Genomic DNA, 57671 nt, shown 5'->3' with positions numbered 1-57671 from the left:
CTTGTCGGCTACATTAAACTTTCTTGCAAATGTATAAGCCGTCGTATTGGTACCTATGGCAAACTCTCCGATGGGAAGAGCCTTGTGATTGTATAAAATATTGTCGTTTATGTATTTGCGATTTTCCTCTTCGGAATCAAAATTGGAACAGCTGTATTCTTCAACACGGCCGTCCTTGAATTTTATCTCAAGATCCTTGAAATAAAGACCCATGAGATAAACTCCGGTAACGTGAAGAGTTCCTTCCGTTCCTTTAAGAACGGGTGATGTAAACACCTCTCCGACGGGGATGTTGACGTCCGCTACGCAGTTCTCAAAGTTGGTTTCCTTACTCTTATCTTTGATCTCATGGAGCATAACCTTCATATCGGTGCGGTTATTTCCCATACCCTTAACGACAACGTATTTCGCCTCATCAAGCGCATCGATAAGCTTTTGCTGGATCGTCTGATACAGCTTGTAATCGAGCGTGTTGATCTTAACAACTTCATCGAATATCTCGGAGAATCTGTCTCCGATCTCCGGAACAGGGAAAGAGATGATGGTAAAGCTTCTCTCTTTTTGTATGATATATTCGTTCTGGATGAGTCCTGCTTGGATCTTGTATTCACCGAGCATTTTCTTTTGCTTGTCATCAAGATGGATCGCTTCCTTCTTGGGCTCGGGTGAAAAAGGTTTTTCTCCGAATCCCTCAAGTACCGCGGGACCTCCGTAGAGCTTAGCTTCCTTCTTGTACTTCTCTCCGGCTGCTCTGACAGCTTCAAGCTTTCTTTTCATAAGAGCGGCATCAAAGAAAAGTCCGAAATCATCCTTGTGATCGTAATCAAACTGCTTGTTGGGAACAGCACCGCAATACGCTGTTCTTCTGGCACTTCCTTCAACGAAGAACGTGCTTGTCAGCGATCTGTAAACACTTGATTTCATTCCTATCTTTTCAAGATTGGAGATTGCTTTTTGAACGATTCTCTCAAAGCCGAGAACATAGATAACAGAAGCAGTGCTTTTTATCGAAATATCTTTTCCGGTGGCTGCAAATCCGATCCTGTAGCCCTCCGTAAAGGTATCGGCGAGTTTATTTATTTCTTCTTCGGGGAGACTATTAAGGTGACGCGCTATCTCTATTTCGTTATCTGTGATGTACTCACCAAACTTATAGAGATACTTAACATCGGAGAGGTCGCTTTCCATGATGATCTCTCTTGCGAAATCTTTCACGGGATTTACGATCTGTGCAAATCTTGCCATTCTCTCTTCTTCGGCATAGTCACTGTAGAACCAGTACATTATCTGCCTTACGCTCTCATAAGACGGGAGCTTATCTTCCGCATCTGCGTAGGCAAAAGAGCCGTAGATCTCAAGAAACAGTTCCATACGAATGACCATATCAAACTTTACAAGCTCAAAAGCAGATACGATCAGATATCTCATTTCATAGTAAAGTGCGGATAAGAGCTTGCCGTGATCATCACCCAGTTTGGCGCAGGCAAAAACAGGATTACCGTAACTCTTGTCGTAGTTTTCCGGAAGGATATCCTCATAGAGATCATGATTTCTTTTCTTAAGTTCCTCAAAAGAATCCTGCTCAGGTCCTTTATTAAGCGCCCAATCGTAGGTTTCCGTCATCATCTGAAGGAAATCTCTTACGGTGTGAAAGTACAGATCAAATTCTTTATTCTTAAGATGTTCTTCGGACATCTCTTTTATTCTGCGGGATGCAAGGTCATATCTTTCGTCTATGACTTCATTTCCCGATTCAAATTCAAAAATAAGTTCGTTGTCATTCATAAATCAGATTACCCCAATCCTAAAACAAGTAAAAATACTACAAACGAAAAAGACAAAAGATTAAGGATTATTCCGATGTTCGGGAAAAGTTTAAAGATGTCCTTTTCGAATCTGGACATGATACCCAGAACTAACCCTATACATGAAAATATCGCCGCAACAAAAGCCGCTGCGGCGTATTGAACAAGAGCCTGTCCTCCGTTTTTGTATGAAAAAAGTACAGCCAGTGATAGTGTGATCACTGACAGTACACCAAGCACAGCAGACATTATGCCCTTTTCGGGGTGTCTGTTGTCCGTAAACATATATCTTTCCCTAATGGGATCAAGCTTTTTTATATTTTTTTTGATAAACTTCTTATAATTAAATCCTGTAATCTTCATATCAGATAATAATCTTTTTGCGGCTTCCAAGAAGCTTGGCTCCGCTTATAATCAATAGTACTCCCGCAGCAATCCCCGCAACAATGGAAATAACCCCAAATGCAATATTCAAAGCTCCTGTGGTTCCGAGTACTTTATATGTATGCTCATCCATTGAAATTACCTCCTCATCAATAAGAATCTTATATCAATCCTTCTTGGCGCCGTACTCTGCATAGTACTCGTCGATAGACTTCTTGATATCCTTGGTAAGGATAACTTCGCCCTCGATAGGCTTGTTGTAAAGATATGAAACAACGTCTTCCATAGTCACGATAGAATGTGCACTGAAGCCATATCTTTCTTTGATCTCATCAAGCGCGCTCATATCTGAATCCTGGCCCTTCTCCTGTCTGTTGAGAGAAACCATAAGCCCCACGATATCGCAATCAGCCTGCTCCTGAATGATCGGCACTGTCTCTTCGATGGACTTACCTGATGTTGTAACGTCCTCGATGATCAGAACTCTGTCGCCGTCACGAAGCTTGGTTCCAAGGAGGATTCCCTTGTCGCCGTGATCCTTGATCTCTTTTCTGTTGGAACAATATCTGATCTCTCTTCCGTATAATTCACTTATTGCCATGCTGGTAGCAACCGCAAGGGGAATTCCCTTGTAGGCAGGTCCGAAAAGGACATCGAATTCAAGACCGAATGTATCATGAATCGCTCTCGCATAATAATTACCGAGTTTCTTAAGCTGAGCACCGGTAACATAAGCTCCGGCATTCATAAAAAAGGGAGATTTACGTCCGCTCTTAAGAGTGAACTCTCCAAACTTAAGGACATTACTGTCCACCATAAATTCAATAAATTCTTCCTTGTATCTTTCCATCTCCCTCAGCTCCTTTTTTCTTTAATGTTATAAAAAATAACCCGCGCATATTATAGCACCTTGAAGGTATATACACAATTATCTTGCCAAAAGTGCTCCCTCGATATCTTCTTTCATTACTTTAACCGCAGCTCTTGCAGCAGCACCCACATTGCCGTCATACTGCGCATATTCTTCGCTCTTCCATGCAGCGATTATGCCTCTTGAAGAATTAACGATCGCACCAAGTCCGTCTTTATTAAAGAAATTAATAAGATCTTTTCCTTTTCCGCCCTGTGCTCCGTATCCGGGAACAAGGATGTATGCGTGAGGCATGATGTCTCTTAAAATCTTACCCATCTCGGGATATGTGGCACCTACTACGGCGCCGACATTGCTGTAGGAACCGTCCATGGACTCAAGTCCCCACTTCTCAACCTGCTCACCCACAAGCTCATAGAGAGGTCTTCCGTCGATAAGTCTGTCCTGGAATTCTCCGCTTGAAGGATTGGATGTCTTTACAAGAACAAAGATACCCTTATCTTCCTTGTTGCACACATTGATGAAAGGCTTAACTCCGTCGGAACCAAGGTAGGGATTAACCGTAGCAAAATCTTCATCAAAGCCTTTGAAGGTATTGCCCTCGATTGTCACGCTTCCGAGATGTCCAACGGCATAAGACTCAGAAGTTGAACCTATATCGCCTCTCTTGATATCTCCGATAACGATAAGTCCTTTTTCCTTACAATATTCAACTGTCTTTTTAAATGTGATAAGTCCGGGAATGCCGAGTTCCTCATACATTGCGATCTGAGGTTTTACGGCAGGTACTACGTCATAGATATTATCAATGATCTCCTTATTGAACTGCCAAAAGGCTTCTGCCGCTCCTTCCAAGTTCTCGCCCTTTTCCGCGAAGCACTTTTTCTTAAGATCGTCGGGAATAAAACCGAGCTTGGGATCGAGTCCCACAACGATAGGTGCTCCCGTACTTTCTATTCTGTCAATAAGCTTAGAGATCATTAAATTGTACCTTCCTTAATTTGAGTTTTTATTCTACTCTGCCTTCGAAAAATTCATCTATTGCCGCGATGAGTTTTTCTTTAGGCATTGATTTTAAAAGATATTTATCCGGCTTGAATTTAAGGACTTTCATGACACTTTCCTTGTCATCCTTGGCCGTCAGAAATATGATCGGAATCTCACTCAAAATTTCATCGTCGCGTATCTTCTGCATTACAGCGGGTCCGTCAAGTACCGGCATCTCATAATCGAGCAAGATCAGATCAACGGTATTCTCCGCAAGAAAAGAAAGAGCCATCTCACCGGAACTTGCCATATATACACGATATTTAACGGAAAGCCATGTCTTCATCATGCGAAGCATCGTTCCGTCATCGTCCACTATAAGAATCTTCTTTTTGAGCCTGTCATCGACTTCGCTGTAATCAACGATCATATCGAGATCACTTGCAAGAAGCTTAACATCGAGCGGTCTTATGTATATTTCACGAACCTTGGATTCCTCTATGAATTCCAATGCAAGCTCAACTTCTTCCTGCTTCCCTATAAGATACAGCATAAAGTTCTCATTATCAATAGCCTCATTAAGATATTCATAAAGATCCACATGTCCCCGCGTAAGTTCGCCCATATACAAAATATAAAACTCCGGCCTGTGCTGTACCTCAACTACTCCCTGCACGCTTGGCCTGACACGTGTAACCTCGTAACCTTCTTTTTCGAGGCCCTTCTGTATAGCGTTTACCATAAAGCTTTTATCAAGCCCAATCAAAAGTACGCTTTTTTCCATCCTATTCCCATCTCCTCTGCATCGGTTTTACAATAATTTCAGCAATCCGTCCTTATCAACTGCGGACAAAAGTCTCTTTACTTCATCGTATTTTTCTTTTTTATCATCCGGAATACTGTATTCCTCAAGCATGCTCATAATGTCATCCGCACTGTCAAAATAAGATCCCGATACAAATTCTCTTATTGATAAAAATGCCCCCTCGAGCTCTTCCTCGTCTATAAGCGGTTTATTCGAAGCTTTCTCATCATCGTCTTCCCCAAACGAAAGCTTGGAATAATAACTTCTGTACTCTTCGACAAGCTCACCGTACTTGTCGTTTATCTTTTCAACATCTTGTTCCAATCCGCATTTTTCCAAAAACTCTGCCTTCTCGGAAAGTGAAAAAGCTCCGATCGCCTTGGCCGAACTCTTGAGTCCGTGCACGTATACAGTGAAGTTCTTTATATCTCCTTCCTTAGCACTCTTTTCGATCAAATCGGCCCTCTCTTTTATAGTGAGCCTGAAATCCTTCATAACGTCGCAGGCAACCGTAGGAGAACCACAGCGAGCTATAGCAGCATTTATATCGACACCTCTTGCCTTCAAAAGCTCCGCCATAGCTTCTTTTTCCGCTTTATCCGGCTTTTCCGATTCAGTATCAAATCCCTCATCCCCCGGCTTGGTCACTTTGTACTCCGGCAAATAACTAAGGATCATTTCCTCAAGCTTAGCCGGGTTTACAGGCTTCGAAAGATAATTCACAAAACCTTCTTTAAGATACATCTCTCTCGATCCGGAGATGGCATTTGCGGTAAGCGCGATGACCGGCACTCCCTTATTCAGATTGTCCACCATCTTCTCCATCTCATGAAGCGCCTGAATTCCGTCTATATCAGGCATTCTGTGATCAAGGAAAATCACATCGTATTTATTCATAGTCACAAGTTCAAACGCTTTCCTTGCACTGAGAGCAGTGTCAATCTTCATCATTGTCTTCTTTAAAAGACCTTCCATAACCGTCAGATTGGTCTTCATATCATCCACCACAAGAATACTTGCTCCGGGTGCATGGAAGCTTTCCTGATAACTAAGCGCGCTTATCGCGGAATCTTTAAAGACTTGCGTGAACTGTCCTATAGGCTCTCTGTCTACAACAACCTGTTTTAAGTCAAACCAAAATTCAGAGCCCACACCGTATGTGCTCTTTGCTTCAAGCTTGGCTCCCATCAGATCAAGAAGACTGCATACTATGTTTATTCCAAGACCGGTACCTTCGATCGTTCGATTTTTCTTTTCATCAAGTCTTTCAAAAGCATCCGTGAGCTTTGCCATATCCTCATCTTTGATGCCCATTCCGGTGTCGCTTACTTTGATTTTCAAAATTATGTTTTCGTCAAAATTATCGTCGGGATACTCCGGCACATATTCTTCGCATCCTATATCAAGCATTACCTTTCCTCTGTCGGTATACTTGATAGCATTGGTCATCATATTCATTATGCACTGCTTTATTCGTATCTCATCGCCAAAAAGAATATGCGGAATATCTTCCTGAACCCTGAGCACAAATTCAAGGCCCTTATCCTTGGCTCTCAGCTGCGTCATATTTGCAACGTCATTTATTAAAGATCCGACTTCGTACTCAACGGGAATTATCTCCATTTTACCTGCTTCTATCTTGGAGAAATCAAGGATCTCATTTATAAGTGCCAAAAGAGTTTTTCCCGAATTCTTTATATCAAGCGCATATTCCAGGATCTCTTTATCCTGTGCTTCTCTTACTATCATCTCATCAAACCCAAGCATGGCATTGATGGGTGTTCTTATCTCGTGAGAGATATTTGAAAGGAATCTCGTCTTGGCCTCATTTTCAAGTTTCTCGGTCTGCAGCTGATCTTCTATGATCTGTCTTGATTTCACAAGCTCTATATATTCCATAAGTCTGTAAAGCGTAAGATCCACAGCATGATAAAGCTCCTCGATCTCATCCTTGGTTTTTATCGGAAGCTTATGAATATCATCAACTTTTTTCTCAAGATCAAGTTCCGAAGAATTGTAGATATCGGTTACCGCCTTGGACAAGCTTCTTATAGGCTCGGCGATCCTTCTCTGAGCAAAGCCGTTTACGAATACCGCAAGCGGAGTGATTATGATGGAAATAAGCATCGCCAGTTTTACCCCATACTGTGAGTTGTTATATGCCCTTGCATATGAGACAGAACTAAGCTGCGCATTCTCCGATGTAAGTGTATTGCTTACGATTCCTTCAAGCATTTCTGCGTTATGTGCAATTCTTAGGTCTTTATATTTTTCATGCGTGTTATCACCGCTCTCTTCCATCTCCGCAACCACACCAAGTGTAGGAATTAGTGTATTGGCCGAGATCTCCGCGGACACTCCAAGGACAAGCGCCTCGAATACGATTATGAGCGTAACTACTTTTCCTATCCTGGATTTACCCTCAACAATGTATCTCTCATCTTCATTCAGAAGCTCTTTGTCGACATAATAGATGCCGTTTCCGAGAAGCATTTTATGATTGTCGGGAAATCTGTTAAAAAGAAAAAAAACAAAGAAGCAGCACAAAAGACATCCCGGCGCTTCCGAGAAAAAGAACTTCCAAAAGTTTACGAAATTAATATTTGCCGCGGATCTTCCTCCCAATAATACAAGTATTATTCCCCAGAAATCTCCTGCGATAAACTGCAAGATAATTGCAGCCATCAGCGTCTTGAACCGTGTCTTAAAAAAACCTTTCATAGTAAGGATCTGCACAGCACAAGCCATAACAAGATATATAAATGTAAGATATGAGAATCCACTGGATAAAAAACATCTATAGATAAAAACAATAAGAACCGTCCACATTCCGGGCGCGATTCCGCAAAGCGCGGTCACGACCGTAACGGGAACATATTTAAAGATATAAGTAAAAAAAGGAAAAACGCCGGATACGCTGCTAAGATTGTGAACATTCCGGCTATACATTATAGTAAAAAGAGAACAAAAAAATACCAATACAATATTGATCAGGTCCTTTTTGGAAAAACCGGAAAACAGCCTGCGTTTCATGACAATCACCTCGTAATGACAGGTCACTGTGTTGCACTACTATTTTACCATAATTGAGTATATGTATAAACTTTATTCAATATAATGAAGCGCCCAATAATTATTCTTGTAATTGATGATACAAGGGGCTGTAGCGAAAACTTCATCGCCTATATAGCAGCGATCCTTTTCCTTATCGAAAGTGTACTTTCTGCCTTCCTTGTCGTGCTCATTGATATATTCAAGCGCCTGCTCAAGGGTCTCATCTCCCTTGCAAAGATGGATATTCATCAAAGTCCTCCCATTTCCCATTATGGTCAAATCTCTCCGGCGCTTATCAAAGGCCGCCGACTGCCTTCTCCATGAATCGCTCGATGAGTTCGGGACATGAAGGATAATAAAGGTGAGGGAATCCCGCAAACAGATTGTTGTTGGAATGTATTCCCTTCCAGTAGCGGTTTCTTGTACCCTTGGATACTATGCACGCATCTCCGTTGTCGGATGTATCATAGTAGTGGAACTCATGTCCGCTCACTGATTCAAACGGTCTTAAGTAGTCGTTGTTCCTTGCAGCCGTCACCGTAACGTATCCAAAATGCGACAGCTTATCCGTCATATACGATTCACCGGGGATCACGCCGACCATAGGATATTCGTTGTCATCCTTGTCCTTCATGTTTTCCTGAAGATACATGAATCCGCCGCACTCAGCAAAGATCGGAACTTTTCTAAGATAAGCTCCCCTTAAGCTGTTGATCATGTCGGTGTTCTCAGAAAGCTCTTTGGCATACAGTTCGGGATAACCGCCGCCTATGATATAGCCCTGCGCCTTTGGAAGCTGCTTGTCATGAAGCGGTGAAAAGAATGATATCTTAGCGCCCATGTCCCTTAGCATATCAAGGTTATCTTCATAGTAAAAGCAAAATGCCTCATCCATCGCGATCGCAATGTGAGGATTAAAAAGAGCTCTTTTCTTTTTGTATGTGGGAGCAAAGCTCTCCTCAACGTCGGGGATAGTATCTGCCTCCGCAGCGATCTCAAGGAATTTTTCAAAATTAAGATTCTCCTCGAGTTTATCTGCGACAACATCTATCTTACTTACAAGCTCGGGAACCTCATCGGGAAGCACAAGTCCCAGGTGTCTGCTCATAATGTCAGCTTCTTTTATCTTGGGAAGATATCCGATAACGGGAATATGTACCTCTTCCTCAACAAGCTTGATGATATCGGGAGCTATGGACGGAGAAATGTTGTTGAGAAGGATAGCCTTGATCTGGTTGTGATCATAGTCCATATACTCGCAAAAGCCCTTAACAACGGCTGCTATAGATCTGCTCATGCCCTTGGCGTTGACAACAAGAATCGCGGGTGTTCCCGTGATCCTACTGATATCATAGCTTGAGCCCTCTATGGACGAAGCACCAAGGCCGTCGTAGAAGCCCATAACGCCCTCAATGATGCCTATATTTCTGTCTTTTATGCCTCTTTTGAGTGAGCGCATAACTCCGCTCTTACCGGCAAGGAAAAAGTCCAGATTTCTGGAAGGGATACCCAGCACCTTCTGATGAAAGAGCGGATCGATATAATCGGGTCCACACTTAAACGATGCGGGTAAAAGACCTTTCTTTATCAAAATACGAAGGAGCGCACAGGTAATAACAGTCTTACCGCTGCCGCTTCCGGGTGCACATATAAGTACTCTTGGAAAAATATGTTCCATCTTGAGTCCGTCCTTTGCTGTAATATACAAGCTGTTCCTATAATTATAACCAAAGAGCAGGCGGTGTACAATTACTTTTGCGGAGGTGGACCCGCTCTACACGGAGAGCTTCCAGTCGCAGGTGGCTGTATTGAAATACAGGCGGACTGTTCGGTATATATCGAGGATGAGGACGCGGCATTCGAAGATCTTGTCTCTGCTGCTGACCGTGACGCCGTCCGGTGTTGTGTAGCAGCCCTTCTTAAGGATCTCGCGGTATCCCTTTATCGTGTAAGCCTCGTAGGCGCCATCCTCATTTACAAGCCTAAAGCGTAGCGGAATAACGGTCCCGTCGCTCTTGTGCTCACAGATTACATCTACTTTATCAATTATTCTTCCCATGGTTCATATAACACATCCTTACTGCTTAATCGCATACTCCACAGCGGCGTCGGTGCAACCGACTGCCCTGTCGTCTATGTACAGATCACAACTTATCTTCCTGCTGTTGTTGCCGTACTTCTCCGTAATCTCGGGAAGATTGTCATTGATGGCGTCAAACTCAAGCCCGTTACTGCTGCAAAAATCAACCGCATCGGCAAGCGCTTCTCCCGCTCTGCACGTCCACAGTATGAGCTTGTCGCCAAGGTTCTGTCTTTCTTTCAAATATGTGATAAGTGCCCCGTTCGCAGGCCCAACTTCCGGCCACTCTCCAAGACTTAATGTTCCGTCAAAATCAACTGCCAATATCATATCAAAGCCCTCTCTTTCGGTTGAGTTGTACTAATCTACTGATCTTTTCCCTGATTATTGTTCCTGACTCGTTTACAAACATTTGTTCGTTTCTTCACCTTTATTATACGAACATTTGTTTGTATTTTCAACCGCAAGATATGGGATAAAAAAGGTCTCATCTCCACAAGATTGGGAGATGAGACCGACTCACTTCACTTAGCTACTATATATCATTGCAATAGTTCACAATAAAACGTACAATGAAAGCACAATTATAAACAAAAATCAGTCGCTTATTAAAAAATTGAGGTTAATAACATGGCATTCAGAAACCTAATTCTTAAAACAAATTATTCACATAACGAATATCCGCATAAATCCCAAGATATTGAGAATATCAATAAAGTATTTGAGGAATATGGTCTTAAAGTTAATGACGTTAAAGAAGGTTCTCAGGTTGTACGCTATATTATCAACCTCCCCTTAGATATAAAAATTAACGGTAAGATTTTAAGGGCAAGAAAAGCCATCGAGCGTACATTATTGGTTGCTCTTAAGACAGATAACATCTCCTACTTTCAGACTGAGGACACGCTTGTTATCGAGCGCAGGGGTAAATTTAACATCGTTCCTTTTGGTAAACTCTACACGCCGGAATTTCACATCAGATCATCAATGACTTCCGTGGTTTTAGGTCAAGACTTAAACGGTAACCCCGTGTTCACTGACATTGCAAAAGCACCTCACATGCTCATTGCAGGCACAACGGGAAGTGGTAAGTCTGAGACTTTACATTCTATTGTTGCATCGCTGCTCATGCATAATGTGTATGCCAAAGACTCATCAACCAAAATAAATGTCCGCACAATAATCAAGGTTATAGACATGAAAGGGACTGAATTTAACAAGTATAAGAATACTCCCGTGTCAATCATCAGTGATGAGGATGAAGCTTTTAATCTTCTCTCTTCCCTGTGTGACTCTATGGAAAACAGATATGCATTGTTCGCCAAGAATAACTGTGATGATATTGATGAGTATATTGAGAACGGACATAAACTTTCAAGAATAGTATGTATCATTGACGAGTTTGCTGATCTCATCCTTAAGAATCCAGGTGTTGAAGATTATGTTGTCAGACTCGCTCAAAAAGCAAGGGCTTGTGGAATCCATCTTATCATCGGAACGCAGTCACCAAGGGTTGATGTTGTAACAGGTCTTATCAAGGCAAACATCCCATTCAGAATCGCGCTTAACACAACAAACTCTAGGGAGTCCCGGATTATCATGGATGAGACAGGTGCAGAAAAGTTATTTGGAAAAGGTGATATGCTCATCAAAAAAGGCGGTAATAAGCCGATAAGGGTACAAGGATGTTATGTTGCTGATGAGGATAAGATCAATATTGCAGCTATTGTATCCAAGGCTTTTATCCGTCCCGATGACACAACTCCCGTTAAGCCGGAAGAAAAAGAAATTGTCCCGCCTAAAAAAGTGGGCTTTATCCAAAAGGTTAAGAATATATGGAATGCCCCTCAGCGCACAACATCAAGTGATTATTGGAATATTCTGAATTGATAAGACCACTGCTCATCGTTTTGTTGAATAATTTTGGGGTTATCGAATGGAGAACATACCTACTTTGTAAATATAACCATTTTAGTGAATGATTATGAAATAATCAGGATAATACAAAAGCGAAAATCATTCCGACCCAAAAAATAGGGGATCAGATGAATTCGCTTTGTATACCCATATTATAATGCATATAAGTAAATAAAAAAAGATTTATCATACACACCAGAACAGCTACAGAAAGCAGAGAACTGTCCACATATCTGCAACGGAGCTTATTACAGTCTTTCTAAAATTCAAAGGACATATCTGAAAGATTCATATCTTTCCCATTAAGAAGCCTCAGTTTTTTAAGTCTACACAAATAAATCACATCACTACTATTCATATATTCCTTCGTAATTCATGTTTGAACATCACATAATGACTAATCATTTTCCATCCATATTTAAATAACAAAGTAAGCCAAAAACAGCACAATCCCAACAACGCTCATAATGATTCCCGAGACAAACATAATCTTGAATCCGGCGCCATAAGTAATGCATCTCTGAACATAAGCCATCTTAGGCTTATCGGGATTGTAGTAAACAGGCGCCAAACTTCCGATGGGATAAAGCTCGAAGATCGGATCTTTGTGCTTATTCATCAGCTTATGATCGTAATAAGTAACCTTCAATACATCAGGAAGATCTTCTCTTGTAGTAAGATTGGATTCCTCCGAAACAGCATGTTTATCGAATGGATCCGGTATTTCTTTGAATTTTATTCCCTTGAATTTCGGACCGACTACTTTATATCTTTTACCGGCCACATAGTACTCAACCACAGGAAGCGCGATGTCAATCGAATCTCCCGAGTAAAAACGTATCACCGTTCCTTCAGTATGCTCGGTGCATTTTACCGATCTGTTATTGCTTGGCAGACACAGTATCAGCCACAAAAGAACAAATACTATACCGAATGCAAATAAAGAAATTCCTAAAAGCAATAATGCAATCATCAGTCGTATTTATTCCCCTTCCAAAACATTTTATAATATCATCATAATAGCAAATGCAATCAAATATATGTTATTAACAGATTATCTAAGAATTCATTATGTGTAAAGGAAATAATATGCTTACTTTTGAATTATAAGCAAAAGTTATATTTACAATTATAATAATTTGAATTATAATAATTACAAATATAACTTTTGAGGTATCTACTATGTCCACATTCATAGATAGAATTGATGAACTGAAAACATTGGAAAATGAATACTCAAGAAACTCTGCCTCCTTTGTAGTTTTATACGGAAGACGCAGGGTTGGTAAAACTACGCTCATCAGCCATTTCTGTAAAAATAAGAACTCAATATATTTTTTGGCAACCGAGGAGAATGAATCAGAAAACAGAAATACATTTAGACAGCTTATAGCCGAGAAATATAATAACGAACTATTGGCAAGTGCCTCTTTGGATTCGTGGACACCACTATTTAAAATAATAGCTGATGAAGCAAAAAAAGAACGTATCGTGCTTGTAATTGATGAATTTCAATATCTATGCAAAGCCAATAAAGCGTTCCCTTCCATCATGCAAAAAGCCTGGGATGAAATATTGCTCAAGTCTAATGTGATGCTTATCTTATGCGGTTCTTTGATCAACATGATGACATCACAGGTTTTGAACTATGACTCTCCTCTTTATGGCCGTAGAACCGCTCAAATAAAGTTAAAACAGATCGATTTTTCTTTTTACCACGAATTTAATGAGTCATTATCACTTGAAGAACAGATACAGCAATACGCCGTAACGGGTGGCGTACCTAAATACATAGAACTTTTTGACACAAAAAAGAACATATACAGATCAATAAACGAAAACATCTTAGCAACAGGATCATTCTTGTACGCAGAACCGGAGTTCTTACTTCAAAAAGAAGTCACGGAGATAGGAAGTTATTTTTCCGTGTTAAAAACAATAGCTGCGGGAAATCATAAGCTAAGCAAGATTTCATCTGCATTAGGAGTATCTCAATCAAATCTGACTTCATATCTGAAAACGCTTATTGATCTGGACATTGTTGAAAGAGAAGTTCCTATCACAGAAGAGAATCCCGAAAAGAGCAAAATGGGATTGTACCAAATCAAGGATAATTTCATTTCATTCTGGTTTAAGTTTGTTTATCCAAACAAAAGCATGCTGGAATCAGGGCATTCAAACTATGTAGAGGATAAGATAAAGAACAATTTTATTGATAATCACGTTTCATATGTGTATGAAGACATTTGCAGAAACGATGTATGGAGTCTTCTCTCTGAAGGCGTTTCATTCAATCGTGTCGGAAGATGGTGGGGATCAAAAGATGTCGAGATTGACATCCTTGCATATGATTCGGTCGGTACGGATATTGTATTTGGAGAATGCAAATATTCTAAAAACAAAAAAGGAATGGAAACACTTGAAAATCTCCAAAAAAAATCCCCCGCAGTCAATTGGAAAAAAGATAATAGAAATGAGTACTTCGTGATATATTCCAAAAGCGGCTTCACCAAGGAACTGCTTGAATTTGCCAAAAGTAAGAACAATGTGTTTTTAAAGACTCTGTGAGACAATCAGAATGATTCATCATTCTGACTGTCTCCTTTAATCTTTATAGATTAAATCATCGCCAAAAACTCTGATATATACTATCGCATCACTACTATTCATACATTTGCAATTATTTATTCCCCTTCCCAAAACATATACAACTCAGCACGCCTTCAATACCGTAGAATATTGCCGAGACCCTCTTTAGCGCAATGTCCTGAGGATGATATACAATCATTGACATAATATTAAAAACGTGACCCGAAAAATCAGTTGGTACATTCTGAATAATATAATTCACTGTTATAATAAATACGATAAACACGGCAACCATTGCCACTACTATCAACTTATTTATCTTTTTTCGTCCGGAGAAAAAATAAAAGCTAACTGCCAACGCACTGCCTAAGCACAGAACATTCTGTACACCATACCATGCACCGGTCACTATATCAGGTAACCTGTTAAACAGCGCAAATAACAGATATTCCACGCCGCTCCCAACAGCTCCCCATATAACGGTATAAATAATTCCCATTTTTATTGCATGCTTGATTTCTTTTGTATAGGTATAATCCACTATCGCAAAAACTCCTACCCACACAAGAAGAATAAAGATACTTCTAACATCTATAAATAAAAAAGATATATTACCGGTTGAAGTCATCAAATAAAAAAGCAGTGCCTGAACTGCAATTGATATTATGGATAATTTTTTCTCCCGCATTTCATACTCTCCTCTTAATCAACCATGGTCAATGTCTTTATCTAATAAACATTTATCCCTGCACATTTGTTGCAATCATCTCACCCTACAACTTATTTCCCGGCAACGACCTTCTCAAGCTTCTTTAGGAGCAGCGCAAGTGGGAGCGTCGATGCGATCACGGCGAGCGCATAGAAGCTGACCTTTTCTATCGGAAGGGGTGAAGGGGCAATTCCCGCAAAGTCATGATCGTAAAGCTCAACGAAAATGCCGTGGATAAGGTAAATCTCAAGAGTATACTTTCCAAGGAATGCCAGAACTTTGTTTCCGATTCTTATATTCATTCCGATCAGAAGGATGCAAGCAATGAACACATATAATGCAAGCATTTGCGCCGAGAGACTTAGGAACTTGTATATCACGCCGTTTGGAATGCTTGCAGAAAAATAGCCCAGTTTTTTATATACAAAATAAGACAGTCTAAACGCAGGGTAAGCAAAGATCAGATGAATAACGAGATAGACGGCGTAATGTCTTTTTACATGATCTATGATCCGACCTTCGTTTCTTGCAAACAACATACCCAGAGGCAGCATGAAAACAGAGTTATACCACCACTCGCCTCTGATAAAATAATCATTTCTTGGGATAAAAAGAGATATCGCAATGTACGCAAATACAATAATTGTAAAAAGAATCACTGCGGAGCGTTCGTTTTTGGCACGCTTAAACACCAGATAAAACGCCACATAAAAAATTAAAAGAACAACTATATACCAGCTGTAAGGACTGCTGTGAACAACTCCTGTAAGCTGAAGCAAAAAGAGTTTTCGTCCCATTTCTTCTCCGACCAAAACTCTTATCGCAAGAAATATCCATCCCGTTACATAATAGGCCACAACAGGTGCGACCAGTCTTTTTCTCAAAAAATTGTCAAGGTAACCGGGCTTATTTATATAACTCTTGTAAAGACCATATCCGTTAAAAAAGAAAAATACGGCGGTCAAAAAAACTCCGATATTAACAAAGGGAGACAGCATGTTTCTGATAAATACAGCAACCTCCCGGTTTGCAAAAACCTTTTGAGAAATGTGATGAACGCCAATGGCAACGACGCAGATTCCCTGAAAAGCTTTGGACTGTTCCAGAGAAAGAAATCCATCATTCCACTTGCCTTCTTCTGCTATCCTTGAGCCCCAAAACAGGATCACGGGGAGGATAAAATATATGAAAAAAATAAATTGCATTTATTTGTGTCCTCAAAGTTATGTACAAAATCAGGTCTCCACAATACCTACATTGGGAGACCCGATCACATTTGAAATTATAATCAATATTAAATTGCAAGCTATGCTTACGCTGAAATGGTCACTTTCTTAACTGCACCGCCCTCGATCACTACTTCAAAGGCAAGTCCGCCTGAGCCAAGACAATTCTTGAAATGCTCTCCGAATTCTTCCTTAGTAACCGTCTCAGGACCTGTATCTCCGCCGCTCATAACGAACTCGGTTGAATCTGTAAGCTTAAGTGCATGTGAGCCATCAGCAGTAAATCCTGTGGGATCGTAAGGATCGGGAGCAAGCACTCCGACTACGCTAAGCACGTCGCCTTCTAATCCGCCATCATAAATGATGCTCATCGGCTCTCCTACTTCTCCTACTTTACCTGCGTCATCTTTTCTTGTGTTATCAAGATATGCGCTCCATGTACCGTCTGCAATATCTGAACTTGCGCTCTGCTGAGTATCCTCTGCAGTCTCCTTAGATTCCTCTGCGGGAGCTTCGGCTGTTTCTTCCGGCTCAGATTCGGTCTGCGCCTGGCTCTCATCTGTAGCAAATTCAGGAGCCATTTCCTCAAAGCCTGCATCTGTCGCAGTTTCTTCCTGAGATGTGCATCCGACAGCCATAGCAAGAACGCAGCCTGTCATCAGCGCAACAAGAAATTTATTCTTCATCTCTTTTTCCTCCTATTAAGCGTTTTATGAATTACAAGATATATTGTACCACACAGGCGCAAGTTTGCCGAAAAAAATACCGCCCGGCCGTGAAGCCAGGCGGTATATCTAAAGATTTATGAAGAAAAAACTTTGTTAGCAAAAAATTGATCAGATGGCTGCAAAGCCTTTTTCAAGGTCTGCGATGATATCGTCGATGTGCTCTGTTCCGATTGAAAGACGGATCGTGCTCTGTGTGATTCCCTGATCAGCAAGCTCCTCATCGTTAAGCTGTGAGTGAGTTGTTGTAGCGGGGTGGATAACAAGGCTCTTTACATCGGCAACGTTAGCAAGAAGTGAGAAGATCTCGAGATTATCGATGAACTTCCAAGCAGCTTCTTTTCCGCCCTTGATCTCAAATGTAAAGATTGAAGCTCCGCCGTTGGGGAAATACTTCTCATAAAGCGCATGATCGGGATGATCTGCAATTGAAGGATGGTTGACCTTGGAAACCTTGGGATGGTTCTTAAGGAACTCAACAACCTTCTTGGTGTTCTCCGCATGTCTGTCGAGACGAAGTGAAAGTGTCTCAACACCCTGAAGAAGAAGGAATGCGTTGAAAGGTGAAATTGTTGCGCCTGTATCTCTTAAAAGAATAGCTCTGATATATGTTACGAATGCAGCGGGACCAACAGCGTCATAGAAAGATACGCCGTGATAGCTGGGGTTGGGATCTGCGATTCCGGGATACTTTCCGCTCTTTTTCCAATCGAATTTACCTGACTCAACGATGATACCGCCGAGTGTAGTTCCGTGTCCGCCTATGAACTTGGTTGCAGAATGAACAACGATGTCAGCGCCGTGCTCGATAGGTCTGATAAGGTAAGGTGTTCCGAATGTGTTGTCGATTACAAGAGGAAGTCCCTTTGAATGAGCAAGCTCAGCAATCGCATCGATGTCCGGGATGTCACTGTTGGGATTTCCTAATGTCTCAAGGTAGATTGCTCTTGTGTCTTCCTGAATAGCATCCTCAATCTCTTTTAAATTATGAGCGTCTACAAAAGTAGTTTTGATTCCGTACTGAGGTAATGTATGTGCAAGGAGATTGTAGCTACCACCGTAGATGGTCTTCTGAGCAACTATGTGTCCGCCGTTTGCGGCAAGTGCCTGAATCGTATAAGTGATCGCTGCTGCGCCCGATGCAACCGCAAGTGCTGCGCTGCCGCCCTCAAGAGCTGCTATTCTCTTTTCAAAAACATCCTGCGTGGAATTTGTAAGTCTTCCGTAGATGTTACCCGCATCCGCAAGTCCGAATCTGTCGGCTGCGTGCTGTGAATTTCTAAATACATAAGATGTAGTCTGATAAATCGGAACCGCTCTTGCGTCCGTAGCGGGATCGGGCTGTTCCTGTCCAACGTGTAACTGAAGTGTCTCAAATTTGTAATTGCTCATAGTCTCTAATCTCCTTTGAATTTGAAATTTTATGTTGCAATAATATCTCCTATGACCTACTATGTCAATAGGTAATTCAATCAGTAATATCTATCGCAAGCGATAACCCGAAGTAATATTTTGTTTTCCCCGCTCGCAGCGCAGGATTTTACTATTGATGAGCCTATTTATCCTAGTATATAATAGGTAAAAGAAAAGGAGTGATATTGTATGTTTTCCACCAGAGGACGTTATGCATTAAGGGTCATGATCGATCTTGCTGAGCACAAGGACGAAGAACACATTCCCCTTAAAGATATTGCAGAAAGACAAGGTATCTCCAAAAAGTACCTTGAGATCATAGTAAAAGACCTTGTTAAAGGCGGGCTTATTTCCGGCGTGAGCGGCAAGCACGGCGGATATACTCTCACAAGAAGTCCGGAAAAATACTCGGTCGGCGAGATCGTTGAGCTCATGGAAGGCTCTTTTGCCCCTGTAGCATGTCTTGAAAAAGGCGCTGAGAAATGCCCTCGCGCACGAGGCTGCAAGACTGTTAAGATGTGGAAAGAGTTTTATAAGATAGAGAAAGACTTCTTTTTCGGAAAGAAACTTAGTGACCTTGTTTAAAAGAAAAATAAGAGGAAAAGAAATGAGTACGCTGACTACAAGAATCAAGCTTAACAACGACACAGCGATTCCGTGTCTGGGCTTTGGAACCTATAAGATAAAAGATCCGGTTGAAGCATATAATTCAACGAAAACCGCGCTGGAAACCGGTTACCGCCACATCGACACCGCCGCTTTTTACGAAAACGAAAAGCAGGTAGGACAGGCGATAAACGACTTTATAAAAGAGAATGATGTCAAAAGAGAAGACATCTTCGTGACAAGTAAAGTCTGGAAGACAGAGCTTGGTTACGATAAAACACTTGCAGCATTTGAAAAGACAATGAGCGAGATCGGTCTTGATTATCTTGATCTTTATCTTATTCACTGGCCCGCTTCCTATGCTTTTGACGATGATTGGGAAAACACCAACCGCGATACTTGGAAGGCCATGATCGAGATCTACAAATCGGGAAGGGTTAAGGCAATCGGTGTTTCCAACTTCCTTACTCATCATCTTAAGGCACTCATGGAATTTGATATCATCCCCGCGGTCGATCAGATTGAGATAAATCCCGGATTTCTTCAGGAAGATACTGTGGATTTCTGTCAGGAGCACGGCATCCTTGTTGAAGCATGGAGCCCGCTCGGGCGCGGCAAGTCACTTGATCATCCCTTGTTAAAAGAGATTGCGGATAAATACGGTCGCACCGTCGCACAGATAATATTAAGATGGGAAATTCAGCACGACGTCGTTCCGCTTCCCAAGTCGGTAAATCCCGACAGGATCGCGCAGAACGCGAATGTTTTTGATTTTGAAATATCAGATGAAGATATTAAAAAAATAGATGCGATCGAGCCTTACGGAAACTCCGGACATTCACCGGATCAAGCTGATTGAAATAGTCCCGGGGTACGGGCTTTGTGATCCATTATAGACAAAAAAGCAATGTGTATTTTCAGATAAATACACATTGCTTTTTTAGTATTAATAAACCATAATCTCGCTTACGCAAGTATCATCATACTTCGCACCTTTCTTGGCTCCTGTGATCTTGATAGTGATCGTATCTGTCTCAACAGGCTCGTCGAGCTCGATAACATTGTAATTATTCTCTGCAATAACATCAGCAGTGAAGCCTTCGTAGGCATATCCGCCAATCTCATGATCTACCGTCTTTCCGTTTCCGAAATCCACTTTTACATCCGTAAGCACACCGTTTGAAGTATATAGATTGTAGCTTGCGGTATAACCGTTGCAGATCTGAATGCCTGAAACAAGCTGTTTCTTTTCAAGTTTAAGCGTTATTGTCTCTCCGACGCCTTCACCCTTTACACCTTCACACCATACGGTTTTAAAATCTCCGTCTATGAGATTCTTGCCTGAGTATGTCTTTCCCTTTGATGCGGCAAGCTCTGAAGATGTCTCTACAGAAGAAATTTTGATATTATCCTTTCTGTATCTACCGTACACAAGAGTAACACCATACTTGCTGTCCGAATTCTTTTTAAACAATATATCCGCATGTCCTACATAGAACTCCACACTGCTGTTATCTCCGTAGATTGAAGGGCCTGTAAAAAGAATGTATTTATCATCCTCAAAGAATTGTGGATGATCAACAGCCTTCCACGGTTCGCCGTCACCAAAGTCATAATAAACCTTTCCGTTATCAACTTTCACTTCATAACCGGAAATAATTTCGCCTGCACCATAAATATCTTTTAATGCTTTTTTAAGATCATCTTCGCTCATATATTGCTTAGAACCATCATCTTTTTTCTCAACACTTCCGGCAATTCCTTCTTTTCCGTATGCTAATGTTTCTATGAGCTCTCTTTGAATCTTGGCATCAGTATCCTTATCCATATCGGAGAATACAAAACCTTTTTCACTAAGCAGATCTGATAACAGCACATCATTTGCAATGCTCGAAATAATGTCTTTATTGTCGGGCGTAATCGCCTTAGAAGCTAAAAGTTTGTCAATCTCTGAATCGTATTCACTGTCTGAAGCTTCTGATTTCGAATCTTTTGATGCTCCTTCTGTAGCGTCTTCGGAAGACTCATCCGCAGCCGAATCCTCAGATGTAGCGGTTTCAGCCGAAGCTTCTTCAGAGGCTTCTTCCGAAGTTTCTTCACTTGCCTGATCCTCAGAAATCTCCTGCGTTACTTCTTCTGTTGTTTCCTGTGTGGTCTCGATGTTAATAGCGCCCGGTTCCTGAACATCAGCCGATGTACATCCCACTGCAACCGCGCTGACAATTACACTGATTGCCATTGCAATAAATGATTTTTTCATATTTAGTTTCCTCTTTCCTTTTGATTTTCTGAGATTATTCTCGATAAAATAATATCAGCTATCAGCTCATTTTACCATAAAATTACAATATCATTCTCATAAGAACCGTTCCTTCATTGTTTTCAAGTTCTTCGAATCGCATCCTCTTATACACGGAATAGCCTATACTCATCACTTCAGGCTTTGTAGTAAAACGCACTTCCTTAAAATCAAGCTCACGGCTTTTATCCAACATAGCATTAAGCATAGGCCTTGCATAACCCCGTCCTCTGCATTCGGGTTTTATGTATAATCGCTTTGCTTCCGCCGTAGTATCGTCCAACTTTTTTATCGCTATTGTTGCAACAGGCTTTTCCCCACAATATCCAAGCAACAAAGCTCCGTCTTGATAAAAGCCTTTAAGATCTGCCAGTTCTTTATCAAGAGATACAAAGCAGGATTCTGCACCCTTTATTTTTGAATACTCCAAAATCAGTTCTTTTGCGGCTTCGTAATTATCACAGTCTCTTATTTCAATCATCATGTTTCTCCCTGTTGTCATTCATTCCCTAAATCCGTTCCATGATAATGGTTCCTGTCATGAACAACACCCGCTCTTCTTATCACAGCATTTCACGCAGGTAAGCCCGTCAATGAATGATTTATAATTTGTTAATGTCTCACAATTCAATGAATAGTGATGCCACTTTCCTTCCTTGCGATCATTCACAAGGCCGCAATCTACAAGGTTCTTCATATGATGCGATAATGTAGGCTGAGTAATCTCAAACTTTTCCAGCAACTCACATCCACATTTCTCACCGTCCGAAAGCATCTGCACTATCTCCAGTCTGTTTGCATCTCCAAGCGCTTTGCAGATAAGCGAAACTTCATTTAATTTCATACAATTACCTCCTATTGATATTTATCTATGTGAGAATAATATCACTCACATAGACAAACGTCAATGTGTTTTAAAAAGTTTTTTTCATTGTTTTAAAGATACTGTCAACATCTGCTTTCTCTCAAATACATCGTCCATAAATATACAAAATAAGAATCATTGATAAAAAGAACATACGTTTGTTATAATTATGGTGGTGCTACCATTTACGGTAGGCGGTTGGCTCTTTGCCGGGTGTAACCCGAGAACTCTCATGTTATAGGAGGGAACGGTATGGGAAATCTGAAAGAGAGCAATCTTGGTGATAGAAATTGCGATAAATCTTATAAGTATTGTAGTAACGATTATCAGTATCATCGTTACCGTGATCAGTATTTATAAGAGTTCAAAAAAGTAAGCATCAAAAAAGACCGCTGAAAAACTTTTGGCGAAGTAGTAGGCGGTCTTTTTGACTCATAACTATTAACCGGAGCTAACCGTCTATCGGTAGCACCTTTTCTTGAATATATAGTATCATTACCTTCTTTTGTCGTCAAACATATATTCAGCAAATGCTTATGATATACACAGGGTTTATCGCATCGGGCATGTGGTAGTCGCCGACTTTTTTGTACCTGCTTGCGCTGAGCTGAACGATGTCGGGCTCTGCAAGATTCATCTCCTTTATCACCGAAAGGGTCTCGGTCAAAGTTTCTAAAGTGATGCAATTTATAACAATCCTGACGTTTTCGTTTTTCTTCTTTAGAAGCTTAATTATGGCTTTGAGATTGCCGCCGCTGCCGCCGATGAAAGCATGTGTCGGCGAAGGAAGCTCCTCAAACGCAGCGGGCGCTTCGCCCTTTATGATATTGATGTTATCTGCACCGAACTTCTCTTTGTTTTTCTCAAGAATATCAATCGCCTCATCGTTTCTCTCAATCGAATAAACCTTGATATCGGGATGCAAAAGAGCTGCCTCAACAGAAACAGAGCCTGTTCCGGCGCCGACATCGTAAAGTACGGAATCCGAAGAAAGCCCAAGCTTTCTGATAGATATCGCACGCACCTCTTCTTTGGTCATGGGCGTCTTGCCCCTTATAAACTCATCGTCAGGTATTCCTCTTATCACAGGGCTTTCGCCCGCGCTTCTATTCTCAATAAACAATAGACATTTTCCTTTCTCATCAGGTGAAAAGATATCGTTTCCAAGTTCATTTTCCGTAACTTCAAAAACTCTCTCCGCCTCAGTTCCAAGTTCGTATCCAAGAACTATCCGAAGCGGGGTTCCGATCGCCTCGTCCCCCTTGTCAGGCATCGCCAAAACTGCTGCCTCGCGATTCTCGCTTTGCGCTGCCCTTGCTATCTGCCCGGCGTGCGCACAGCTTGAAGGAAGGACGATAAGCTTCTTAGAGCAAAGCGCGTATCCCAAAACATTGCAGTCTCTTCCGTGAGCGCTCACAACATCACAGTCCTCAAGTCCAAGTCCCAATCTGTTTGCAAAAAGAGCTATCGAAGAAATCCCGGAAATCTTATGAACTTCATAGCCCGCATTTTCAAAAATAATCGCTGCACTTTTTGCTCCGCTGCAAAGACTGATATCTCCGGAGAAAAGAGCAAGCGGATGCTTATACTCTGAATAAGATGCCTTTGCTTCTCTTCCGTGGAAGCCACTCTCTACCAAGCCTTCATGGAATCCGCTTCGAGCCGAATCTTCACCAAGCCCGCGCTTTTCAAGAAACTCCAATATATCCTTTCCCATATACAGCGGCTCAAAATGCGCCTTGATCCCGCTCTTATCTACTCTCTCAAGAATGCTCTTTGCACCGAAGATCACGTCTGCTTTCTTAAGCGCTTCCTCAAGCTCCCGTGTATAATAACGCGAATCTCCGGGTCCGATCCCGGCAAGAGTAATTATCTTTCTCTCAATACCCGCCTCTATATCTTTAACGCCAACCTTATCAAGTATTTCAGTTAAGCTGTGGCCTTCCGATGTAATCACACTCTCGGGACTCTTTATCATTACGGCTTTTATTCCGCACTCTTTTGCCGCAAAAAGCTTTTCATCAAGGCCGCCCGCAGCGCCGCTTTCCTTGGTAAGAATTACCGATGCCCCGATTTCTTTTATAAGAGCAATATTCATATCCTTGGAAAAAGGACCCTGCATCGCGATTATCTGCTTGCCTTTAAGCCCTGCTTCTTCGCACTTTGTAATGCTCTCAAGATATGGAAGGACTCTTGCGTATACTCTTGAAACGTCGCTGATTCTTGATACTATCGATTTTAAATCCTTACTTCCCGTAAGAAGCAGAATATTGCCTTCCGTCTTTTCAAGCTCGTCAGCTGCAGCATCAACACTGTCACATACCATAAACGAAGCTTCATCGACCGCATCCCTGAAAAGACCTTCAGCCTTCTCACCCGAACCCTGTGAGGCAGCCCTAGCTCCCGTATCCCTAAGAAGCCTTAAATACTCAGCTCCTGTCCTCTCGCAGGCCTTCTTGATCTCACCGGAAACGAGCGTCGCAAAAGGGTGAGTCGCGTCAACGCAGACCGTAAAGCCCTCGTCCGAGATAAGCTTTGCCATCTCGTTCGCATCCTTCCTTCCGACAATGACATTGTCTTCGCCGCAGGAATTCTCGATCTCTTTTCCGTAGTCCGTCGCAACGCTGACAACATGCGAAACATCTGCCCGTAAAAGCGCAGATGCAAGCTCTCTTCCTTCAGTTGTTCCTCCGAAAATCAGGATCTTTTTATCCTTATCTCTCACTCTTGTACCCTCTTTGAGTAACCATCTTTCCGCCAATATTCGCAGTTGTGGAATTGCCGATAAACACAGTTGAAAACATGTCAGCGTCCGCATCCTTAAGCTCTGCCAAAGTCATAACGCTACAGCTCTCGCCGTCTCTTCCGATGTTATTCGCAATTCCGCATACCCTGTCCGCAGGCAACGTCTCCAACAAAATTTCGCACGCGTGCTTAAGATACCCTTTCCTTCCCTTGCTCTCCGGATTGTAGATAACTACCGACATATCTGCCATCGCCGCGCACCGCAGCCTCTTCTCGATAAGCTCCAAAGGCGTAAGTCTGTCGCTCATGCTGATAAGGCAAAAGTCATGTATTAAAGGCGCCCCAAGAAGTGCCGCTCCGCTAAGAGCCGCAGTAACCCCGGGGATTACCCTGATATCGACATCAGGAAATTTTTGTCCCAAAAGAAACGCAAGTCCCGCCATGCCGTAAACTCCCGCATCCCCGCTGCTGATAAGCGAAACCGCCTTGCCTTTGGCCGCTGTCAAAAGAGCCAGCTCAACCCTTTTCTCTTCTCCCATCATGGGCGTAGAGATGTATTCCTTGTCCTTGTAATAAGGTCTTACGAGATCGCAGTACACCGTATACCCCGCGATCACATCTGATTCCAAAAGAGCTTTCTGAGCTCTGACAGTCATATCTTCGTAGGCGCCGGGTCCGATTCCGACTACGGTTAAAGAGCCCTTCTTATTAGGCCTCATTACACCTGCCGCGAAAGTCATTCCCGTTCCCTTGGTCTTGTGAACAAGAACTCCTTCCGCTCCAAGAGCAACCACCGCTCTCTCGCAGATGTTATCGCAGCCCGTCACCTCAAGCGCAAACTCGGAAGACTCGAAGTCTCCCGGCATCGCCATGAGATCGTCCGCTTCAAAGGTCACAAAATATGCATCAAGCTTATCAGCGACATATTTAAGTCCCTCTTCATCTTTTTTGATCGATGCGGAAGCAAGCGCATCCACCGCCCTTGCATCAATCCCCGCTTCTTTTAACTTATCAAGGCAAAAAGAGTAAAGAGAATCGCCGCCCGTTCCCTTCTTGCAGCCCATTCCGACCGCAATGCATTTGGGAATAACCTTTAGATAATCACCCTTTAAACCAAGCGCAGAAAGTGCATCGTCGTCTCTGTAAGAGATGACAAAGAAGTTCTTTCTACCGCTCTCCGGCAGCGCGGCTTTCTTCTCGGGATTCGCATCATCAATAAACAAGTCACTGACGTCTTTCACCCTTACCACATTCTCATATCCTATGCCGCTTCCCACAAACGCTTCCGCGCCTTCATCTACAAAGTAGTAGCCTTTCTTCTCTTCCAAAAGGCGCGCCGTAAACTCTTTTGCCGCCTTCATATCGGATATAACAAGGTCATTTGCCTTGGCATAAACATCAACAGCGAACTCATTCTCAACATCCGTTGCGGTTGTAAGAACCGGCTTGGCACCAAGAAGCATCGCCATAAGACGCGCCTCCTTAACTCCGCCTCCGATGTGCCCCGACAAAATCGGAATCACGTTCCTGCCTTTTTCATCAATAACAATGACCGCGGGATCTTTGGTCTTATCCTTGATATAGGGCGCGATCGCTCTTACCGCAATGCCTGCGGCACCTATAAACACAAGGACATTTCCGGTATCAAAGTTTTCTTTTACAAAATCATCAAGCGACTCTACCGCATTGTCACCATGACTTTCGCCGCGCAGATCATCTTCCGCATTACCGGAAAAAGCTCCTTCCGCCCACTTGGCTTTGCCGCCTGTCACAAGAAGAATAAGGAGCCTCTCAGCCAACTCACGCCCCGCATCGGTAAAGCTTATGATCTTGTATTTTTCATATTCTACCTTGTTCATAGCATTCTCTTTCCGAGAGCCTTCTCATACATCTCATCCGTAAGTGAAAAGAGCTCTTTTATCAGCCCCTTTTCAAGAACCTTAGAAGGTTCCTCGCACATAGTCCTTCCGTCATCATAGATAAGAAGAAGTCTGTCCGAATAGTTGAGTGCAAGCTCAAGCTCATGAAGTGACATGATGATCGTCACGCCCTCTTTTGCAAGCCCTTCTATCACATCCATAAATTCCATCCTGTACCTTATGTCCAGGTACGACGTAGGCTCATCCATGATAAGATACTCAGGCTCCTGTGCGATCGCCCTTGCTATCAAAGTTCTCTGCTTTTGTCCGTCGCTAAGCTTGTCGTAAGGCTTGTCCTTCAGCGCTTCAATCTTCATAAGCGACATCGCCCTCTGCACAGCCGCGGTGTCTTTTTCCGAACCGAATCCGAAGCAATCGGTAAAAGGAAGCCTTCCCGCGCTCACAACATCCTTGCACGTCATAAGCTCAGGTTTTATCCTGTCCGTCGTAACGATCGACATCTTCCTTGAAAGCTCGCGAAGCGATATTGTCTTAAGCTCATCCTCGCCGAGATAGACCGCGCCTCCAAGAAGCGAAAGCTCCCCTCTTATACTTTTTAAAAGAGTCGACTTACCCCCGCCGTTTGGCCCGATGAGCGAAATGATCTCGCCCTTTTTCACCTCGAGGTTCACGTCCTTAAGCACTATGTTTTTTCGATATCCGGCAGAAACGTTCTCTATTTTCACCTGCTCTTACCTCGTCTTATTATCATAAAAATAACTATCGGCGCGCCAAATAGCGACGTCACCGCTGAAATATTCATCTCCGTCGGCGCAAAGAGCATCCTCGCAAGAAGGTCGCTCAGCATGCAAAATACCGCGCCCGAAAGGAACGACGCCGGGATCAAAAGAATCGGCTTGGACGATTTCAGCACTTCTCTCATAAGATACGGAACCGCGATTCCTATGAACGACACGGGTCCCGCGAATGCCGTAACGCACGCCGACAATATGCCCGACAAGATTATTATCACGATCCTGCAGAGCTTAACGTTAACTCCCACGCTCCTTGCATAGCCCTCTCCGAGCCTGAACGCATCAAGAGTTTTGGAAAAAAGAACCACCGCAAAAAATGTAATTCCCACAATGATCACGGAAAAAAGAGCTCCCTCGGCGTTTGCTCCGGAAAAGCTTCCCTGCGACCAGCTGTGGAGATTAACGATGTCCGAGTCCTCGGCAAACGTCACAAGAAAATCCGTTATCGCGCTGCAGATGTATCCGATCATGATTCCCGCAGCCAAAAGAGCCGACATACTCCTAACCTTTTTCGAGATCATGATGATAAAGCCCGTCGCCGTGATCGCACCGACAAATGCAGCAAACACAAGCAAAAGATTCGATACCCTTCCTATCTTTCCCGCAAAAAAGATAAGCGTAAGCGCAACCACCATCTTGGCTCCCGATGAAATACCAAGGATATAAGGACCTGCGATGGGATTGGCAAAATACGTCTGAAGAAGGAATCCCGACACGGCAAGAGCGCCCCCGAGAACCAGCGCCATGACTGCCCTCGGAAGTCTTATCGTCATTATTATGTTTATGATCTTGGTGTTACTGCTCGTTCCCGCAAAAACCTCGATTATCTCTTGAAGGCTTATCTTTACATTTCCCACAAGAATATTTACAAGAAACGAAGCGATAACCAGTATCAAAAGAGCCGCAAATACAACCGCCGTTCTTTTCTTAATCTTCTTTTCCATCTTAAGGATTCTCTTTTGCCTTTCTGAATTCCGTGTCGAAATCCGCAGCGTAAAGCCTTGATTTCTCGTATCCCGCCTGACTTAACGCATCTCCGACTATTATAAGCGCCGTCTTATTTATCCCGTGTTCGCTCGCCATATCCGGAAGATCATCAAGCGTGCATATAAACTTCTTTTCATCGTCCCATGTTGCTTTATAAACAACCGCACACAGAGTTTTGGGATCTCTCCCAGCGTTTAACAGCTTTTCTTTAAGTCCTTTTATATCGCCCGCGGACAAGAAGAACACCATGGTCGCGCCGATAGAAGCAAGGTTCTCAACAGACTCTTTTTCCGGAACCTTGGTCCTTCCTTCCATCCTCGAAATAATGACGCTCTGTGTGATCCCCGGAAGTGTGTATTCAATCTCAAGCGCAGCCGCTGCCCCGCAAAAAGAGCTCACTCCGGGCGTTACGTCATAGGCTATTCCAAGCTTATCGAGCTCATCCATCTGCTCTCTTATTGCGCCGTAAATGCTCGGATCTCCCGTGTGAAGCCGCACGACATCAAAGCCTTGTTCCTCAGCTTCCTTCATGATAGCAATCACTTCTTCAAGCGTAAGCTTGGCGCTGTCATAAATCTGCGCACCTTCTTTGGCGTAATCCAAAAGCTTTGGATTAACAAGCGAACCCGCGTATATGATGACGTCCGCTTCCGCAATCAATTTCTGTCCTCGTATGGTTATGAGGTCCACCGCTCCGGGACCCGCTCCGACAAAATGTACCATCGCTATTCTCCCTGATATTAACGATCAAGCTTTAACAAAATGCTGACAGGTGAGCTGTGCGCTCAAAGCTGCTCCATGAACCCGTGCGCACCGGCCGTGCTCACAAGTTCCGTGTACTCATTGGAAAAGACTATAATTTCTATCTGTATTTTTCCATCAGCCCATTCTTCCATGTGCTTTTTTATAAGCTCCGCCATCTTAGGAAAAACTTTATCCGCAAGGCCTTTCTCCGTGATGATCCTTACGGCTTCATCCGTCATTACACATTCGGACAATTCGGATCTTATACCATCATCATTCGCGATGTCCGATAAGATCTCCATTCTGTGGTCGCCGTACCTTGAATGTGTATTCTTTATTCCGCCCGCAACCTTTACGAGCTTACCGATGTGTCCGACAAACAGCATCTTCGAAAAGCCTTCCTCAAGCGCGATTCTCACCGCGTCATATACGAAGTTGGAAGTCATGACTGCGTTTCCGTCTTCAAGCTTGTATCTCTCACTTAAAAAAGTTATTCCGTAGTTTCCGGGAGCCGCCAGCAAGATCTCTTTTCCCTCGGCTTTTTTCACCCTGACATGTGTCCTAATCGTCTCAACGATCGCGCTGTCACTCATAGGCTCAACGATCCCGGTTGTTCCAAGGATCGATATGCCTCCGACAATTCCGAGCATCGGATTAAATGTCTTTTGCGCGATCTCCTCTCCGCCCGGAACGCTTACGATAACGTCGAGTCCCTTTATATCTGATTTCCCTGTCAAAAGAACCTGCTCAAGATTCTCCTTTATCATTCTGCGCGGAACGGAATTGATGGCGGCTTCTCCTATCGGCTGATCGAGCCCCGGCTTTGTGACTCTTCCCACGCCTTCTCCGCCGTCTATCCTTATGCCTTCTTTGTCCGACTTTCTTAAAGTTACATAGACATAAGCACCCGTCGTGACATCGGGATCGTCGCCGCCGTCTTTAATGACCGCGCAGGTAACTTCGCTGTTATCTTCGCTTTTCTTAATGTCAACAATCTCTGCGTTGTATATGATACCTTTGGGCGTAACGATACTTACATTATAGATATCTTCGCCCGTTTCCATCATTATAAGGGCCGCCTTCGCCGCCGCAGCTGCGCAGCTTCCCGTTGTATAACCGCTTCGAAGCTTAGTTACGCTTGCGTCCATATGATCATCTTTGCCGCCGGGATTTGAGCCGGCTCTTTTTCCTGTTCCGCTCATATGCCCTCCGCGGGTTATTTCCCTCTTTTTTCATCCATGGAATAAAGGATGGAGTTGACGATCGCAGCAGCAACGCCGCTTCCGCCCTTTCTTCCCCTGTTTACTATATAAGGAACATCACTTTCAATTATCAGTTCTTTTGCCTCAACGACATTCACAAAGCCCACGGGAACGCCGATTATAAGCTCAGGCTTATAACCCTCGTCCATAAGCTCTTTTAGTTTAATAAGAGCAGTCGGTGCGTTTCCGATCGCGAAGATCAGCTTTTTATCCATGCGCGAAGCCTTTTCCATGCTTACGTAAGCTCTTGTGACCTTCCTCTTTGAAGCTTCGCCCGCAACTTCTTCATCCGCCATAAAGCAGAAAACTTCACCTCCGAATTTAGCAAGCGATCTTTTGTTGATCCCCGAAAGTGCCATGTTTGTATCAGTCACAATGCAGGCGCCCTCATAAATCGCCTTTCTTGCCTTCTCGATAACATCCTCGGAGAACATTAAAGTCTTGGCGTACTCAAAGTCGGCCGTGGTATGAATGACTCTCACAACGGTCTGCTCAACGGCTTTGGGAATGCTCACGCCGCTTTCCGCCAGCTCTTTTCTTATAATCTCGAAGCTTCTTTTTTCTATATCCGAAGGAAGAATGTGCTCTATCTGCATGCGCCCACCTTGTCTTATTATTGATTTATTTAAGCTTATGGAAAAACTCAGTATCTTCCGAAGCTTTCGCAACAATATCATTTAGATCCTTGATTATATTCCCTGTTCTGTCCGTAAACTGATACAGCGATTTATCCGTGTACCAGACATCGCCGCTTTTTACCGCCTTGAAATCGGCGAATATCGCATCCTCGGCCTTTAGATCCGAAAGGCTGTCGGGACAATCCTCAATCGTTGAATTGTAGATGAGAATGTCCGCGTCCTTGGCATAGTCGTAAAATGCTTCCATGCTGACGGAAAGATATGACGAGTGTCCCTTGGAATCCACATCCTTAGGGGCAAGATACTCTCCGCCCGCCTTTTCAACCATCTTGGAAAAATAGTCATCGCCGCTTCTCGTATACACGAGGTGCTTGGAATTAATGGAGAAAAAAGCTATCTTTTTGCCGGAAACATCCGAGCTTTCAAAGGCCTTAGCAAGCTCTACCTGCTCGTCGTAAGCTCTTTTGCCCTCATCTTCCTTATCGCAGATAAGTCCGTAAACCCTGATCCATTCGCATCTTCCAAGCGGATCGCTCTCATAGCTCGATCTATCCACAAACACAGGAATTCCAAGCTTTTCAAGCTTCTCCATGACCTTGGGTGTATGAAGGATCATCGTGGATTCTATTGCAAGATCAATGTCATTATTAACTATCTTCTCGTAATCGGGGGCGCTGTATTTGCCGCCGTATTCAAGCTTTCCGTCGTCCATGCTCTTCTTTGCGGCATCTATATACCAATTATCTCTTTCTATTCCGGAAAGTGCAATTTTATCGACCGAATCTATGGAATCAAATTGGCACATCGCACTTGATGCAGCCAGGTATATCTTGTCCACCGACTTTTTTATCACGGTAATGCTTCTGTCGCCTCCAAGGCCCTTTTTTACCGCTTTTAAAGTGTCCTTAGTCAGTTCTTTTCCCTCAGGTACCAGGAGGTAATTTCTGCCGTCATAAACGCTGATAACAGCGTAATCGTCTTTATATCTATGTATAGCGTAGCAATCCGCGTACGCGTTTTGGTCTGTACTTAAATATTCAAGCCCTTCGATATCGGGAGCTTTATTAACCAGCGCCTTGTTCGCAATATCTGCGCTGTCTGCGCTTTCATCATCGGCGTCGCCCGGTTCTTCACCGAATTCTTCGGGATTACCTGCTTTGCCGCCGGACTTTGCATCTTTTACCGAGAAAAAGAGTTCGTAGTCGATCAGGTGGGGCGTGCTCATCGCAACGGTGTCCGCCTGAACTTTCATCTTCTTATCAAGCTTAACGGGAATTATAAATTCGGAATTCCCGTCCTCGTTAACGGGCTCATACCTTGTTCCGTCAACGATCATGTAATCATAATTTGGGCTGCTCCAGAAAATTTCCGCAGTAGCCTTTCCGTCTTTTACGGTAACCGTGCAAGGGCTGTCGATGCTTGCTCTTCCGCTCCCTCCCGTAAGAGTAACAGATGCGGCATATTCCCCATCTGAAATACTGCCGCATCCGATTAAACTTATGGTGATAAACAGAAAAAACAAAATGCTCTTTATGCTTTTTAACAAAGTGTTTTTATGTCTATCCATATTATCCTTATTGTGTCTTTACTTGATAGCTGCACCTGTGTGCTCAACATAGAGTTTCTGTACATCTGCGATTCTTCCGAGACCGCTGATCTGGCAGTCAACCTTCTCGAATGCGCCTGATGCCTCAAAGCCGCTCTTCCAAGAATCATCGTCATCGCCTGCCATGTCGTTGTTGGCATGATCGCCCGCAACAACCATAAGAGGACGAAGAACAACCTTGGTATAGCCTGCATCCTTAACCTTGTCTATAACAACCGAAAGCTCTGTCTCTTCAGGCTCACCCTCAACAGTTCCGATGAATACGTTCTTGTAACCAAGCTTCTCCATCTGTGTCTGCATCTGGCTATATGTTACGTTTGCGGTGTGTGATGTGCCGTGACCCATAAGAACGATTGCTGTCTTGTCCTTGTCTGCAGCGTCAACACTGTCAAAACCTGCATCCTTAATTGCCTCTGCAACTACTGCCTTGGCAACTGCCTCTTTATCTGCATTGATAACTGATGCATCCTTACCTACTTCACCGAGAAGGGGCTCAGCAACAGCTACCTTATCAAACTTCTTCTCGTATTTCTTAAGTGCATCCATGAGCTCATCATACTCTGCGCCGTGCATAAGGTGTGTGGGCTGAATAACAAGCTCTTTTACACCGTTATTAACTGCTCTCTCAAGAGCCTGCTCAACGTTATCGATCTCAACATCTTCTCTTGCGTTGATGTGGTTGATGATGATCTGAGCTGTGAACGCTCTTCTTACCGCCCAGTCGGGATAAGCTGCCGCAAGGGCCTTCTCGATACCGCCGATATCCTGAGCTCTGCTGTCGTTAAAAGAAGTACCGAAGCTCACTACAAGGATCTCCTTATCGCCGATGTTGTCGGTGTTAAGAGCATCGTCCTTGGAAGCATCGCCTGTATCTCTTCCGAAGTAATCGGGATCTGCTTCCTCTCCTTCAACGAGTTCTTTCTGTGTATCCGTAAGGGCATCCCAAGCTTTCTTGGCTTCCTCACACTGCTTATCTGTATCCTCTGTCCACTCCTGAACATAGATTGCATCGATAAGCTCTGCAACGTTATCTGCCGCAGCCTGATCTTCCTCTGAAGCAGGTGCCTTTACGTCTGAAACAACAACCTTGTGGTCATACCATTTTTCTTTTGTTCCGATAAGTGCCAAGTCAAACTCCTCATCAATAGCGGGAACGGGAACATCAAAGCCGAATACTTCTTCTGTTGTTCCGTCGTCATAAGTTACTGTATCTGTTGTAGGCTCAAGTAAAACAGCGCCATCCTTCTGAGCATCCTCTGCTGTTCCGGGGAACAAATTTACGATGTTCTTGGAAGGAAGTGTGATGTGGATAGTCATCTCGCCGTTCTTTACAGTGAGTGTGCCCTTTCCGTCATAAGCTTCGTTGATATGGAACATTGAGCTGTCTGTGCTAAAAGAAGCTGTGTATGTTCCGTCAGCGAGTTTTCCGTCTTCTGCTGCCTCTGCGCTTGTAGCCTCTGTTGCAGCTTCGGTAGTCTCTGCCGGTGCTTCTGCAGATGCCTCTACATTAGACTCCGCCGCAGGCTGCTCGCCCTGAGTCTTTGCACATCCTGCGATCATTGATGAGCACATCATTGTTGCAAGAACTAATGCAAGTGTTTTCTTTTTCATAATGATCCTCCATATATTATGTGATTTCCAAAAAGCCTTGAGGAATAAAAAACTCAGGGCCCGTGCCTAAGCACGAGCCCATAATCTCAAAGATATAAAAATGCGCACAAAACGCACATCTGCCGCGTTCTACAGCAGTGCTATCTTCGTACAACCAGTTCCTCGTGGCTTGGATATCCCATGTACAGCGACAGGCAGGTCTCCCGGCTTATCGAAGTGTTCTCTGCGTAAAATCCGCGGCGCTAAGCGCCTTCATTTTCGGATCTTCCGTGCAACACTTTCAAATCACGGTGACGAGTTCGTGCAGGACTTACACCTGCTTCCCTTTTCATCCACAGCTCTTTTATGTTACCTTTTCTCCAAAAACCGAATCAGGTTCCAAGAACTGCAGACACCTTCCGCTTTATGTAATTTTCAAAACATATAATAGCACAACTTTTGCAAAAAAGAAAAAGATGTCGGCCTCATATCAATACTTATACTCCACCGTCTCACCGTGACCGTTTGTATATTTAACGACATTCTGCTCAGGATCAAAGTTTTCTAGGCAGGTATATTTGAAGAAGTTGTATTTATCACTGTCTGCGGTGAGCGAAGAATAATCGAAATCACCGTCATATATACCGCGAATAAGAATTGAATTAAGGTCTCTCGGAACATCAAATCCGCTGCTGTTTCGCTCCTTAGTGTTCATCAGGAAGTAATCCAACACTAAATTTCCCTCTGAAGCATAAGGAATTGCCCATGTCACATCAGAAAAATATCCCTCACCGTCCAACCTTAAATATACCCACGCATGAGCTTTATTATCAGCTCCGACAGTAAATGCATCAATATTACACTGCATCAAAAGATATGCATATGCAGGAGCAAGCCCCGAACAGATTCCGGATCTGTTTTTAAAACAATTATATGTTCCGAAAAGTCCGTCTCCTTCACCTTCCGCAAAGTCGCCGTTCATATCGTCATTATATTCAAAATGATGCGCCACATAATCATATATAGCCAGACATTTTTCAAAATCCGTATAATCTGTTTTGACACAGTCTCTTAAGATTCCTTCTATGTCCTGCTCAAACGCCTTTTCTTTTTCAAGGAATTCATCGACAGATATCGAATAGGATATAGTTCCTTTTCCGTCCTGATATGTACCCCTTTTGATAAACTCGGTCGCAACAGGGAAAAGATTTCCCAGAACACCCATATCCGTGCACCATTTAAATGCCCCTTCACTTGAACATTCAAATGTATCTTCTCCGGATCTCAACGCATCAACAAGCTTATAAAAGGACTCCCAATAATCCATGGGATAGGTCGGATACAAGCTTGCCACAAAGACATGAGGGTTAAAAAGATAATGTCCCTCCCCGTCACTGTAATTCTCAGCCTGAGACTCATCAAGTTCAAGCTCATCACCTGAAACAGGACCATCGGATAAAACATTCTCATCCGTTTCGGAAGACTCTGAAACCGGCTCAAGACCGCTCTGAGCATCAAGCTGCTCAACCATCGCATTGATGCTGTCTGCATTTTGGCCGCCTTCATAAGATTCATCAATGCGGCTTGTAGAACTGCAGGCCGAAAGCACCACTGCGCACAACAATACAATACCAACTATTTTCTTTTTCATTTCCCTAATTCCTTAAAACTTCTTTTATTCTTTTGGCATATTCCTTCGCGCATCCAAAAATATATCCCAATCCTTGAGATATGAGCCGATGGGAACTATCTCATCAAACAGATTGACGTATCCCTTTAAAGACAACGCCTTTTGATGAAGCGTTTTGGATCTGCCCCAGACAAGTATCTGTGCCTTTCCTTTGCCGTTCTTGGCTTCCTGAATGAGATTGGCTGCCGCACTGTTTCCGTCAAAAGCAACGACCATGGACGGTCTTCTCTCAAATATCTCGTAGTTAAAGCTCTTGTAGATTCCCATGCCCTGAGCTTCCGGCGAAACACGTATGCTGACGCCCGCTGCGATCAGCTTATCTCTCTCTGCCTTGGAAATAACGGCGGGAACAACGGCGTATATCTTAAAACCTTTTTTGTTGTGATCAACCAGATATTTCTCATATCCCGAAAGCTTATGACCTATCACAAAGCATATCTCCTCGGGTGAAAAGTGTTTGATCAGAGCGTCAAGTTGTGCCTTTCCTTCGGGTGTAACTCTTGTAGCTCTCTTCTCCGTATTAAAACTTCCACCAAGAAGAACAACGGGAGTGCAATCCCATGTTATCTCGCTCACATGCTCTTTTAACTCAGTATATGCATCAAGACCTCCGGTCTTGGCAAGCTTCTTGCCTATCTTGACGGCCTTCATTTTTTCAAGAAGAACTTCCTCCATATCACGTCCGTCAAGAAGCGCATTGTATCTATCCGACTTTTCAAAAAAAGCCTTCTCACTTCTTTCTATAACTTCTTCCTCCGACCTCTTCATAAGAAGCATATCTTCTTCGGAAAGGTCCAAAAGCTTTTGCAAGGAAAGCTCTTCATCTATTGAGTTCGTCCCGTAAAGCGCTGCTCCATCCGTTCCCTGAACGCATTTTATGCCTTGTTTAAGATACGCTCTTATCGGATGTTTATCAAGTGAATTAAGATTATTTAATCTGACATTGCTTGTAAGCTGGAACTCAAGTACCACACCGTTTTCTTTTAGCTGCTTAAGCACGGCTTTTCCCTTGGCGGATCTTGGGCTGTAAGTATAAAGTCCGTGTCCGAGGCGCATGTACGGCATCTTCTGTCCGGGCGCCAAAGAATCTTTTACGCAAGAGATACTGTGTGCGATATTATCCTTCTGGCTGTCGTTCTCACCCGCGTGAACTCTTATTACAAAAGACGGATCTTTCGCAGCTATCTTAACTATCTCTTTAAACGCGGGCTTTAAAGTGATGATGTCGTTGATCTCTTCTCCGACAAAGTCGCAGCCGGCAACGTACGGATCAAGTGCAGTCGCCTTAAGCACTTCGAGGTTCTGCGCAAGATAATCGGCCGGTGTCACGGCGTCTTTTATGATTGTAAGAGGAATCCTTCGCATTGCGGCAAGGAAACGGATCATCACACCCGTCTCTTTGTAGATCTTGGGCATAACATCATGAACCTGCCTTAGCATCTCAAGCGACTCATACTTCTTAACAAGCGTCGTATCACTGATCTCGGCGTACTTTATGCCATATCTTTTATAATTGCGCGCTATCCAAAGGAGCTTATCTTGGAAGATTGTATTATTGCAGTAATCGGGATTTTCCTTATCACGAAGCATCCGGCGCAATGTCTTTTTCACATCTTCATCGGGAATCTGCGAAACATCGCCGATGTCTATCTTATCCTCGCTCTCTTCTCCCTTTGTAAAAACATATCTGTAGAGATAGACCTTCTCAAGGTTGGTAAAAACAGCCTGTCCGTCTTTGATCACAGAAAGTGAGCCTCTTATCTTAACGATGTTGAGCTCCGCATTGTCCAAGTTATTAAGGATAAGATCCGCGAAATTTATGAAGGTCCTGTCGTTGATCTTTCTGTCGAGGTACTTGCCCTTAAGATCCGAATAAACGAACTGTCTTGCAACCTTTTCTCTCTGGGCGTTAACTCTTTCCCACTGCTCGTCGGTGAGCTTCAGATCGAGTTTTTTGACATAGTATAAGGGATAACGTATCTGATGATAGATTCCGAGCGCAATAAGCACATCCGCAGGCAGATTGCCGTTCATATGTGTGTGCAGATCGGAGCGGAATTTGAGCTCTTTATTTATGAAAGTCTTGAATATGATCTTATCTTTTTCAAGGCTGTATTCTTTGGACTGACTCATCAAAGTCTTGGCGATGGCGGGCATCGTTGCAACAACATTTACACTTCCGTCGGGATATATTCTTGCCACTTCCGTATCTCCCAGGGAAAAGATATAGCTCTCTTCGTTACTTCCGTCGATATAGCAGGGAACCTCGCCCTTTATCACAAGCATTCCGTTGGCGTCCTCTGAAAGCGGCAGCTTAAAGGTTCTCGCAAGATTCCTTATAAGGTTTCCCGAGTGATGATTGGGCGTTGACAATATGTAAAAGAGCTTATCCAAGTCCTTATAAAGGCTTACGATAATATCTTTTTCATTATCAAGAAAAAAGCATGTGAAATACGTCATATAGGCTCTCCCTCTTCACGCGAATCAATCAGACTAAGTATTTTTAATATTATACTACAAAAAATATATGCTCTGCTCATGTGAAAATCCCCGCAGAGTTGCCACTCTCTACGGGGATTTTTCGCATAATGTATTATGAAATCTTCCAACCTACCGCTTGACGACGCGAGTCTATAAATCTCTTGTAAATACCATCCTCTGCAGCAAGTTCGCTGTGTTTTCCTCTCTGAACTATCTTTCCGTGGTCAACGACAAAAATCTGATCTGCATTCTTAACCGTCTTAAGTCTGTGTGCGATCATAAGAATTGTCTTTTCCTTGGTGAGCTCTTTGATCGCGGTCATAAGCTCTTTTTCATTCTCGGGATCGACGTTGGCGGTCGCCTCATCGAGAATAATGATCGGCGCATCCTTCATGATGGCTCTTGCAATAGAGATACGCTGGCGCTCACCGCCCGATAAAGAAGCTCCGTTCTCTCCGATAACGGTATCATACCCTTCGGGGAGAGCCATGATAAAGTCGTGGCAGCAGGCTTTCTTGGCCGCTTTGATCACTTCCTCCAAAGGAGCATCGGGATTTCCAAAACGAATATTATTGGCGATCGTATCATGGAAAAGGAATACATTCTGGAATACAAAGCTGTAGTTGCTCATAAGTGAGTTCATCGAATATTTCCTTACATCTTTTCCGTCGAGGTCAACCCTTCCCTTATCTACATCCCAGAATCTTGCGATGAGATGACAAAGAGTTGTTTTTCCGCCGCCGGAAGGACCGACAAATGCAGCGCTTGTTCCCGAAGGAATAGAAAGCGCAATATCATCGATGATCTTCTTTTCATCATAAGCAAAGTCAATATCGTTTACATCGATGTCACTGTTATCCGCTGCAATATCATCTCCTTCAATATCCATAGGCTTAATTGCAAGAATCTCATTTTCTCTTGCAACGGACATGTCTACAATTCTAAGGAGGGCGGAAAAGCTTCCCGTCGCCTCAAGCCCCTCAAATACCTGGAAGGACATAATCATCATGATTATCGCGGTTACAAGATCCATACTTCCGTTTATGTAGAAAATGCAGGAAGCAAGTGTGATCGCTACTCCCGTTATCTTAAGTACACCTCTTTCATACGGAACAAAAGTATTGGCTGAGATCTCAAGATCAGTGCATACGTTAGCGGCCTCATCAATACTGTTGTTGAGTTTCTTGCGAGCGTTTCCGATAAGGTTATATGCCTTAACTTCGGGAATTCCCTGAATGTATTCGATTATATTGGCAACAAGTGTCGAGTCAGCAACTATCTTTCTTGCGGAGATCTTTTCGCCGTGCTTTCTCATTGCATAGTTGATGAAAGCATAGATTATTATTCCGGCCAAGCTGATAAGTCCGATACGATAATCAAAAATAAAGATAAGAAGCATGATGACGCTTGTTCCAAGAATTCCCTGCGTCGTGACCATAACAACTCTTGTCGCAACGTCTCCAAGTGCTTCCATCGTGTTGGTGGTTACGGAAGTTATCTGTCCGAGACTGTTCTCATTGAAATATCCCATAGGAATAAATCTTAGATGCTCGGCAATATGAATTCTTTTATCTGCACATTCACCATAGCCGCCTCTGCACTGAAGCATTGTTGAAAAGCCTTTTAAAGTTGCTTCCAAAGCAAGCGGAACAGTCATGATCAAAAAGCCGATGAGTATTGTCTTTTTATCTATAGTCCCGTTAATGAAATTCATGAGGATATATCCCATTGCGGGGAATTTCATCGCTCCGCAAAGTGCTGCGACTATACTGAGCACAAGTGCTATATAAAATCTCTTTCTGTTTTTTTCGGAACAAAAAGCAAAAAATCTTTTGAGCGTTGCTATCATTATGCGACACCTCCTTCCGCATCACTGTCCTTGGCGGAAATATGAGCTTCCCACATCTTGGAATAAAGTCCCTTCTTATCAAGAAGCTCTTTGTGAGTTCCCATTTCTTCAATATTTCCGTCGTTGATCACAACGATATTGTCGGAATCAATAATAGTTGAAAGTCTGTGTGCGATAACGATAAGTGTCTTGCCTTTGACAAGTTTCGCTACGGAAGCCTGAATAACCGCCTCGTTCTCGGGGTCGGTATAGGCAGTTGCTTCATCGAGGATCACTATCTTGGCATCTTTCATCATTGCTCTCGCAATGGCAATTCTTTGTCTCTCGCCGCCGCTAAGATGCGCACCCGATCCTCCGACTACGGTATCGAATCCTTTTTCAAGTCCCATGATAAAGTCATAGCAGCCGCTGTCTTTTGCTATCTGCTCAACCTGAGCGTTGGTAGCGCTCGGATTGCCCATTCTGATATTCTCTCTTACGGTAGTATCAAAAAGGAAATTGTCCTGAGATACATATGCGACCATATTGTTGTAATCGCAAAGTGACATATCCTTGATGTCGACTCCGCCGATCTTGATGCTTCCCTCATCAGCATCCCAAAGAGATGCTATAAGTCTTGCAACGGTTGATTTACCGCTTCCCGAAGGGCCTACCAAGGCTGTTATCGTACCGGGCTTGATATCAAGGTTTATTCCGTGAAGAACTTCTTCATCCTTGTATCCGAATTTCACATCTTTGAGCTCTATGCCGTTATCTGCAGGATATGCCTTACTCTTTTCGGGTCTTTCAAGCTCTTTTTCCTCAAGGACTTTATCTATATCTCCGAAGATAGCCGTAGCTTTTCCTATATCGTCACTGTAACCCATTGCAACAACAAGAGGTGAAGCAAGGCCTGCAGCGAGAATAAGGATGTTGATGAAATCCACGAAATCAAGACTTCCGTTTAATGCATAAAGAGCTCCGACGGGAAGAACCGCAAGAAGTGTAGCGGGCCCTATTGCGGTAGCAAAAGCATGAGGAACTATGCAGGATCTCATCCAATCAACGAAGCTTGCCGCATTCTCATTGGCCGCGGAAACAAATCTCTCGTATGAGCTCTCTGCTTTTCCGAACGCCTTTATGACTTCAATTCCTCCGATGTACTCAACGGCTGTGTCATTGAGCGCCTTGGTTGAATCCTGAGTTCTCTTAAACGGTGTCTCATAGTCCTTGAACATATAAGCCATGGCAGCAAAAGCTATGGGGAGTGTTGCAAGTGACCAAAGCGCCATTCTCCAATCAAGTCTTATTATGAAAATGAACATGATAATAGGCGCACTGATATTAGCCGTGAATTCGGGAACAAGGTGAGCAAGAGTTGTCTCTGTGGAATCAACTCTTTCAACTATGATGTTCTTCATCGCTCCCGAAGGAGTATCCAGAACAGTTCCTAAGGGAAGTCTCGAAAGCTTGTCGCAGAGCGCCTTTCTTACGTTTCCTATAAGCTTAAATGTAGTTTTGTGTGAAATGTTGGTAGATATTGTATGGAAAAGAAGTCTCAGCACCCAACAAACCGAGATGAAGATTGCCATCTTGATATAGAATGAAATCTCTTTATTTCCATTTACAAGATTCCTTACCACCTGTCCCATAAGTATGTAGGGCGCAAGTGCAAAAATAACGCCGATAAAGGCTACGATCATGCTGGCAATATACTTACTTTTATATATGCCGGCGAACTTGAATATATAATGCAATATATTCTTTTCTTTGGTTTGACCTCCCATATAAGTCTCCTCCTTATTGATGTGGATAATGATAATAATTATCAGTTAGCGATTGCTAACATTGGTGTCAAAAAAAAAGTGAACGATGTTCACTGAAACAAAGTCAGTGTACACCGTCCACCTATATCTGTCAAAGCTTTTTTAGTTTACTTTGACTCGTTCTTATCAACCTTGATATCTACGCCTGCGCCGTTAAGATTAATGTTCTTATTAACCTTGGCATCATATGTGCCGGCCTTCATGATCTCGGTGAAATCAACACCTGTTGCTTCCGACATGGTATCAAATACCTGCTTCATAACAATAGGCATATTTCCTGAAATCTGAGTTGCGCCGTTTGTTCCGTCGCCTGTTCCGTAGATATTGATCTTGTCGATCTGAGAAAGAGGCTTTGCAATCTCTGCAGCCATCTGAGGCATGATCTTGATCATCATCTCAGCCATGGCAGCACCGTTGTACTTCTTGTAGGCTTCTGCCTTTTTCTCCATTGCTTCGGCTTCGGCGATACCTTTTGCCTTGATGGCTTCGGCTTCCGCTTTACCTTTGGCTGCGATACCTGCTGCCTCAGCATCGTACTTGGCTTTGATACCTGAAGCTTCCTGCTCTGCAGCATACTTCTGAGCCTCAGCCTGAGCTCTTTTAGCATCGGCTTCACGCTCCTGCTCGTACTTGGCAGCTTCAGCTTTCTTCTGACGCTGAATAAGTTCAGCCTCAGCTTTTTTCTCAGCCTGGTACTTCTCGGCATCGGCTTTTTTCTCAACCTCAGCTGCAAGTTCCTGCTGCTTTACAATAACTTCTTTCTGCTTAAGTTCTGCTTCGCGCTCCGCTCTTGCAATCTGGGCATTAACAGTTGCGGCCTGAATGGTCTTTTGCTGTTCCTGCTCCTGAATTGAATAAGCTGCGTCTGCTACAGCGCTTGCGGTATCGGCCTGCTTTTTAAGTTCAGCCTGCTTGATGGCAAGTGCGTTGTTCTTTTCGGCAATCTCTGTCTGTGCAATAACTCTTGCATCGTTGGCTGCTTTGTCAGCCTCAGCCTGAGCGATCGCTACGTCTCTGTCTGCCTGTGCCTTAGCAATAGCGGCATCTTTCTTGATCTTAGCTGTGTTGTCCATACCAAGGTCATTTATAAGACCGTTCTCATCAGTAACGTTCTGGATATTACAAGAGAGGATCTCGATACCGAGCTTGTTCATATCTCTTGAAGCCTTCTCCATAACCTGATCTGAGAAGCTGTCTCTGTCGGTGTTGATGGTCTTAAGAGCAAGTGTACCGATGATCTCACGCATGTTACCTTGTAATGAATCCTTAAGGTCATTTGTGATCTGCTCGGGTGCCTTGTTAAGGAAGTTCTTAGCTGCAAGCTGTATAGCTTCCTGGCTTGTACCGATCCTTACCTTTGCAACCGCATCAACATTTACATTGATGAAGTCATTTGTAGGAACCGACTGCTCTGTCTTGATATCAACAGTCATCTGTCCAAGATACAATTTATCGACTCTTTCAAAAAACGGGATCTTGACGCCTGCACGACCTATCAAGATTCTTGGCGCCCTCCGCATACCTGAAATGATAAATGCTTTGTCCGGAGGCGCCTTCACATATCCTGCCGCAACTACGATAAGAAGCACGGCAATAATTGCTGCGATAATAATAATACTAATGGTATTCATACTGTTCCTCCTTTAATTGAAACATGTTGTTTTGTATGAATACATTGTATTGTAGGCTACATGCGGGATACATAGTGACCTTTGCAAAAAGCCCCTGTTTATTTTTCTTTTCTTGAAAAATAAACAGAGGCTTTAATTCTCTTATTCTTTATACAGTTTTTCTAAGTCTCACTCTATCTCTGTGGCTTTTCTCAGAAAACGCAAAGCGCTTTTTAAGTCTGTTTTTATCCAGATTCTCACCTATAAAGACGCACTGACAATCCTCAACCGGAGAAGCACCAACTTCATACATTCTGTCTGCAAGATCAAAACGAATAAGTTCACCTCCGGCCCAAAGTGTTCCTTTGGCTCTTGCAATATTTCCAAACTCTCCGTGAAGGCAATCTTCCAGCAACATGACAAGCTCGGTCGGACTGTGAAATCCGACACCGTCAAATGTTACCTGAGAAAAAGAGCTGCTTGGGTTTTTGGTATCTACGGTATTGCTCTTTGTCTCTGAAGCTCCCGCTTCCATGAGCTCTTTCCACCAATCGGCATCCATGTTTTTGTAATGCCCGGGTAAAAGCTCTGCATTTGGATTTATCGCATGTATCTTATCCGAAACTGCTTTTATGACACCTAATGATTCGTGCTCGCATTTTGAAAAAGCAATTATCTGTGCCGCTTCTATCTGATTCTTATATAGCTCCGGCCACTGCCTCATGTTGTCTTCAAAGTTTGAAGGAGACAGAACCGTTACAGGCTTAAGGAGCGAAATATCACCGTGAAGGATCGGTTTTAGATTATCAAGGATGCTTCCAAGCTTTCCTACTCCCGTAGGTTCTATTACCAGATATTCCGGTGAAAGAGATGCATAGACAGACAATACCGAATTGACAAAACTGTCTTTCATGGTACAGCATACGCAGCCTTCCATAAATTCAAGGATCTGCAGGCTTTCACCTTGGGAGTTTTCTTGCTGCAGTTCTTTTGAATCTATGTTATTGTCTCCGTATTCATTTTCCATGATCACTGGATGAATGTCTGTTTTATGTATCAGTTCTTTTATAAAAGTTGTTTTTCCTGCTCCGAGAAATCCGGATATAATAAGTATCTTCATTACGCTTACGGCTGATTATCGAGAATAACTACAGGTTTAATGAGATCTGCGGGCTTATCTTTCATAAGCTGCAGTGCTTCGGGAATATGCTCCCAACCATGGAATACATGAGTGGAAAGCTTACTTACATCAAGCTTACCTGATGAAATAAGTGCTCCGAGTTTCTCCATACGAAGTCTTCCGCCGGGCATAAGTCCGCCTGCAAGCTGCTTGTGACCCATTCCAACGCCCCATTCAACACGAGGAATCGTGATATAATCACCGCTTCCGAGATAGTTGACGTTACCGATCTTACCGCCTGCCTTAAGTGACTTAACCGCAGACTCAAAGGTCTGAACACCGCCACCTGCAACGATAACTCTGTCAACGCCGACTCCGTTTGTCATTTTAAGAACCTGCTCTTCAATAGTTCCGTTCTTGTAGCTGATGAATTCATCAGCACCATAGAACTTAGCTGCATCAACACATTTAGGACGTGTTCCGACAGCAATTATACGTGAAGCGCCGCGAAGTCTCGCGCCGGCAACACTCATAAGTCCTACAGGTCCTATTCCGATAACGAGAACCGTATCACCGAACTGAACGTCGGCAAGCTCTACGCCGTGGAAACCTGTGGGAACCATATCAGACAACATACATGCATCTTCAAGTGACATTCCTTCAGGCATGTGTGCAAGGTTACCGTCTGCATCATTAACGTGGAAAAATTCAGAATCGAGACCATCCTTGAAATTGGAGAACTTCCATCCGGCAAGCATTCCGCCTGAGTGCATAGAATAACCTGCCTGTGCTTCAAGTGAATTCCAATCAGGTGTGATAGCGGGAACAAGAACCTTGTCGCCGGGTTTGAAGTCTTTTACCATAGCACCGACTTCAACAACCTCAGCACAACCCTCATGTCCGAGAATCATGTTGTGGCGATCGCCAACAGCACCTTCCCAAACAGTGTGCACATCCGATGTACAGATAGCGATAGCGAGCGGACGACAGATTGCGTCCATGGGTCCACATGCCGGGCGGTCCTTCTCTATCCAGCCGACCTCCCCGATCTTAAGCATAGCAAAACCTTTCATTATTTCCCTCCTTTACATTATTAAGTCCATAAATACCCCAAGCTAGATATATTCATTATAAAGGAAGATGATAATGTTTGTCATTAGTTTAACGATAATTTCGTATTTTTTTATTCATTAATTTGACAGATGTTTTAAGAGTTCCTCTATAGAGAGCTTTTTACCGGTCTGCCTCTCATAGATCTCATCAAATGAAAGTCCTTGATCGGCAGGATTGAGGTCAACGTCTTTGGTCTTTCCTTTCCATCTGTTTCCTTCGGGAAGGAAAGTGTATGCGAGGTTATGCTGTTCCCACTCGTAGGCCATATCCTCCGCAGTTCTGTATGACTGCATATCGCTTCCGTGAATAGGATGTTCTGCGATAAGTGCCTCGCAGATAATAGTGATATCTGCTGTATTATCTATCAGATATGAATCAATAATCTTCCAGTTATCTGTGGTATAGATTGCCGAGAATTCCGATCCGTTGTAAGAAAAAGCGTAATTCTTGCTTCCGCCGTCAACGCTGTGGAGATTGATGTCGGAAGTACTATTTAATATTCCCGCACCAAAAGAAGAGGCAGCACTTCCCGAATCGCTCCGCGCCTGTGTCTTTCCGGGTTCTGTTCCTGCATTATCCGCATTTTCGGAAGCTGCGCTTTCTTCCGCGTCAGGTTCCACGACTGCTTCTCCCTCAGGCTCATTATTTTCGTCAGTCTCCTCGTCATCGGATGATATGAGTTTCTCAACCTTGGAAGAAAACTTTGAAACAAGCCTGGATGCTTTTTCCTTATCGTTTTCATCAAGTGCATTGGTAAATACCAGTCCGCAACCTATAAGAGCAAAAGAGATAGCAAGAAAGATTGCCAGTGTCTTAAAATATAAACTTATTCTGCTTTTTGTTTTTTTCTTCATTCTTCGTCTAGCCATAGCGTAATTATATTCCGTCATATAAAAAAGGTCAAAATCGTCCTACTATTAAAGCATATAAACCCTTTACACAGCGGCTATATTGTTGTATTTTGGACACAGGAGGAAATAATATGTCAGAGACTATAACACTTACAATACCAAGGCAAAAGACCATCGCTCTCATCGCCCATGACGGCAAAAAGGGAGAGCTCATTCAGTGGTGCAAAGCCAATGCTCATACACTTAAAAAACATTTTCTGTGCGGAACGGGAACAACAGCTCGCATGATAACAGACGCAACCGACCTTCCGGTAAGAGGTTACAATTCAGGTCCTCTCGGAGGCGACCAGCAGATCGGTGCCAAGATAGTGGAAGGAAAGATCGACTTCGTTGTTTTCTTCTCGGATCCTTTGACAGCGGCACCCCACGATCCCGATGTTAAGGCTCTTATGAGAATAGCACAGGTTTATGATATTCCTTTTGCCAATAACAAAGCGACGGCAGACTTCCTCATAAACTCAACACTTATGGATGAAGAGTACGATCACGATGTGATCAACTTCAAGCAGAATATCGCCAAAAGAGCTGAGACTCTTCCGACTGATATGTCAAATTGAACTTTATTATAAAATCAAAGCTCTGATGTTGAAATAAACCTCAACTTCAGAGCTCTTTTTTGTTTCTTCTTTTGTTATCACTGCAAATCTTCTATTATTGCATATACATGTTCAAACTTGGATTCATCCAGATTCAATAAATATTGTATGACAGAATTCATTTTAGCCGGATTGTTATTACAATAATCAAAAAATTCACCCGGAGTGACGCCCAAATACTCGCATATATAGAAAAAAGCAGACATGGAAGGCAGTGATTTACAATTCTCTATACCATTTATATATCCGGCGTTCTGTCCCAATGAAAGGCTCATATCTCTTGCAGAAATGCCTTTTTGTTCTCTAAGTTTAGACAAGCGCATTGCAAACTCTTTAGCAAAAACGCTCTCATTAGTGTTCTCAGCCATAAATCCCCCTTTAATAAAAGTATTGTATCTTTTAAATCGGGATAATATATCGCTTCTTATATTATATCTTTGTTGCAATATCGTTTTGCAAATGATATTCTTGTCATGATATCACTTTACTTGCTATATGAACGAGGGGGATTTATATGAATAACTACAGAAATATCATCGAGATAGATTTAAAAGATCTTTTCTTTCATCTGATAAAGCACTATCGAATAATGATCGCTGCTATTGTCATTGGCTGTATTCTTGGAAGTGTATTCGGAATCGTAAAAGCAACCGCTCCCGAGGATGTCAAAGAAGAATCATCCAAACCTCTTTTAACCGATAAAGAAATCTATGAGGTCAACTCAGCGGTAGTAAATTATAAATCTCTTTTCAGCCGATATAATGAAGTTCTTGACTACAAAAACAATTCACCGCTGATAAAGATAGACGGGTACAATACTCACATAAGCACTTGCACCTATCTGATAAGCGGTTACGATAATTTAAACTCTATAACCGTAGAATCAAATTCCATTACAAACATAAATAATTCGATAGAGAAGAATATCGCTGACAACATTATTTCCTTATATTCATCCGAACTCAAAAAAACTGATTCTATAGCTTTGATCAGAGAGGCTATCGGAAAAGAGATTGATGATAAGTATATTAGCGAATTATATTCAATCACCAAAAGCGGATACAGCATAATGAATGTCACTACTTACGGTCGAACCAAAGAGGACAGTGATAATTTATTGCAGAGCTTAATGCAGATAATCGAGCAAAAAGAAAACATCATCAAGGAAAGCATTCCTCATGAGATAGTAAAATCGAGTTTGTATACAAGCTGTGAAAAATCAAGCTATATAATATCATGTCAGGATTCTGTCACCAATCAGCTAAAAGATCTGAATAATTCAATGATTTCCGTGACATCCAATCTGACCGGCGATCAAAAGAATTATTTTAAAGAACAATTGGAAGAATCAGATATAGACTATGGTATCGAGCCCCCGGAAGAAAATCATATAGAAATAAAGACTATATTAAAATATGGGATTATGGGATGCATGGCTGCCGTATTTATTGCTGTAGTAATTCTAAGTCTTAAATATATTATGTCACAGACAATTAAAGTTGAAGATGACATAAAATACGCATTCAATATCCCTGTGCTCGGTTCAATCCGTAATAATCATTTTGATAAGAACTTAATTGCAAGCAGCATCAATGCAGTAGTAAATGTACACTCCGCCAAAAATATATGTATAGTGTCATCCTATTCTGACGAAACGGTTGAAAATAATAAAGCAAAAATAAGTGACGCTCTTAAGGACAAAGGAATCCAAACAATAACATGCCATAGTATTATGGATGATTCAGATTCTCTTGATAAAGCAATCTCATCAGACGCTATAATACTCATGGAAACTATACAAAAATCCAAGTATGAAGATATAGCAAAAACAATTGAATTATGCAAAAACTATCATCTCTTGCTTCTTGGCTCTATACTTAACTATGAATAAAATAATCCCATCTTCTTTTCTATTGGAAGATGGGATTTGTTTAGTTCTATAATATAAGATGTAATTCTCGCGAAAAAAGACCCTGCATTTCTGCAGAGCCTTTATAGTTAGTTCCATGTGTCATCTTCGTAGTAGTACCAATTATCACAGATTTTTTCTGAGCGATAAATATGTCGGTTACCTGTATTTTCACACCTATCACCCTCTTGTGGTGTACCATATTCTAATAGTTTTCCTGATGGTGAATAATATATACCACAGAAAAAGTTCCCTTTCCTTTCTTTTAGTGTTATATAAACATTATCTTCACTGTCCAGACTATTATGTTCAACAAAAATATGATGAATCTTTATATCAGAATAAAGTTTATCTATATTACTACTCGTCGGTAATTCTGTTCTATTTCTATATATTTCCACCTTATCTTCCTGCCACTCTAACAGTTGCTCAGATACCTCTGTTAAGTATTCCCGATTGTCGATGGTATACTGTTTTAAATCAGCCAACTTTATATAATGAGCTTGTTTATTTAGATACAACGCAAATAAAATGACTATAAATAAGCTAACCCCTATTAATATCACTATTTTCGCCGATTTTTCGAAGCTTTTCTTCAGATTTGAGTCGATTTTCAACTTGTTCTTCACTTGGGAATCCCTCCTTTCGCCACTCTATTCCAAGTTCAATTGCTTCATGGTCTTCTGACATATCCCCCATATAAGGAAGAGTTGGCATGAAAGGCAAATCCATTTTATCGTATCTTTTTACTTGAACCGCCGCACCACCCGCATATAATGCAAATTCAGGATAATATTTAGCGCCAATATAAGAATAGGTTACATTACCTAGTGTACCCGGGTCCATAACCTGTCCGTGATATAGAAAGTACTTATTATCCCCTTCAGGGTATGGTACTTCAGGAAATTCATTTTTCCACACTCCTTTTTGCTTTATATCCATATCTCCACCCGTTTGCACTTTCTCAATAAATTTAGACGTAAAATCAATAGAACATGCTGCAGGATACAAAAATCTAGATTCATTAGATTTTTTTATATCATCAAAATATTTTTCTTGTTCTTTAAGCCACTTATCTATCTCCTCAGTATAGTCAGGTAAATTTGCATCCGGAGTATTATGTAGCTGTAACTCAGCAAGAAGTTCTCCATCCTTATTCTTTTCTCTCTCAGCTTTATAATGCTCCCGTGCTAATTTTAAACGTTCCTTTAGTTTATCTATATTGTATATTTCGCTCTCAGGTAAATTTAAGAATGCGCCTGCATAATAATCTTCACGAGATATAGACAGGCTGCCATTTTCACAACCGCAGTAAGTATTACCTACCGGCTTTACAAACGCATTTGGATTTGCCACACTTGGATATGGGATTTTAGGCATTGGCGGCGTTGGTATAGATGGCTGTGGAATTCCGAACACTGTAACATTTTGGTTCCAATAAGTCATTTTCTTACTCCACTTTCCATTTATAAAAGCGTTCTTAATAAATTGTAATTATAATAACACATTCACAAGTAAAGGAGCAATAAAAAGAGCCTATCCGTAGATAAGCTCTCCATCGTAGATATTAACAATTTTACAGATTTTTCAATCTCCATATCACACCTTCGGAAGAACATGTTCTAAAAGAAACTCTTACTTAATATCATCTACAAGACTATGTTTGCCGTCTTTTGACTCATATACAAACACTTCGCAGTTCTCAGGGCGTGGTCTCCAAATGAAGCCTCTTTTGGCATTTTCAAGGTAGCCCCTTATAGGACGTATGATCCCGCCGTGGCAAACTACAAGTACGTTCTCGTAATCCTTTTTTTCAAGCTCAGAAAGGAACTCGGAAGTTCTTTTAACCATGCTCTTAATGCTCTCAACAGTCTTGGGCGCAGGGAATATCTCGGGAAACATCCAATAAAGATTCATCGGAAGTGGAAGCTTCATATAATTGGCTTTCTCGTACTTACCAAAGTCGGCCTCAATAATCCTCTCGTCTTTTATTATATCTTCCTGCGCATATCCGCTTATGATAGAAGCCGTCTGAATCGCTCTGATAAGAGGACTTGCGTATACAGCATCAAACTTAATGTCTCCTATCTTTTCTTTTGTTGCCTGCGCCTGCGCCGTTCCGGTCTCATTAAGCGGAATATCGCTTCTTCCCTGCATAAGTCTGTCTCTGTTGTAATCGGTCTGGCCGTGTCTTGTAACGTATATCTTCATCTGTTCTTCTTTCCATAATCGGGTTTCATGTTTTTAAGTTCCTCGTACAGTACTTTATAGTTGTCGTATCGAACCTTGGCTATCTTGCCCTCTTCGACCGCTCTTTTAACCCCGCAATCGGGCTCTGCGATATGAGAGCAACCTCCGAATCTGCACTCAGGCTCATATTCCTCGAACTCAGGATAATAATTCATAAGATTATCCGTCGTAAGATCAAACATCCCAAGCGATGTAAATCCGGGCGTATCTATGACAAATGTGTGCTCGCCGCCTTTCGATAATTCTTTTACGTAAAAGAGCTCCGAATGCCTTGTCGTATTCTTGCCTCGCTCGATCTTCCTGCTGAGCTCTCCTATTTGCATCTGCGCATCGGGAACAAGCTTATTTAAAAGAGATGACTTACCGACGCCGCTAGGACCCGCGAGAGTCGTAGTTTTGCCCTTCAAAAGCTCTTTTAACTCATCAAGTCCCTTTTCCTCTTTGACGCTGATAAAAAGAACTTTGTAGCCACATTTCTCATACGCATCATAGAGCTCTTTCTGCTCCTCTTCCGATGCGATGTCCTGCTTGTTAAAGCAGATAATAACGGGGAGGTTCTGCTGCCTCATCATGATAAGAAAGCGGTCCAAAAGATTGTAATTGGGATTGGGCTTAACTATAGCAAACAAAATAACCGCCTGGTCAACGTTGGCTACAGGCGGTCTTATAAGTACGTTTTTTCTGGGCAATATCTCATTAATATTACCCAGCTTTTTTTCTTCATCAATGATGTCGATACCAACAACGTCACCGACTAGCGGTTTGATATTGTCTTTTCTGAAGATGCCCTTGGCCTTACATTCATAGATTTTGGTATTTTCCGTTTCTATGTAGTAAAAGCCGGCTATCCCTTTAACGATTCTTCCTTTGTTCAAATTGATCAGTTCCCCTGTGTGAAATTCACAGCTACTTCGTCGACAACTTCTGTAGTCTGTCCGCCGGTCTGCTCGCCTGTATCAGGGTTTGTGGACACGGGAGTTGTCACAGTATATTTATATACTATTCTTCCGGTCGGTGAAGCAATATCGGTGTATTTGATAGATACGGGAAAATCCGTATACTGAGTGTCCATTATTACAGTTCCGTCCGATGAAATAAGCTGTACATGAACGGGAATGCCGGGAGCATAGCCTTTTCCTGCAGGTGGTGCCTTGATCTCACCGTTAAAGCTGTACTTTACATTGGCAGGTCCTATGGAGTGCTCCAAGTGGATCGCCGTTCCCTTATCAACCATCTGCCCCACGGGAACACTCTGTGCACAGATCTTATCCGTAAGATTAGGGTCATTGTTATTAACGTCGGTAGTTCTTCCTTCTTGAAGTCCTGCTTCGATAAGTGTAAGCACGGCTTCCTCAGAATCCATACCTATAACATTGGGTACCGCAACCTTTCCTTCGTCATTTGTGGAAGCTTCCGCTTCTGCTGACGCCTGATAGTTGGAACCGTCACTTACATAAACGGTTATGGTATCTCCGCTTTTAACCTTTTTGCCTGCTTCGGGCTTGGTTGATACAACTGTATCCTTGGGTGCCTTATTATCGGGATCGGCTTCTTTCTCAATCTTGAGATGCTTATCATCTACAAGTATAAGCTTAGCTTCCGCATAAGACTTACCGGTAACATCGGGAACCTGCATAGTTCCGCTGCTGTTTTCTTCTCCGTTTTCTTCTGTCGATGCAGAGGATGAAGCAGTTGCGGATGCTTCCTCATCGCCTCCGAACAATCCCATTCCTCTTGCAACAATCATGATAACAATAAGTCCGATGATAAATGCAGAGAAAATAGCCATTCCGATAGTCATCTTCTCTATCTTACCCGACTGAGGGTCAAAAGAACTCCTTCTTCTTTCTCTGTCTCTTTCATAATAATAATCGTCATCGAGCTCATCATCGTAATCTCTCTGAGGTCTCTTTCTTCTGGGCTCGTAATCATCTTCATAACGGTCGTCACGGCGATCCTTCTTGTAGGAGGTCTCTCTGAGTCTCATCTGCTCAGTTTCAGACAAACGCATACTTCCGGTGTCGACATGTCCCGCAAGAGACTCCTCGTGGTCGACTCTTGTAGCACCCTCTTCGTCGGGATCTGTAAGCGTAACAAAATCCTTATCGGGTGTGATGAGCGATCTCTTAAGATCTGTAATAAGCTCAGCTGCGCTCTGATATCTTCTGTCAGGGCTCTTCTGGCAGCACTTAAGAACGATCTTCTCAACGCTGATCGGAATCTCATCGTTGTAATCCGCAGGAGTGGGTAAATCCTCCTGAATATGCTTAATAGCAATAGCTACCGTAGTATCTCCGTTAAACGGAACTCTTCCCGTGAGCATCTCAAAGAGTGTGATACCAAGTGAATAGATATCACTCTTGGCATCGCTGTAACCGCCTCTTGCCTGCTCGGGTGATGTATAGTGAACGGATCCCATAACATTGGATGTGATGGTGTTGCTGGTCGCAGCCTTTGCAATACCGAAGTCTGTAACCTTAACCTTACCGTCCTTGGATATCATGATATTCTGCGGCTTGATATCTCTGTGAATGATATTGTTGTTGTGCGCAGCCTCAAGTCCCATAGCAACCTGGATTGCTATGCTGACAGCCTCTTTAACGGAAAGACGAGCCTTTTTCTCAATGTATTTTTTGAGAGTGATGCCATCAACAAGTTCCATTACAATGTAGTTGATACCATCTTCATCGCCGACATCGTACACGTTAACGATATTGGGGTGCATAAGGCCTGCGGTAGACTGAGCTTCTACCCTAAACTTGGATACGAAGTTTTCATTCTCCGAAAACTCCTGCTTCAGAACCTTAACAGCAACAAGTCTATTTAATTTATGGTCTTTGGCTTTATACACATCGGACATTCCGCCGGTACCTATCTTCTCAAGTACCTCATAGCGATCGCCGATCACCATTCCTATCTTAATCATTCAAGTCCTCCATCGCGCACGCGTTCTTCAGCAAACGGTTCGATCAAAATAACGGCTATATTGTCTTTGCCGCCGTTATTGTTTGCTGCAACAACCAGCTTCTGGGCTTTTTCTATAATATCTCTCTGGCCGCTTACGATCATGCGTATCTCTTCATCGTCAAGCATGTTGGTAAGTCCGTCAGAGCACATAAGTACAATGTCTCCGCGATTTAACTCCACGGTAAAAAAGTCGATGTCAACAGTATTGGTGGCACCGATCGCCCTGGTGATGATGTTCTTGTCTAGGTGCGTCCTTGCGGTTTCCCTGTCAATTCCGCCCATCCTGACCATTTCCTCAACCAGCGAATGATCTCTTGTTATCTGTGTGATTTTATCATTGATGACATAGAGTCTGCTGTCTCCGACATTGGCAACCTGCAGATACCTGCCGAGCACGGTGCAAGCAACAACGGTCGTACCCATACCAAAAAGATTGGGGTTCTCCGCTGCCTTCTCTCTGAGCTTCTTATTGGCAGTCTTGATCGCTTTCTCCAATATCTTGACAGGACTCTTTTCAAAAGACCTTTCGATTTCTTCAACCATAGTGTCTACCGTGTATCTCGACGCATAGTCTCCGGCGTTGTGACCGCCCATACCGTCAGCTACGATAAACACGTTGGAAAGATTTCCGATCTTACTATCGGATGAAAAGACATAGTCCTGATTCAGTTTTCGCTTTTTTCCAATGTCCGTAACGGAAAAAGTCTTTAACAAAATCTTCCTCCCCGGGGATCAACTTTTTTCATCAACAAAATAAGCAGGTACTACTATTTCTCCTCCAAATGTCTCCTGCGAAGCTGTCCACAGGCTCCATCAATATCCCTGCCCATTTCTCTTCTAACTGTAACACATCTCTTAATTCATAGCAAATACGCAACTTTGCATTGTCGTCTTGGTAACTGGTTCCCACTTTGGTACCCACCCTAGATAACCATCTGTGAAAATTTGTTCATCTCATTTGCAAGTTCATTATCGGAAATGTGAACATAATAATTCAGTGTAACGGTGATATCAGAATGGCCAAGTATCTTTTGTAATGTCTTTGGTTTCATTCCAGATTCAATACACCTAGTTGCAAATGTATGACGAAGTTTGTGAATTGAGAATGGCTCTATATTCGCCTTTTCACATATTCGCTTAAGTTGCATGTTGTATACAGCTCTTTTTATTGGTTTTCCCTTATTTAAGAAAACGAACTCACCCTGCTTATCCGTAGATAGCAGAATATCAATAGCCTCATCGGTAAGGTATATATCCCTATAGCCATTCTTCGATTTAGGTTCCCCTATTATGAACTCTCCATGGTCTTCTAAGTATGAAGCGGACCTCTGTATTCTCATATTCCGTCTCTCGAAGTCTATGTCGCTCCATTTAAGACCGGTAAGCTCGCCATACCGTAGCCCAGTCTGCAATATCAAAGCAAACTGGCTGTAGTACTTGTGCTTCTTGGCTTCTTCAAGGAATATCCTATGCTCTTCTCTAGTTAAATACCTAGTATCCTTAAATACAACGATTTTCCCAGATAATTTAACCGACCGTGTAACTGGGTTCGATTGGCAAAGACCATTCTCTACTGCATAGGCAAAAAGCAGATGCATCACAATTCTTGTTTGATCAATTGTGGATGACTTCTTATCACTAAGTTTCATCTTATTAAGCACTTCCATACAATGGTATGGCTTAACTTCTTTAACACTTAGTCTGCCTATTGAAGGTCTTATCCAAGTATTATACTTAGATTTGTAAGAAACCTTTGTGTTGATTCTAACATCTGTCATAAGGTTTTCTATCCAGTAGTTAAACCAGTTATTTACAGATATATCATCAAATATGGAAGATTCCTTTTCTTCAGACCCTTTTACTTTAGAGACCCATCTTTTGGCTTCGGGAAGAGTATCAAATACTTTTGAGCATCTGTTACCGCTTCCTACCCTGACCCTCGCTAAATATGTTCCGTTTTCTTTTTGGCTAATGCCTTCCGGTAATTTCTTACCATTTATTCTCATTCCCATTATTCTAGTATCTCCTTTCAAATAGGAACGAGATATCATAAAATACTATACTCTCATTCCTCCCATTTGTCGATGATTGTATAATTACATAGGATGTGGTCGTCTATATCCCCGAAATGGAAAAAATGATAGGGCATGTAAATAATAAGAAAGAGGATATTAGGTTATGAGCCCAATATCCCCTACAAGTCATACGTGATTGATTGTTAGGATTAATTATCCTAAAGTTTATGGTTTACTTGTATATTAAATCAGTGTCGCTCGACTACAAGCGTAATTCTCTTTTTCTTCTTGATCTCTTCAGGATCTGTTGTTATGACAAAGGTCATCGAATCTGCAGCTTCGTTGACAACAATCTTGCCATCTCTCTTTATGAGATTACGTATAGTGCTTACGAACTGAAATATACCAATAGTTACTACAAATATAATTACAAAAAGCTCTGGATCTATCACTACTATTACCTACACAGCTGATTTACAATGGTTTGGACTTTATTATAGTCGTAACCCGCCATTGTCAGAAGTTCCTTTCTTGTGGGTTTTGATGAAGCTGTTCCCCATTTACCTTCGATAACTTCTTTAGCTATCTCTCTATCAGTCTTCTTAGCTATTGGATTAAGGTGACTGTCTGCCATAAGATTAACGACTCCGTCGAAATCTACATTAAGGTCGACATTCCCTTTAATGCCTGCAACTCTTCCCTTTGATGAGTATTGCCAAGCAACAGCGTATTTAATAGGATTAAGTGATGAATTAGGATTGTAAGCGCCAACAT

At 42.6% G+C, this 57671-nt stretch carries 52 protein-coding genes, 1 pseudogene and 1 riboswitch (2 of these 54 cut by a window edge); of the genes and pseudogenes, 6 read left to right on the top strand and 47 right to left on the bottom strand.

Translation table 11 applies throughout. From position 1 onward, the window contains the following. The 11 genes from BM377_RS00935 to BM377_RS00890 all read right to left on the bottom strand — a co-directional run. Positions 1 to 1785, bottom strand: the 5' portion of a protein-coding gene (locus BM377_RS00935; protein ID WP_092242333.1) for an aminopeptidase. It extends 315 nt beyond the left edge of the window; 1785 of the gene's 2100 nt are visible here — the first part of the coding sequence; it begins with the start codon at positions 1783 to 1785; the stop codon falls past the left edge of the window. Positions 1786 to 1793: 8 nt separating this feature from the next. Continuing rightward, positions 1794 to 2168, bottom strand: coding sequence for a DUF6142 family protein (locus BM377_RS00930; RefSeq protein WP_092242332.1), 375 nt, complete (start codon positions 2166 to 2168; stop codon positions 1794 to 1796). A gap of 1 nt (position 2169) precedes the next feature. Further along, on the bottom strand, positions 2170 to 2322 hold the full coding sequence (locus tag BM377_RS16215; RefSeq protein ID WP_177223755.1) for a hypothetical protein: 153 nt from the start codon (positions 2320 to 2322) through the stop codon (positions 2170 to 2172). A 33-nt stretch (positions 2323 to 2355) separates the two neighbouring features. Then, positions 2356 to 3039 (bottom strand): orotate phosphoribosyltransferase, encoded by a 684-nt coding sequence (gene pyrE, locus BM377_RS00925; protein WP_092242330.1) that lies wholly within the window; start codon positions 3037 to 3039, stop codon positions 2356 to 2358. A 78-nt stretch (positions 3040 to 3117) separates the two neighbouring features. After that, positions 3118 to 4041, bottom strand: coding sequence for an orotidine-5'-phosphate decarboxylase (gene pyrF / locus BM377_RS00920; RefSeq protein ID WP_092242327.1), 924 nt, complete (start codon positions 4039 to 4041; stop codon positions 3118 to 3120). A gap of 28 nt (positions 4042 to 4069) precedes the next feature. Beyond that, complete coding sequence (locus BM377_RS00915) at positions 4070 to 4831, bottom strand: response regulator (protein ID WP_092242324.1); 762 nt, start codon at positions 4829 to 4831, stop codon at positions 4070 to 4072. Positions 4832 to 4858: 27 nt separating this feature from the next. Continuing rightward, complete coding sequence (locus tag BM377_RS00910) at positions 4859 to 7885, bottom strand: HAMP domain-containing hybrid sensor histidine kinase/response regulator (protein WP_092242319.1); 3027 nt, start codon at positions 7883 to 7885, stop codon at positions 4859 to 4861. 72 nt (positions 7886 to 7957) lie between these two features. Further along, positions 7958 to 8155 carry a hypothetical protein gene (locus BM377_RS00905; RefSeq protein ID WP_092242316.1) on the bottom strand — a complete coding sequence of 66 codons (198 nt, stop codon included), beginning with the start codon at positions 8153 to 8155 and terminating at the stop codon, positions 7958 to 7960. 46 nt (positions 8156 to 8201) lie between these two features. Continuing rightward, the gene (locus BM377_RS00900) at positions 8202 to 9584 is read right to left on the bottom strand and encodes a cobyrinic acid a,c-diamide synthase CobB (RefSeq protein ID WP_092242313.1); all 1383 of its coding nucleotides are present in this window, start codon (positions 9582 to 9584) and stop codon (positions 8202 to 8204) included. A gap of 96 nt (positions 9585 to 9680) precedes the next feature. Then, complete coding sequence (locus BM377_RS00895; protein ID WP_092242310.1) at positions 9681 to 9965, bottom strand: hypothetical protein; 285 nt, start codon at positions 9963 to 9965, stop codon at positions 9681 to 9683. 18 nt (positions 9966 to 9983) lie between these two features. Continuing rightward, on the bottom strand, positions 9984 to 10316 hold the full coding sequence (locus BM377_RS00890; RefSeq protein ID WP_092242307.1) for a hypothetical protein: 333 nt from the start codon (positions 10314 to 10316) through the stop codon (positions 9984 to 9986). Between the two features lie 300 nt (positions 10317 to 10616). On the opposite strand from BM377_RS00890, the gene BM377_RS00885 reads away from it, so the two are divergent. Next, positions 10617 to 11876, top strand: coding sequence for an FtsK/SpoIIIE domain-containing protein (locus BM377_RS00885; RefSeq protein WP_092242304.1), 1260 nt, complete (start codon positions 10617 to 10619; stop codon positions 11874 to 11876). Between the two features lie 445 nt (positions 11877 to 12321). On the opposite strand, the gene BM377_RS00880 is transcribed toward BM377_RS00885, so the two are convergent. Then, positions 12322 to 12876, bottom strand: a complete 555-nt coding sequence (locus BM377_RS00880) for a DUF3592 domain-containing protein (protein ID WP_092242301.1) — start codon at positions 12874 to 12876, stop codon at positions 12322 to 12324. Between the two features lie 209 nt (positions 12877 to 13085). Between BM377_RS00880 and BM377_RS00875 the strand changes: the two genes are divergently transcribed. Continuing rightward, positions 13086 to 14471, top strand: coding sequence for an AAA family ATPase (locus BM377_RS00875; RefSeq protein ID WP_092242299.1), 1386 nt, complete (start codon positions 13086 to 13088; stop codon positions 14469 to 14471). Positions 14472 to 14583: 112 nt separating this feature from the next. On the opposite strand, the gene BM377_RS00870 is transcribed toward BM377_RS00875, so the two are convergent. From BM377_RS00870 to BM377_RS00855, 4 genes are all read right to left on the bottom strand, one after another. Then, on the bottom strand, positions 14584 to 15180 hold the full coding sequence (locus tag BM377_RS00870; protein WP_092242298.1) for a hypothetical protein: 597 nt from the start codon (positions 15178 to 15180) through the stop codon (positions 14584 to 14586). A 92-nt stretch (positions 15181 to 15272) separates the two neighbouring features. Next, positions 15273 to 16406, bottom strand: coding sequence for an acyltransferase family protein (locus tag BM377_RS00865; protein ID WP_092242297.1), 1134 nt, complete (start codon positions 16404 to 16406; stop codon positions 15273 to 15275). Between the two features lie 107 nt (positions 16407 to 16513). Continuing rightward, a complete protein-coding gene (locus BM377_RS00860) occupies positions 16514 to 17113 on the bottom strand; it encodes a hypothetical protein (protein ID WP_092242289.1) in 600 nt (199 codons plus the stop codon). A 150-nt stretch (positions 17114 to 17263) separates the two neighbouring features. Further along, on the bottom strand, positions 17264 to 18544 hold the full coding sequence (locus tag BM377_RS00855) for an O-acetylhomoserine aminocarboxypropyltransferase/cysteine synthase family protein (RefSeq protein WP_092242286.1): 1281 nt from the start codon (positions 18542 to 18544) through the stop codon (positions 17264 to 17266). Between the two features lie 210 nt (positions 18545 to 18754). On the opposite strand from BM377_RS00855, the gene BM377_RS00850 reads away from it, so the two are divergent. Together BM377_RS00850 and BM377_RS00845 are read left to right on the top strand one after the other, a co-directional pair. Further along, positions 18755 to 19150: an RrF2 family transcriptional regulator gene (locus tag BM377_RS00850; RefSeq protein WP_092242283.1), complete on the top strand. Its 396-nt coding sequence runs from the start codon at positions 18755 to 18757 to the stop codon at positions 19148 to 19150. Between the two features lie 22 nt (positions 19151 to 19172). Beyond that, positions 19173 to 20030 carry an aldo/keto reductase gene (locus tag BM377_RS00845; protein ID WP_092242280.1) on the top strand — a complete coding sequence of 286 codons (858 nt, stop codon included), beginning with the start codon at positions 19173 to 19175 and terminating at the stop codon, positions 20028 to 20030. A gap of 87 nt (positions 20031 to 20117) precedes the next feature. Here the strand turns inward: BM377_RS00845 and BM377_RS00840 are convergent, their stop codons facing one another. From BM377_RS00840 to BM377_RS00745, 21 genes and pseudogenes are all read right to left on the bottom strand, one after another. Further along, positions 20118 to 21431 carry a discoidin domain-containing protein gene (locus tag BM377_RS00840; protein ID WP_092242277.1) on the bottom strand — a complete coding sequence of 438 codons (1314 nt, stop codon included), beginning with the start codon at positions 21429 to 21431 and terminating at the stop codon, positions 20118 to 20120. A gap of 82 nt (positions 21432 to 21513) precedes the next feature. Then, the gene (locus BM377_RS00835; protein WP_177223754.1) at positions 21514 to 21951 is read right to left on the bottom strand and encodes a GNAT family N-acetyltransferase; all 438 of its coding nucleotides are present in this window, start codon (positions 21949 to 21951) and stop codon (positions 21514 to 21516) included. A gap of 57 nt (positions 21952 to 22008) precedes the next feature. Continuing rightward, positions 22009 to 22314, bottom strand: a complete 306-nt coding sequence (locus BM377_RS00830; protein WP_092242264.1) for an ArsR/SmtB family transcription factor — start codon at positions 22312 to 22314, stop codon at positions 22009 to 22011. Positions 22315 to 22858: 544 nt separating this feature from the next. Continuing rightward, positions 22859 to 25060: a precorrin-6Y C5,15-methyltransferase (decarboxylating) subunit CbiT gene (gene cbiT, locus BM377_RS00825; RefSeq protein ID WP_177223753.1), complete on the bottom strand. Its 2202-nt coding sequence runs from the start codon at positions 25058 to 25060 to the stop codon at positions 22859 to 22861. Beyond that, complete coding sequence (cobJ, locus tag BM377_RS16755) at positions 25050 to 25799, bottom strand: precorrin-3B C(17)-methyltransferase (protein WP_242948061.1); 750 nt, start codon at positions 25797 to 25799, stop codon at positions 25050 to 25052. Before cobJ ends, cbiT begins: the two co-directional genes overlap by 11 nt. An 18-nt stretch (positions 25800 to 25817) precedes the next feature. Beyond that, a pseudogene (locus BM377_RS16750) lies at positions 25818 to 26939 on the bottom strand (cobalt-precorrin 5A hydrolase); the annotation flags it as partial. Further along, complete coding sequence (locus BM377_RS00815) at positions 26936 to 27685, bottom strand: ABC transporter ATP-binding protein (protein ID WP_092242258.1); 750 nt, start codon at positions 27683 to 27685, stop codon at positions 26936 to 26938. The pseudogene BM377_RS16750 and the gene BM377_RS00815, both read right to left, overlap by 4 nt. Next, positions 27682 to 28698 (bottom strand): FecCD family ABC transporter permease, encoded by a 1017-nt coding sequence (locus BM377_RS00810; protein ID WP_092242255.1) that lies wholly within the window; start codon positions 28696 to 28698, stop codon positions 27682 to 27684. The genes BM377_RS00815 and BM377_RS00810 overlap by 4 nt, the downstream gene beginning before the upstream one ends. A 1-nt stretch (position 28699) precedes the next feature. After that, on the bottom strand, positions 28700 to 29464 hold the full coding sequence (cobM, locus tag BM377_RS00805; RefSeq protein WP_092242251.1) for a precorrin-4 C(11)-methyltransferase: 765 nt from the start codon (positions 29462 to 29464) through the stop codon (positions 28700 to 28702). 62 nt (positions 29465 to 29526) lie between these two features. Then, on the bottom strand, positions 29527 to 30687 hold the full coding sequence (gene cbiD / locus BM377_RS00800; protein ID WP_242948057.1) for a cobalt-precorrin-5B (C(1))-methyltransferase CbiD: 1161 nt from the start codon (positions 30685 to 30687) through the stop codon (positions 29527 to 29529). Between the two features lie 14 nt (positions 30688 to 30701). Then, positions 30702 to 31343 carry a precorrin-8X methylmutase gene (locus BM377_RS00795; RefSeq protein ID WP_092242248.1) on the bottom strand — a complete coding sequence of 214 codons (642 nt, stop codon included), beginning with the start codon at positions 31341 to 31343 and terminating at the stop codon, positions 30702 to 30704. 25 nt (positions 31344 to 31368) lie between these two features. After that, positions 31369 to 32952, bottom strand: a complete 1584-nt coding sequence (locus BM377_RS00790) for an ABC transporter substrate-binding protein (RefSeq protein ID WP_092242235.1) — start codon at positions 32950 to 32952, stop codon at positions 31369 to 31371. 18 nt (positions 32953 to 32970) lie between these two features. Beyond that, entirely contained in the window at positions 32971 to 34110 is a 1140-nt protein-coding gene (locus BM377_RS00785) for a sirohydrochlorin cobaltochelatase (RefSeq protein ID WP_442857310.1), read from the bottom strand. 668 nt (positions 34111 to 34778) lie between these two features. Continuing rightward, positions 34779 to 34973, bottom strand: a riboswitch (cobalamin riboswitch). Between the two features lie 98 nt (positions 34974 to 35071). Further along, positions 35072 to 36232 (bottom strand): transglutaminase domain-containing protein, encoded by a 1161-nt coding sequence (locus BM377_RS00780; protein ID WP_092242233.1) that lies wholly within the window; start codon positions 36230 to 36232, stop codon positions 35072 to 35074. A 24-nt stretch (positions 36233 to 36256) separates the two neighbouring features. Next, on the bottom strand, positions 36257 to 38731 hold the full coding sequence (locus tag BM377_RS00775) for an amidohydrolase family protein (protein WP_092242231.1): 2475 nt from the start codon (positions 38729 to 38731) through the stop codon (positions 36257 to 36259). Positions 38732 to 38864: 133 nt separating this feature from the next. Next, the gene (locus BM377_RS00770) at positions 38865 to 40601 is read right to left on the bottom strand and encodes an ABC transporter ATP-binding protein (RefSeq protein ID WP_092242228.1); all 1737 of its coding nucleotides are present in this window, start codon (positions 40599 to 40601) and stop codon (positions 38865 to 38867) included. Next, a complete protein-coding gene (locus BM377_RS00765; RefSeq protein WP_092242224.1) occupies positions 40601 to 42367 on the bottom strand; it encodes an ABC transporter ATP-binding protein in 1767 nt (588 codons plus the stop codon). The genes BM377_RS00770 and BM377_RS00765 overlap by 1 nt, the downstream gene beginning before the upstream one ends. Before the next feature lie 146 nt (positions 42368 to 42513). Continuing rightward, entirely contained in the window at positions 42514 to 44037 is a 1524-nt protein-coding gene (locus BM377_RS00760) for a flotillin family protein (protein ID WP_092242221.1), read from the bottom strand. A 148-nt stretch (positions 44038 to 44185) separates the two neighbouring features. After that, on the bottom strand, positions 44186 to 45136 hold the full coding sequence (locus tag BM377_RS00755; protein ID WP_092242213.1) for a CobW family GTP-binding protein: 951 nt from the start codon (positions 45134 to 45136) through the stop codon (positions 44186 to 44188). A 5-nt stretch (positions 45137 to 45141) separates the two neighbouring features. Further along, the gene (locus tag BM377_RS00750; RefSeq protein WP_092242205.1) at positions 45142 to 46209 is read right to left on the bottom strand and encodes an NAD(P)-dependent alcohol dehydrogenase; all 1068 of its coding nucleotides are present in this window, start codon (positions 46207 to 46209) and stop codon (positions 45142 to 45144) included. 117 nt (positions 46210 to 46326) lie between these two features. Further along, complete coding sequence (locus tag BM377_RS00745) at positions 46327 to 47118, bottom strand: hypothetical protein (RefSeq protein WP_143104442.1); 792 nt, start codon at positions 47116 to 47118, stop codon at positions 46327 to 46329. Between the two features lie 113 nt (positions 47119 to 47231). Here BM377_RS00745 and BM377_RS00740 point away from each other — a divergent pair, with 113 nt between their 5' ends. Next, entirely contained in the window at positions 47232 to 47717 is a 486-nt protein-coding gene (locus BM377_RS00740; protein ID WP_092242199.1) for a methylglyoxal synthase, read from the top strand. Between the two features lie 77 nt (positions 47718 to 47794). Here BM377_RS00740 and BM377_RS00735 read toward each other — a convergent pair whose 3' ends face one another. Further along, on the bottom strand, positions 47795 to 48124 hold the full coding sequence (locus tag BM377_RS00735; protein ID WP_092242196.1) for a helix-turn-helix domain-containing protein: 330 nt from the start codon (positions 48122 to 48124) through the stop codon (positions 47795 to 47797). 146 nt (positions 48125 to 48270) lie between these two features. Here BM377_RS00735 and BM377_RS00730 point away from each other — a divergent pair, with 146 nt between their 5' ends. After that, entirely contained in the window at positions 48271 to 49647 is a 1377-nt protein-coding gene (locus BM377_RS00730) for a hypothetical protein (RefSeq protein ID WP_092242194.1), read from the top strand. Between the two features lie 107 nt (positions 49648 to 49754). On the opposite strand, the gene BM377_RS00725 is transcribed toward BM377_RS00730, so the two are convergent. From BM377_RS00725 to BM377_RS00685, 9 genes are all read right to left on the bottom strand, one after another. Next, positions 49755 to 50231, bottom strand: a complete 477-nt coding sequence (locus tag BM377_RS00725) for a hypothetical protein (RefSeq protein ID WP_092242193.1) — start codon at positions 50229 to 50231, stop codon at positions 49755 to 49757. Then, positions 50212 to 51111 (bottom strand): polymorphic toxin type 44 domain-containing protein, encoded by a 900-nt coding sequence (locus BM377_RS00720; protein WP_092242192.1) that lies wholly within the window; start codon positions 51109 to 51111, stop codon positions 50212 to 50214. Before BM377_RS00720 ends, BM377_RS00725 begins: the two co-directional genes overlap by 20 nt. 189 nt (positions 51112 to 51300) lie before the next feature. After that, on the bottom strand, positions 51301 to 51876 hold the full coding sequence (locus BM377_RS00715; RefSeq protein ID WP_092242189.1) for a histidine phosphatase family protein: 576 nt from the start codon (positions 51874 to 51876) through the stop codon (positions 51301 to 51303). Next, positions 51873 to 52790 carry a ribosome small subunit-dependent GTPase A gene (gene rsgA / locus BM377_RS00710; protein WP_092242186.1) on the bottom strand — a complete coding sequence of 306 codons (918 nt, stop codon included), beginning with the start codon at positions 52788 to 52790 and terminating at the stop codon, positions 51873 to 51875. Before rsgA ends, BM377_RS00715 begins: the two co-directional genes overlap by 4 nt. 5 nt (positions 52791 to 52795) lie before the next feature. Further along, on the bottom strand, positions 52796 to 54841 hold the full coding sequence (gene pknB / locus BM377_RS00705) for a Stk1 family PASTA domain-containing Ser/Thr kinase (protein ID WP_092242183.1): 2046 nt from the start codon (positions 54839 to 54841) through the stop codon (positions 52796 to 52798). Beyond that, positions 54838 to 55596: a Stp1/IreP family PP2C-type Ser/Thr phosphatase gene (locus tag BM377_RS00700; protein WP_092242180.1), complete on the bottom strand. Its 759-nt coding sequence runs from the start codon at positions 55594 to 55596 to the stop codon at positions 54838 to 54840. Before BM377_RS00700 ends, pknB begins: the two co-directional genes overlap by 4 nt. A gap of 209 nt (positions 55597 to 55805) precedes the next feature. Beyond that, entirely contained in the window at positions 55806 to 56894 is a 1089-nt protein-coding gene (locus tag BM377_RS00695) for a tyrosine-type recombinase/integrase (protein WP_177223752.1), read from the bottom strand. A gap of 251 nt (positions 56895 to 57145) precedes the next feature. Next, positions 57146 to 57349 carry a hypothetical protein gene (locus BM377_RS00690; RefSeq protein WP_092242175.1) on the bottom strand — a complete coding sequence of 68 codons (204 nt, stop codon included), beginning with the start codon at positions 57347 to 57349 and terminating at the stop codon, positions 57146 to 57148. Positions 57350 to 57354: 5 nt separating this feature from the next. Beyond that, a protein-coding gene (locus BM377_RS00685) for a GH25 family lysozyme (protein ID WP_092242171.1) crosses the window boundary here: on the bottom strand, positions 57355 to 57671 show its end. The gene runs 484 nt beyond the window's last position; 317 of the gene's 801 nt are visible here — the last part of the coding sequence; its start codon lies off the right edge, out of view; its stop codon occupies positions 57355 to 57357.

It is taken from the genome of Butyrivibrio sp. INlla21, from assembly GCF_900116875.1.
GTDB lineage: Bacteria > Bacillota > Clostridia > Lachnospirales > Lachnospiraceae > Butyrivibrio.
The sequence above is the reverse complement of the archived record's forward strand: the minus strand, read 5'-3'. Positions and strand labels throughout refer to the sequence as shown.

Excerpts from the sequence above, each read along its gene's own strand:
- BM377_RS00915 (WP_092242324.1), bottom strand. The coding sequence starts at position 4,831 with ATGGAAAAAAGCGTACTTTTGATTGGGCTTGATAAAAGCTTTATGGTA.
- cbiD (WP_242948057.1), bottom strand. The coding sequence starts at position 30,687 with ATGAGCGGAACAGGAAAAAGAGCCGGCTCAAATCCCGGCGGCAAAGAT.
- BM377_RS00795 (WP_092242248.1), bottom strand. The coding sequence starts at position 31,343 with ATGCAGATAGAGCACATTCTTCCTTCGGATATAGAAAAAAGAAGCTTC.
- BM377_RS00750 (WP_092242205.1), bottom strand. The coding sequence starts at position 46,209 with ATGAAAGGTTTTGCTATGCTTAAGATCGGGGAGGTCGGCTGGATAGAG.
- BM377_RS00890 (WP_092242307.1), bottom strand. The coding sequence starts at position 10,316 with ATGATATTGGCAGTTGATTTTGACGGAACATTAAGTCTTGGAGAGTGG.
- BM377_RS00855 (WP_092242286.1), bottom strand. The coding sequence starts at position 18,544 with ATGAGCAATTACAAATTTGAGACACTTCAGTTACACGTTGGACAGGAA.
- cobJ (WP_242948061.1), bottom strand. The coding sequence starts at position 25,799 with ATGAGGCCTAATAAGAAGGGCTCTTTAACCGTAGTCGGAATCGGACCC.
- BM377_RS00870 (WP_092242298.1), bottom strand. The coding sequence starts at position 15,180 with ATGCGGGAGAAAAAATTATCCATAATATCAATTGCAGTTCAGGCACTG.
- BM377_RS00735 (WP_092242196.1), bottom strand. The coding sequence starts at position 48,124 with ATGGCTGAGAACACTAATGAGAGCGTTTTTGCTAAAGAGTTTGCAATG.
- BM377_RS16215 (WP_177223755.1), bottom strand. The coding sequence starts at position 2,322 with ATGGATGAGCATACATATAAAGTACTCGGAACCACAGGAGCTTTGAAT.
- BM377_RS00910 (WP_092242319.1), bottom strand. The coding sequence starts at position 7,885 with ATGAAACGCAGGCTGTTTTCCGGTTTTTCCAAAAAGGACCTGATCAAT.
- pyrE (WP_092242330.1), bottom strand. The coding sequence starts at position 3,039 with ATGGAAAGATACAAGGAAGAATTTATTGAATTTATGGTGGACAGTAAT.
- BM377_RS00770 (WP_092242228.1), bottom strand. The coding sequence starts at position 40,601 with ATGATAGCAACGCTCAAAAGATTTTTTGCTTTTTGTTCCGAAAAAAAC.
- BM377_RS00905 (WP_092242316.1), bottom strand. The coding sequence starts at position 8,155 with ATGAATATCCATCTTTGCAAGGGAGATGAGACCCTTGAGCAGGCGCTT.
- BM377_RS00755 (WP_092242213.1), bottom strand. The coding sequence starts at position 45,136 with ATGAAGATACTTATTATATCCGGATTTCTCGGAGCAGGAAAAACAACT.
- BM377_RS00900 (WP_092242313.1), bottom strand. The coding sequence starts at position 9,584 with ATGGAACATATTTTTCCAAGAGTACTTATATGTGCACCCGGAAGCGGC.
- BM377_RS00695 (WP_177223752.1), bottom strand. The coding sequence starts at position 56,894 with ATGGGAATGAGAATAAATGGTAAGAAATTACCGGAAGGCATTAGCCAA.
- cobM (WP_092242251.1), bottom strand. The coding sequence starts at position 29,464 with ATGGTACATTTTGTCGGAGCGGGTCCCGGAGCGGTGGACCTCATAACC.
- BM377_RS00930 (WP_092242332.1), bottom strand. The coding sequence starts at position 2,168 with ATGAAGATTACAGGATTTAATTATAAGAAGTTTATCAAAAAAAATATA.
- BM377_RS00875 (WP_092242299.1), top strand. The coding sequence starts at position 13,086 with ATGTCCACATTCATAGATAGAATTGATGAACTGAAAACATTGGAAAAT.
- BM377_RS00745 (WP_143104442.1), bottom strand. The coding sequence starts at position 47,118 with ATGGCTAGACGAAGAATGAAGAAAAAAACAAAAAGCAGAATAAGTTTA.
- BM377_RS00895 (WP_092242310.1), bottom strand. The coding sequence starts at position 9,965 with ATGGGAAGAATAATTGATAAAGTAGATGTAATCTGTGAGCACAAGAGC.
- BM377_RS00850 (WP_092242283.1), top strand. The coding sequence starts at position 18,755 with ATGTTTTCCACCAGAGGACGTTATGCATTAAGGGTCATGATCGATCTT.
- pknB (WP_092242183.1), bottom strand. The coding sequence starts at position 54,841 with ATGATTAAGATAGGAATGGTGATCGGCGATCGCTATGAGGTACTTGAG.
- BM377_RS00810 (WP_092242255.1), bottom strand. The coding sequence starts at position 28,698 with ATGGAAAAGAAGATTAAGAAAAGAACGGCGGTTGTATTTGCGGCTCTT.
- BM377_RS00840 (WP_092242277.1), bottom strand. The coding sequence starts at position 21,431 with ATGAAAAAATCATTTATTGCAATGGCAATCAGTGTAATTGTCAGCGCG.
- BM377_RS00880 (WP_092242301.1), bottom strand. The coding sequence starts at position 12,876 with ATGATTGCATTATTGCTTTTAGGAATTTCTTTATTTGCATTCGGTATA.
- BM377_RS00775 (WP_092242231.1), bottom strand. The coding sequence starts at position 38,731 with ATGACGTATTTCACATGCTTTTTTCTTGATAATGAAAAAGATATTATC.
- BM377_RS00720 (WP_092242192.1), bottom strand. The coding sequence starts at position 51,111 with ATGACTTATTGGAACCAAAATGTTACAGTGTTCGGAATTCCACAGCCA.
- BM377_RS00845 (WP_092242280.1), top strand. The coding sequence starts at position 19,173 with ATGAGTACGCTGACTACAAGAATCAAGCTTAACAACGACACAGCGATT.
- BM377_RS00830 (WP_092242264.1), bottom strand. The coding sequence starts at position 22,314 with ATGAAATTAAATGAAGTTTCGCTTATCTGCAAAGCGCTTGGAGATGCA.
- BM377_RS00835 (WP_177223754.1), bottom strand. The coding sequence starts at position 21,951 with ATGATTGAAATAAGAGACTGTGATAATTACGAAGCCGCAAAAGAACTG.
- BM377_RS00860 (WP_092242289.1), bottom strand. The coding sequence starts at position 17,113 with ATGAAGAATAAATTTCTTGTTGCGCTGATGACAGGCTGCGTTCTTGCT.
- BM377_RS00790 (WP_092242235.1), bottom strand. The coding sequence starts at position 32,952 with ATGGATAGACATAAAAACACTTTGTTAAAAAGCATAAAGAGCATTTTG.
- BM377_RS00730 (WP_092242194.1), top strand. The coding sequence starts at position 48,271 with ATGAATAACTACAGAAATATCATCGAGATAGATTTAAAAGATCTTTTC.
- BM377_RS00740 (WP_092242199.1), top strand. The coding sequence starts at position 47,232 with ATGTCAGAGACTATAACACTTACAATACCAAGGCAAAAGACCATCGCT.
- BM377_RS00715 (WP_092242189.1), bottom strand. The coding sequence starts at position 51,876 with ATGAAGATATACGTTACAAGACACGGCCAGACCGATTACAACAGAGAC.
- pyrF (WP_092242327.1), bottom strand. The coding sequence starts at position 4,041 with ATGATCTCTAAGCTTATTGACAGAATAGAAAGTACGGGAGCACCTATC.
- BM377_RS00885 (WP_092242304.1), top strand. The coding sequence starts at position 10,617 with ATGGCATTCAGAAACCTAATTCTTAAAACAAATTATTCACATAACGAA.
- BM377_RS00765 (WP_092242224.1), bottom strand. The coding sequence starts at position 42,367 with ATGGGAGGTCAAACCAAAGAAAAGAATATATTGCATTATATATTCAAG.
- BM377_RS00780 (WP_092242233.1), bottom strand. The coding sequence starts at position 36,232 with ATGAAAAAGAAAATAGTTGGTATTGTATTGTTGTGCGCAGTGGTGCTT.
- BM377_RS00865 (WP_092242297.1), bottom strand. The coding sequence starts at position 16,406 with ATGCAATTTATTTTTTTCATATATTTTATCCTCCCCGTGATCCTGTTT.
- BM377_RS00760 (WP_092242221.1), bottom strand. The coding sequence starts at position 44,037 with ATGAATACCATTAGTATTATTATTATCGCAGCAATTATTGCCGTGCTT.